49 protein-coding genes and 1 pseudogene (1 of these 50 only partly in view) are annotated in these 56,982 nt (G+C 62.6%); 22 read left to right on the top strand and 28 right to left on the bottom strand.

From position 1 onward, the window contains the following. From R5R73_RS14905 to R5R73_RS14885, 5 genes and pseudogenes are all read right to left on the bottom strand, one after another. Nucleotides 1-1,796 carry the 5' portion of an ATP-binding protein gene (locus tag R5R73_RS14905; protein WP_322529612.1) on the bottom strand. It extends 1,582 nt beyond the left edge of the window, so only the first 1,796 of its 3,378 coding nucleotides appear in the window; the start codon lies at nucleotides 1,794-1,796; its stop codon lies beyond the left edge, outside the window. 2 nt (nucleotides 1,797-1,798) lie between these two features. Beyond that, nucleotides 1,799-2,383: a DUF4194 domain-containing protein gene (locus R5R73_RS14900; protein WP_322527925.1), complete on the bottom strand. Its 585-nt coding sequence runs from the start codon at nucleotides 2,381-2,383 to the stop codon at nucleotides 1,799-1,801. Nucleotides 2,384-2,387: 4 nt separating this feature from the next. Continuing rightward, nucleotides 2,388-3,824, bottom strand: coding sequence for a DUF3375 domain-containing protein (locus tag R5R73_RS14895; RefSeq protein ID WP_322527924.1), 1,437 nt, complete (start codon nucleotides 3,822-3,824; stop codon nucleotides 2,388-2,390). 574 nt (nucleotides 3,825-4,398) lie between these two features. Continuing rightward, a complete protein-coding gene (locus R5R73_RS14890; protein ID WP_322527923.1) occupies nucleotides 4,399-4,614 on the bottom strand; it encodes a hypothetical protein in 216 nt (71 codons plus the stop codon). Between the two features lie 54 nt (nucleotides 4,615-4,668). Continuing rightward, nucleotides 4,669-4,977, bottom strand: a pseudogene (locus tag R5R73_RS14885) (helix-turn-helix domain-containing protein); the annotation flags it as partial. 260 nt (nucleotides 4,978-5,237) lie between these two features. Between R5R73_RS14885 and R5R73_RS14880 the strand changes: the two are divergent. The 4 genes from R5R73_RS14880 (at nucleotide 5,238) to R5R73_RS14865 (ending at nucleotide 9,953) form a co-directional block, all read left to right on the top strand. Further along, nucleotides 5,238-6,221, top strand: coding sequence for a DUF1852 domain-containing protein (locus R5R73_RS14880; RefSeq protein WP_322527922.1), 984 nt, complete (start codon nucleotides 5,238-5,240; stop codon nucleotides 6,219-6,221). A 100-nt stretch (nucleotides 6,222-6,321) separates the two neighbouring features. Then, nucleotides 6,322-7,353, top strand: a complete 1,032-nt coding sequence (locus R5R73_RS14875; RefSeq protein ID WP_322527921.1) for a methionine synthase — start codon at nucleotides 6,322-6,324, stop codon at nucleotides 7,351-7,353. 106 nt (nucleotides 7,354-7,459) lie between these two features. After that, nucleotides 7,460-7,936 (top strand): NYN domain-containing protein, encoded by a 477-nt coding sequence (locus R5R73_RS14870; protein WP_071229878.1) that lies wholly within the window; start codon nucleotides 7,460-7,462, stop codon nucleotides 7,934-7,936. Nucleotides 7,937-8,297: 361 nt separating this feature from the next. After that, complete coding sequence (locus R5R73_RS14865) at nucleotides 8,298-9,953, top strand: sensor domain-containing diguanylate cyclase (protein ID WP_071229877.1); 1,656 nt, start codon at nucleotides 8,298-8,300, stop codon at nucleotides 9,951-9,953. 470 nt (nucleotides 9,954-10,423) lie between these two features. Here R5R73_RS14865 and R5R73_RS14860 read toward each other — a convergent pair whose 3' ends face one another. Further along, nucleotides 10,424-10,606 carry a general stress protein gene (locus tag R5R73_RS14860; RefSeq protein WP_244179753.1) on the bottom strand — a complete coding sequence of 61 codons (183 nt, stop codon included), beginning with the start codon at nucleotides 10,604-10,606 and terminating at the stop codon, nucleotides 10,424-10,426. A 667-nt stretch (nucleotides 10,607-11,273) separates the two neighbouring features. Between R5R73_RS14860 and R5R73_RS14855 the strand changes: the two genes are divergently transcribed. Further along, nucleotides 11,274-11,474, top strand: coding sequence for a zinc-binding dehydrogenase (locus R5R73_RS14855; protein WP_071229875.1), 201 nt, complete (start codon nucleotides 11,274-11,276; stop codon nucleotides 11,472-11,474). A gap of 131 nt (nucleotides 11,475-11,605) precedes the next feature. Here R5R73_RS14855 and R5R73_RS14850 read toward each other — a convergent pair whose 3' ends face one another. Then, the gene (locus R5R73_RS14850; RefSeq protein ID WP_071229874.1) at nucleotides 11,606-12,502 is read right to left on the bottom strand and encodes a LysR family transcriptional regulator; all 897 of its coding nucleotides are present in this window, start codon (nucleotides 12,500-12,502) and stop codon (nucleotides 11,606-11,608) included. A gap of 144 nt (nucleotides 12,503-12,646) precedes the next feature. Here R5R73_RS14850 and R5R73_RS14845 point away from each other — a divergent pair, with 144 nt between their 5' ends. Further along, nucleotides 12,647-13,300, top strand: a complete 654-nt coding sequence (locus R5R73_RS14845; RefSeq protein WP_071229873.1) for a glutathione S-transferase family protein — start codon at nucleotides 12,647-12,649, stop codon at nucleotides 13,298-13,300. A 27-nt stretch (nucleotides 13,301-13,327) separates the two neighbouring features. Further along, nucleotides 13,328-15,100, top strand: a complete 1,773-nt coding sequence (locus tag R5R73_RS14840; protein ID WP_210766219.1) for a pyridoxamine 5'-phosphate oxidase family protein — start codon at nucleotides 13,328-13,330, stop codon at nucleotides 15,098-15,100. Nucleotides 15,101-15,198: 98 nt separating this feature from the next. Here R5R73_RS14840 and R5R73_RS14835 read toward each other — a convergent pair whose 3' ends face one another. Together R5R73_RS14835 and R5R73_RS14830 are read right to left on the bottom strand one after the other, a co-directional pair. Then, entirely contained in the window at nucleotides 15,199-16,695 is a 1,497-nt protein-coding gene (locus R5R73_RS14835) for a PQQ-dependent sugar dehydrogenase (protein ID WP_071229872.1), read from the bottom strand. Continuing rightward, nucleotides 16,692-17,126: a DUF2231 domain-containing protein gene (locus tag R5R73_RS14830; RefSeq protein WP_071229871.1), complete on the bottom strand. Its 435-nt coding sequence runs from the start codon at nucleotides 17,124-17,126 to the stop codon at nucleotides 16,692-16,694. Before R5R73_RS14830 ends, R5R73_RS14835 begins: the two co-directional genes overlap by 4 nt. Nucleotides 17,127-17,586: 460 nt before the next feature. Between R5R73_RS14830 and R5R73_RS14825 the strand changes: the two genes are divergently transcribed. From R5R73_RS14825 to tmpT, 3 genes are all read left to right on the top strand, one after another. Next, nucleotides 17,587-19,290, top strand: coding sequence for a mechanosensitive ion channel family protein (locus tag R5R73_RS14825; protein ID WP_071229870.1), 1,704 nt, complete (start codon nucleotides 17,587-17,589; stop codon nucleotides 19,288-19,290). A gap of 247 nt (nucleotides 19,291-19,537) precedes the next feature. Then, entirely contained in the window at nucleotides 19,538-20,008 is a 471-nt protein-coding gene (locus tag R5R73_RS14820; protein ID WP_071229869.1) for a hypothetical protein, read from the top strand. Nucleotides 20,009-20,219: 211 nt separating this feature from the next. After that, nucleotides 20,220-20,918 carry a thiopurine S-methyltransferase gene (tmpT, locus tag R5R73_RS14815; RefSeq protein WP_071229868.1) on the top strand — a complete coding sequence of 233 codons (699 nt, stop codon included), beginning with the start codon at nucleotides 20,220-20,222 and terminating at the stop codon, nucleotides 20,916-20,918. Here tmpT and R5R73_RS14810 read toward each other — a convergent pair. From R5R73_RS14810 to tnpC, 3 genes are all read right to left on the bottom strand, one after another. After that, on the bottom strand, nucleotides 20,893-22,215 hold the full coding sequence (locus R5R73_RS14810; protein ID WP_322527920.1) for an aspartate aminotransferase family protein: 1,323 nt from the start codon (nucleotides 22,213-22,215) through the stop codon (nucleotides 20,893-20,895). The genes tmpT and R5R73_RS14810 overlap by 26 nt on opposite strands. Before the next feature lie 15 nt (nucleotides 22,216-22,230). Then, entirely contained in the window at nucleotides 22,231-23,730 is a 1,500-nt protein-coding gene (locus R5R73_RS14805; protein ID WP_322527919.1) for a CoA-acylating methylmalonate-semialdehyde dehydrogenase, read from the bottom strand. Between the two features lie 152 nt (nucleotides 23,731-23,882). After that, entirely contained in the window at nucleotides 23,883-25,322 is a 1,440-nt protein-coding gene (gene tnpC / locus R5R73_RS14800; protein ID WP_023004967.1) for an IS66 family transposase, read from the bottom strand. Between the two features lie 214 nt (nucleotides 25,323-25,536). On the opposite strand from tnpC, the gene R5R73_RS14795 reads away from it, so the two are divergent. Continuing rightward, nucleotides 25,537-26,484: a LysR family transcriptional regulator gene (locus tag R5R73_RS14795; protein ID WP_071229865.1), complete on the top strand. Its 948-nt coding sequence runs from the start codon at nucleotides 25,537-25,539 to the stop codon at nucleotides 26,482-26,484. A gap of 3 nt (nucleotides 26,485-26,487) precedes the next feature. Here R5R73_RS14795 and R5R73_RS14790 read toward each other — a convergent pair whose 3' ends face one another. Continuing rightward, entirely contained in the window at nucleotides 26,488-27,408 is a 921-nt protein-coding gene (locus tag R5R73_RS14790; protein ID WP_071229864.1) for a LysR family transcriptional regulator, read from the bottom strand. 167 nt (nucleotides 27,409-27,575) lie between these two features. Between R5R73_RS14790 and R5R73_RS14785 the strand changes: the two genes are divergently transcribed. Continuing rightward, complete coding sequence (locus tag R5R73_RS14785; RefSeq protein WP_071229863.1) at nucleotides 27,576-28,316, top strand: SDR family oxidoreductase; 741 nt, start codon at nucleotides 27,576-27,578, stop codon at nucleotides 28,314-28,316. 85 nt (nucleotides 28,317-28,401) lie between these two features. Here the strand turns inward: R5R73_RS14785 and R5R73_RS14780 are convergent, their stop codons facing one another. Then, nucleotides 28,402-29,616 carry an MFS transporter gene (locus R5R73_RS14780; RefSeq protein ID WP_071229862.1) on the bottom strand — a complete coding sequence of 405 codons (1,215 nt, stop codon included), beginning with the start codon at nucleotides 29,614-29,616 and terminating at the stop codon, nucleotides 28,402-28,404. Nucleotides 29,617-29,725: 109 nt separating this feature from the next. On the opposite strand from R5R73_RS14780, the gene R5R73_RS14775 reads away from it, so the two are divergent. Continuing rightward, entirely contained in the window at nucleotides 29,726-30,679 is a 954-nt protein-coding gene (locus R5R73_RS14775) for a LysR family transcriptional regulator (RefSeq protein WP_071229861.1), read from the top strand. A 7-nt stretch (nucleotides 30,680-30,686) separates the two neighbouring features. Here R5R73_RS14775 and R5R73_RS14770 read toward each other — a convergent pair whose 3' ends face one another. Both R5R73_RS14770 and R5R73_RS14765 read right to left on the bottom strand, forming a co-directional pair. After that, nucleotides 30,687-31,913 carry an MFS transporter gene (locus R5R73_RS14770; protein ID WP_071229897.1) on the bottom strand — a complete coding sequence of 409 codons (1,227 nt, stop codon included), beginning with the start codon at nucleotides 31,911-31,913 and terminating at the stop codon, nucleotides 30,687-30,689. Nucleotides 31,914-32,178: 265 nt separating this feature from the next. Further along, on the bottom strand, nucleotides 32,179-32,769 hold the full coding sequence (locus tag R5R73_RS14765; RefSeq protein ID WP_071229860.1) for an NADPH-dependent FMN reductase: 591 nt from the start codon (nucleotides 32,767-32,769) through the stop codon (nucleotides 32,179-32,181). 254 nt (nucleotides 32,770-33,023) lie between these two features. On the opposite strand from R5R73_RS14765, the gene yghU reads away from it, so the two are divergent. From yghU to R5R73_RS14745, 4 genes are all read left to right on the top strand, one after another. Beyond that, nucleotides 33,024-33,890 carry a glutathione-dependent disulfide-bond oxidoreductase gene (yghU, locus tag R5R73_RS14760; protein WP_071229859.1) on the top strand — a complete coding sequence of 289 codons (867 nt, stop codon included), beginning with the start codon at nucleotides 33,024-33,026 and terminating at the stop codon, nucleotides 33,888-33,890. Nucleotides 33,891-34,052: 162 nt separating this feature from the next. Then, nucleotides 34,053-35,309 carry a dicarboxylate/amino acid:cation symporter gene (locus R5R73_RS14755; RefSeq protein ID WP_071229858.1) on the top strand — a complete coding sequence of 419 codons (1,257 nt, stop codon included), beginning with the start codon at nucleotides 34,053-34,055 and terminating at the stop codon, nucleotides 35,307-35,309. 99 nt (nucleotides 35,310-35,408) lie between these two features. Continuing rightward, the gene (gene solA, locus R5R73_RS14750; protein WP_071229857.1) at nucleotides 35,409-36,590 is read left to right on the top strand and encodes an N-methyl-L-tryptophan oxidase; all 1,182 of its coding nucleotides are present in this window, start codon (nucleotides 35,409-35,411) and stop codon (nucleotides 36,588-36,590) included. Between the two features lie 82 nt (nucleotides 36,591-36,672). Continuing rightward, complete coding sequence (locus R5R73_RS14745; RefSeq protein WP_071229856.1) at nucleotides 36,673-37,650, top strand: putative RNA methyltransferase; 978 nt, start codon at nucleotides 36,673-36,675, stop codon at nucleotides 37,648-37,650. A gap of 20 nt (nucleotides 37,651-37,670) precedes the next feature. Here the strand turns inward: R5R73_RS14745 and R5R73_RS14740 are convergent, their stop codons facing one another. Next, nucleotides 37,671-39,422 (bottom strand): sensor domain-containing phosphodiesterase, encoded by a 1,752-nt coding sequence (locus R5R73_RS14740; protein ID WP_071229855.1) that lies wholly within the window; start codon nucleotides 39,420-39,422, stop codon nucleotides 37,671-37,673. Between the two features lie 242 nt (nucleotides 39,423-39,664). Between R5R73_RS14740 and R5R73_RS14735 the strand changes: the two genes are divergently transcribed. Further along, a complete protein-coding gene (locus tag R5R73_RS14735) occupies nucleotides 39,665-40,069 on the top strand; it encodes a transcriptional regulator (RefSeq protein ID WP_282097183.1) in 405 nt (134 codons plus the stop codon). A gap of 102 nt (nucleotides 40,070-40,171) precedes the next feature. Here the strand turns inward: R5R73_RS14735 and cyoD are convergent, their stop codons facing one another. From cyoD to R5R73_RS14715, 4 genes are read right to left on the bottom strand one after another with little or no spacing between them, the layout of a single operon-like run. Further along, the gene (cyoD, locus tag R5R73_RS14730; RefSeq protein ID WP_071229853.1) at nucleotides 40,172-40,519 is read right to left on the bottom strand and encodes a cytochrome o ubiquinol oxidase subunit IV; all 348 of its coding nucleotides are present in this window, start codon (nucleotides 40,517-40,519) and stop codon (nucleotides 40,172-40,174) included. After that, nucleotides 40,516-41,178 (bottom strand): cytochrome c oxidase subunit 3, encoded by a 663-nt coding sequence (locus R5R73_RS14725; protein WP_071229852.1) that lies wholly within the window; start codon nucleotides 41,176-41,178, stop codon nucleotides 40,516-40,518. The genes cyoD and R5R73_RS14725 overlap by 4 nt, the downstream gene beginning before the upstream one ends. Beyond that, nucleotides 41,175-43,280, bottom strand: a complete 2,106-nt coding sequence (locus R5R73_RS14720; RefSeq protein ID WP_071229851.1) for a cbb3-type cytochrome c oxidase subunit I — start codon at nucleotides 43,278-43,280, stop codon at nucleotides 41,175-41,177. Before R5R73_RS14720 ends, R5R73_RS14725 begins: the two co-directional genes overlap by 4 nt. After that, nucleotides 43,277-44,323, bottom strand: coding sequence for a cytochrome ubiquinol oxidase subunit II (locus R5R73_RS14715; protein ID WP_322527918.1), 1,047 nt, complete (start codon nucleotides 44,321-44,323; stop codon nucleotides 43,277-43,279). Before R5R73_RS14715 ends, R5R73_RS14720 begins: the two co-directional genes overlap by 4 nt. A 566-nt stretch (nucleotides 44,324-44,889) precedes the next feature. On the opposite strand from R5R73_RS14715, the gene R5R73_RS14710 reads away from it, so the two are divergent. Further along, the gene (locus R5R73_RS14710) at nucleotides 44,890-46,353 is read left to right on the top strand and encodes a catalase (protein WP_071229849.1); all 1,464 of its coding nucleotides are present in this window, start codon (nucleotides 44,890-44,892) and stop codon (nucleotides 46,351-46,353) included. 84 nt (nucleotides 46,354-46,437) lie between these two features. Here the strand turns inward: R5R73_RS14710 and R5R73_RS14705 are convergent, their stop codons facing one another. The 6 genes from R5R73_RS14705 to R5R73_RS14680 all read right to left on the bottom strand — a co-directional run bounded on the left by R5R73_RS14705 (nucleotide 46,438) and on the right by R5R73_RS14680 (nucleotide 52,588). Further along, nucleotides 46,438-48,072, bottom strand: coding sequence for a methyl-accepting chemotaxis protein (locus R5R73_RS14705; RefSeq protein WP_071229848.1), 1,635 nt, complete (start codon nucleotides 48,070-48,072; stop codon nucleotides 46,438-46,440). A 350-nt stretch (nucleotides 48,073-48,422) separates the two neighbouring features. Next, nucleotides 48,423-49,457, bottom strand: coding sequence for a nucleoid-associated protein (locus tag R5R73_RS14700; RefSeq protein WP_322527917.1), 1,035 nt, complete (start codon nucleotides 49,455-49,457; stop codon nucleotides 48,423-48,425). A gap of 110 nt (nucleotides 49,458-49,567) precedes the next feature. Beyond that, on the bottom strand, nucleotides 49,568-50,329 hold the full coding sequence (locus R5R73_RS14695; RefSeq protein ID WP_071229846.1) for an ABC transporter permease: 762 nt from the start codon (nucleotides 50,327-50,329) through the stop codon (nucleotides 49,568-49,570). Then, complete coding sequence (locus tag R5R73_RS14690) at nucleotides 50,326-51,327, bottom strand: ABC transporter ATP-binding protein (protein ID WP_322527916.1); 1,002 nt, start codon at nucleotides 51,325-51,327, stop codon at nucleotides 50,326-50,328. The genes R5R73_RS14695 and R5R73_RS14690 overlap by 4 nt, the downstream gene beginning before the upstream one ends. A 280-nt stretch (nucleotides 51,328-51,607) precedes the next feature. Then, on the bottom strand, nucleotides 51,608-52,279 hold the full coding sequence (locus R5R73_RS14685) for a phosphoribosyltransferase (protein WP_322527915.1): 672 nt from the start codon (nucleotides 52,277-52,279) through the stop codon (nucleotides 51,608-51,610). Between the two features lie 120 nt (nucleotides 52,280-52,399). Beyond that, nucleotides 52,400-52,588: a DUF3008 family protein gene (locus R5R73_RS14680; protein WP_071229844.1), complete on the bottom strand. Its 189-nt coding sequence runs from the start codon at nucleotides 52,586-52,588 to the stop codon at nucleotides 52,400-52,402. Nucleotides 52,589-52,864: 276 nt separating this feature from the next. Between R5R73_RS14680 and R5R73_RS14675 the strand changes: the two genes are divergently transcribed. Beyond that, a complete protein-coding gene (locus R5R73_RS14675) occupies nucleotides 52,865-53,452 on the top strand; it encodes a YSC84-related protein (protein ID WP_110630232.1) in 588 nt (195 codons plus the stop codon). Nucleotides 53,453-53,554: 102 nt separating this feature from the next. On the opposite strand, the gene R5R73_RS14670 is transcribed toward R5R73_RS14675, so the two are convergent. Further along, the gene (locus tag R5R73_RS14670; RefSeq protein ID WP_110630230.1) at nucleotides 53,555-54,283 is read right to left on the bottom strand and encodes a YebC/PmpR family DNA-binding transcriptional regulator; all 729 of its coding nucleotides are present in this window, start codon (nucleotides 54,281-54,283) and stop codon (nucleotides 53,555-53,557) included. Nucleotides 54,284-54,512: 229 nt separating this feature from the next. Here R5R73_RS14670 and dbpA point away from each other — a divergent pair, with 229 nt between their 5' ends. Beyond that, nucleotides 54,513-55,961 (top strand): ATP-dependent RNA helicase DbpA, encoded by a 1,449-nt coding sequence (dbpA, locus tag R5R73_RS14665; protein ID WP_322527914.1) that lies wholly within the window; start codon nucleotides 54,513-54,515, stop codon nucleotides 55,959-55,961. Nucleotides 55,962-55,993: 32 nt separating this feature from the next. Beyond that, a complete protein-coding gene (locus R5R73_RS14660; protein ID WP_071229840.1) occupies nucleotides 55,994-56,854 on the top strand; it encodes a PA4780 family RIO1-like protein kinase in 861 nt (286 codons plus the stop codon). Nucleotides 56,855-56,982: the final 128 nt, after the last annotated feature.

The raw sequence follows: 56,982 nt of genomic DNA, 5'->3' as shown, positions 1-56,982 counted from the left end.
GCCTTGACCTGACCGGCGCGGGTCACGGCGCGCTGTTCGCGGCGGAAGCGGGTCATATCCTCGCAACAGACGTAATCGAAGCGGCGCACCAGCTCCCGTTCCAGCCAGGCATAGAAGGCGCTTTCCGGCTGGATGCGCAGCTTGTGTACCAGCGAATCCGGCGCGGCCATCGGCACCTCGCCGCGCGCTTCATGGACCCGGAAGTACACCAGCCGGCCACGTAGTCGGGTGCGCTCGACCCAGTCGGAAACCCGCTCGTAGAGAGCCTCCGGCACCAGCAACGAGAGGCCGAAATTGTGCAGCAGGCGCTCGATGGCGCCTTCCCAGTCGCGTTCCTCGGCAGGCACCTGCAACAGCTCGCCGACGAACGGCACCTCGTCTTCGTTCAACCCCAGGGCCTCGCACAGTGCCTCGCGGATCGCCAGTACCCGGCCGGGAATGTTGGAGCGGCGGCGGCGCAGGGAGTCCAGCTCCGTTTCCAGCTCGCCGTGCTGGCGGTTCAGCGCGTGCAGTTCCGCGCCGGCCTCGTTGATATGGTTCTGCAGTTGCGCTCGCTGCTCCTGCAATTCACCTTGCCGTTGCTCACGCTGGCGGCGGTTGTCGACGAAAATATCCAGGTTGTCGGCGTCGGGCAGCGACAAGGCCCGCGCCAGTTCGCGGTACTGCTCGGCCTTGTTGTGGCGCTGCCGCTTTTGTCGCTGGCACTCCTGCATTTCCGTCTTCAGTCGTTGCAGCCGGTCGCCGCCGTTGTCGGCGATGGATTGGCGCAGATCGTCGCGGCGCGCCTGCTGGTCGCGGCGCTGTGTTTCCAGCGATGCCCGCCGCTGCGCCAGGCGTTCCGCCTCGGTGGCCAGATTGTCCAGGCGCTTGTCCAGCAGGTCCATCTTCAGGCTGGCGAACCAGGGCCGCAGCGCCTCGCGGCTTTGCCGCAGTTTCGCCACTTGCCGCTCGCGCTCGTCGTGGCGGTCCAGGTCGGCCACCAGCGGTTCGAGCATGTCGATGCGCCGGCGCGCCTTGAGCACCGCCTCGTGGGCGTGGTTGAGATCGTCGAAATGGCGAATCAGCGCCTCGATGCGCCCGCCCACAGGAAAGGGTTCCAGCATGTGGTCGCGCACGAAGCGGGTGATGTTGTCCACCGACTTCATGGAGACGGTCTGATTGAACAGCTCCATGGCCTGTTCGTTGTCGATGCCGAAGCGACGGCGAAAGGCGGCGCCGTAACCGGGGAAGGCGTCGAACACCTCGATGCCGGCCTGTTTCTTCATCCGTTTTTTCAGGTCGGCGATGTCGTTGCCGAAATCGGCGAAGTCTCCGGCCAGGGTCAGCGTGTGGTCGGCCACAACGTAGAAGCGCTCCGGCTGGCCGGCGCTGTCCTTGATCCAGAACACCTGGGCCAGCGTCACGTCCTGGTCGTAGCCCGCGTTATAAAAGTGGCCGAGGATCACCGAGTAACTGTTGTGATCGCGCAAAGCCACCGCCTTGGCGGAAAGCCCGGCCTCGCCGCGTTCGGATTTGTAATAGCCCAGCACGTAGGAGCGCAGGGAACGCTCCTTGCTTTCCGCGCCGGCGGCCTTGTTGTAGGTGATGCGCTGTGCCGGCACCAGCAGTGTGGTGACCGCATCCACCAGGGTGGACTTGCCCGAGCCGATGTCGCCGGTCAGCAGGCTGTTGTCGCCTTGCGGGTTTAGTGCCCAGACCTGGCGGTCGAAGGTGCCCCAGTTCAGCACTTCCAGCCGTTGCAGCCGAAAGCCGGCCTGTTCGTTGGAAGCGGCAAAGTCGAGTCCGAGGCTTTCCATGTTCACTGGCTCTGCTCCCGATATTCCTTGAGGCGTTGCTCGAACTCGCCCAACCACTGGGCGTCCACGAACGATTGCAGGATGCGACGCACTTCGTAACGGTCGCTTTGGCCGCGCAACCGGCGCAGAAAACCCAGCTCGATCACCTTGTTGATGTCGCTCTGCACGCGATCGGTCAGTTTCGCCTCGTTGGCGGTATCCGGCAGAAACAGCCGCGTCAGTTCCACCATTTGTTCCTGGCTCAGGATCAAGCGCGGGTCGCCGCCGCTGGCATCGTGCTCGGCGAGTTTCTTGCGCAACAGCGCCAGCAACAGGCTGACCGGGTAAGACAACTGCCGGCGCGGCACCAGTCGCGGCGGGCCTTGATCGTCCTCGCCGCGCTCCACCTGGCGCAGGTAGGCGTAGCCTTCCGCCTCGTCCAGCACCAGCTCCAGTCCCAGCACCGCGACGTAATCGCGCACCCGGCCTTGCAGGGTCAGCAGGGATTGCCACAGTGCCTCCTGGCGGTCGCGATAGAGCACGCCCTTGAGCAGATGAATCAACAGGGGCGACAGGTCGGAAGAGGTATCGATATCGGTTTCACTCATGCAATCACCGGCTGAATAGAACTTCGGGAACGGTGGCGCGGCGCAGCGTGCCGTGCTCGTCGCGCCAGCTCACCACACACTCGCCGGTCTCGTCGATCAACGCCTTCGGATCCTCGGCGGCCAGCGCCAGCCAGGTCACCAGCTCCGCCAGACCGCGCTCCAGCGGGCTATGTTCCAACAGCGCCGCCAGGGTGATCTGATCACGGGTTTGCAGCGCGCGTTGCAGCCGCGAGCGCAGCGCCGCCCGGTCCACGTAAAACTGATCAAACAGGATGCCGGCATCCAGATCGGCGTCGCCGGTGGTCAATTCGTTTTGTTCGATACGTGGTTTCAGCGGTGGCCGGTACAGCGGCCGCTCCATCGGCAGGATCACTTCCGGTGCCAGTTCGTCCAGCGTCATGCCCGGTGCTTGTGAGGGTGCCTCGCGCACCGCCAGGGCGTGCTGCTCCACATCGTGAAGCAGCTGCATGATACGGCGGTTTTCCAGCCATGCCTGATCGTCCAGATAGCGGCGCAACTGCTCGGAGAGCCGCGCCACGGTGCGCAACGTCGTCTCGCCCGCCTCCAGCCAATCGTAGTGTACCCGTTGCAGGCGCGGGTCCGGCTCCAGCTCACGCACCGGCTCCAGCGCCAGTACCTTTTCCAGCAGCGCGGACAGCTCCTCCTGCCGGCTCGGCGACATCAGAAAGTCCCAGAACGCCCGGAAGGTACGGCCCTGGTCGGTGTCGGTGATGGCATCGTGCTCGCCGAACACCTCCGCCAGCATGTCGCCTTTGCCGCCGTCCCAGGACGCCACCTTCTCCCGTACCTGGCGATCCAGATCGCGGAAGTTCTGCTCCACCTGGCGGAAATCCGCCAGCAGCGCCCGGGCGGTGTCCGACATTTGCAGAAAGCGCTCGCGCAGGCGGGTGTTGTCCATCATCCGCAACCGCCCCGCGCCGATCTCCTCGATCTCCCGCTCGATGGCCTGCTTGCGCCGGGTCAGCTCCTCGATGCGCGCTTGCGGGTCGGTCTCGCTGCCCTCGGTGATCTCGCGCAATAGTTCGAACACCGTCAGCAGCCGCGATTCGGCACCGATGAATCGCTGTCCCTGCAACGAGGCCAGCCACTGCAACGCTTTTTCCGTGGCCGGGGCCAGATCGTAATGCGGTTCGTCGCTGTCGTGGGGGTAATACTTGCGCAACCAGCCCCGTTCGTTCGTCGCCCAGTCGTTCAGATACTGTCGCGCGGGCTTGGGGAAAACTGCCTCGCCCAGCCGCTCGCGCAGGTGGAACAGGAAATCCTCCAGCCGGGACGCCAGCTCCGCCTCCGCGAAGGTGCGCTGGTTAGGCTCGATGAAGTAGCGGTGCAGAAACGCGGCCACCAGCGGCCCATGGTCGGCGGCCAGCAGCCGCCAGCCCGGATGCTGACGGCGCAGCGTGACGAGGGAATCGTAGTCCATGAAAATCCGCGCGGATAGAAGGCTTGCCGACAAGTGTCTCGAACTTGTCCTGAAGTTAGCAACGGCTTCAACCGCCACGCGTCTATCTTCAGTGCTGCGATGGGGTTGGTTTTCGTTTTCGAACCGTCCCTCATCCAGGCCCAGGAGCTCAAGGCATGGCAAAGATCGTACTCATCGGCACTTCCGGCAATGTGGGGTCATGCCTTCTCAAGGAACTCACCGACCGAGGTCACACCGTCACTGGGTGGTCTCAATAACCAAGTGCAACACCCGACCCATCAGGTACCGTGTTGCCATGACTCGTTACTATCGCCACCTCACCGCTGAAGACCGAGCTGCCATCATGATGATGCTCACGAAATAGAGCAAATGCGCGGCTTTCGACTCGATGCTAGGGTAGGCCGGCTCGCCGAAGACGGACTGGTCGAGGTTGCCAAGCAGTGATGCCAACCCATCACCCCGATCTCGCGCAAACAGCTCAGTTGCCTCTCCCCGCCCCATCAGTTCCGCTTTCAACTCGTCCAGCGCCGATCTCGCCGTTTCCAACGAAGGAAGCTGACCGCCCGCCTGCACGTCAGGGTGTCTGGCGCGAGAGCTCGGCACGGGCATCGGCTTCGACGCTCAGCAACGTCTCGAGAAAATCGGCAAAGCTCGCCTCGCCTCGCCTCGCCTCGCCTCGCCTCGCCTCGCCGCTGACCGCTCGCTGCGCGAGGTGCGACCAATCGCTGCTGATGCGTCCGAGCTTAAGGCTCTTGCACAGCTCGCTGATGCGGTCGTGTTGCAGATTCATGGGCGGGCCTCCAGCAACTGGTCATACCACCGGTTCCTCCGGCCGACACTTGATAGGCGCCAGATAGCGCTTCAACTGGCTGATGCCGCCGACGTAGCCTTGCGTCTGAATCTCACGCATCAACACGGTCGCCGGAATTCAGTGTGGGCGGGCCACCGCGATACGCCCCTGGAGATAGGGCTTGAAGGCGTCGAGCTTGCCGGGTCGCGTCGCCCGCGTCTTATAGCGTGGCAAGTCCTTCTCGCCGCGCAGGTACTTGCGGACGGTGTTGCGCGAGACTCCCAGCTCCCGCGCGATCGCCTTGATGCCATGGCCCTGACGGGCCAACGACTTCTCGCCCACCTGACGATGCTCGGCGCCAATCCCAAAAAACCGTCGCTCGTCCGCTCTAGTGTCGCATCATGAATCCTCTTCATGATGAGCTGAAATCATATCGCTTTTCATGCATCTACAGGCTCTGGCATAAAGAGCGCATCCGCTTCGACGACAGGCGCTGTGGCGCCTGTCGGTCGATACGCCAGACAGGGTATTGGCAAACACGTGCTGGCAAACATTGCATTGACGGGCGCTGGGCCTTCTGACGGTGCCAGCGCCTCTCTCGATTAACAGGGTGCTTGTTCGCGATGAGTCACGATTTCACATTCGATATCAAGAGCGTTCGGTTCGACGAAAACTATCGCCCGGCCGAGAACACGCGCACCACCACCAACTTTGCCAACCTGGCAAGAGGGGAGCGTCGCGAGGATAACCTGCGCAATGCCCTGACAATGATCGACAACCGTTTCAACACCCTGGCGCATTGGGACAACCCCAAGGCGGATCGCTATGCCGTCGAGCTCGACATCATCACCGGCGAGCTGAGCGTGGGGGCCGAGGACGAGGACGACACCTTCCCGGCGATCGAAATGCTCAAGACGACGATCATCGACAAGCACGCTGGCAAGCGCATCCCGGGCATGGTGGGGAACAACTTCTCTTCCTACGTGCGCGACTACGACTTCAGCGTGTGGCTGTCGGAGCACAACCGGGATCGAGCCGAATTCGGCATCCCGGAAGGGTTCGGCGATCTGCACGGCAAGCTGTTCAAGCGCTTCGTCGACTCCGATGCGTACCGGGCTTCCTTCCGCAAGGCGCCGGTCATCTGTCTCAGCGTCTCCAGCAGCAAGGTCTATTGCCAGACCGACAATCGCCACCCGGTGCTGGGCGTGGAGTACGCAAACGACGACTCCTCGCTGACGGACTTCTACTTCGGCAAGATGGGCCTGCAGGTGCGCTACTTCATGCCGCCGCATGCCGTCGCGCCGCTGGCGTTCTATTTCTCCGGCGATCTGCTCTCCGACTACACCGATCTCGAACTGATCAGCGCCATCAGCACCATGGAGACGTTCCAGAAGATCTATCGCCCCGAGATCTACAATGCCAATTCGGTGGCCGGCAAGCTCTACCAGCCCAGCCTGAAGCACCAGGACTACTCGCTGACGCGCATCGTCTACGACCGCGAAGAGCGCAGCCAACTGGCCGTCGAGCAGGGCAAGTTCACCGAGCGCCACTTCATCAAGCCCTACCGCCAGGTGCTCGAGCAGTGGTCGGCCAATTACTCTCTTTGATCAGCCCGTTCCAACGACTCTTTTTGGTCAACCTGTTTCAACTTGATCGACTCGCTCCAACGACATTCTTTGATCAACCCGTTATGAAGGTCATTTTTGCATGAAGACTTTGTTGCCCACGTCGACGGCCGGTAGCCTGCCCAAGCCCGCCTGGCTGGCCCAGCCCGAGACGCTCTGGTCGCCGTGGAAACTGCAGGACGAGGAACTGGCCGAGGGCAAGCAGGATGCATTGCGGGTGTCTCTGCACGATCAGCAGCACGCGGGCATCGATATCGTCAGCGACGGCGAACAGACCCGCCAGCACTTCGTCACCACCTTCATCGAGCATTTGAGCGGCGTCGATTTCGAAAAGCGCGAGATCGTCAAGATCCGCGACCGCTACGACGCCAGCGTGCCCTCGGTGGTCGGCCCTGTGGCGCGCGAGAAGCCCGTCTTCGTGGAGGATGCCAAATTCCTGCGCCAGCAGACCGACCAGCCCATCAAGTGGGCGCTGCCGGGCCCCATGACCATGGTCGATACGCTCTATGACGGCCACTACAAGAGTCGTGAAAAGCTGGCCTGGGAGTTCGCCAGGATCCTCAACCAGGAAGCCCGCGATCTGGCCGCCGCCGGTGTGGACATCATTCAATTCGATGAACCCGCCTTCAACGTCTTCTTCGACGAGGTGAACGACTGGGGCATCGCCGCGCTGGAAAAAGCCATCGAAGGGGTCGAGTGCGAGACCGCCGTGCATATCTGCTACGGCTACGGCATCAAGGCCAACACCGACTGGAAGAAGACCCTGGGGACGGAGTGGCGCCAGTACGAGGAGATCTTCCCCAAGCTGCAGGCGTCGAACATCGATATCGTCTCGCTGGAGTGCCAGAACTCCCATGTGCCGATGGAGCTGATCGAACTGATCCGCGGCAAGAAGGTGATGGTCGGAGCGATCGATGTGGCCACCAACACCATCGAAACACCGGAAGAGGTCGCCGATACCCTGCGCAAGGCGCTTCAGTTCGTCGATGCCGACAAGCTTTATCCCTGCACCAACTGCGGCATGACGCCCTTGTCCCGCCAGGTCGCGCAAGGCAAGCTGAAGGCTTTGAGCGCTGGCGCGGAGATCGTACGGAGAGAGCTCGCAGCTCGATAGCGGCTTTCTATCCTGCGAATGACGCGACGGTGGTCATGAATACTCTGGTCGGTGCGTTGGCAACGCGTTGCCGGCACCGGCCTTCAGCGTTCCCGAGAAACCTGCCATGACCAGCGTCGCGATCTTCGTCGACACCCAGAACGTCTATTACACCGTGCGCGAAGCCTACGGCAAACAGTTCGATTACCGCCGCTTCTGGGCGAGGGTGACGGCGAATCGGAAGGTGGTGACCGCGCGCTGCTATGCCACCGACAAGAATGATCCCAAGCAGCGCGGCTTTCAGAACACGCTGCGAACGATCGGCTTCGAGGTGAAGCTGAAGCCGTTCATTCAGCGCTCGGATGGTTCCGCCAAGGGCGATTGGGACGTGGGCATCACGCTGGATGCCATCGAGTACGCGGCACTTGCGGATGTGATCGTGCTGGTCTCCGGCGATGGCGACTTCGATCTGCTGGCAAAGAAAATCCGTGAGGTGCATGGCAAGCGGGTCGAGGTCTACGGCGTGCCCAAGCTCACCGCGAACTCCCTTATCCAGGCCGCAAGCCAGTTCATTCCGATCGAGGGCGATCTGCTGCTCGGTTGAGGCGTGGGTGTGGCGTCGAGGCAATTCCTGTGCGTGACTTCCTGTGCCTGACTTTCTGTGCATGCCATCGTGGCGCGACTGGAAGCCTGAGCCCCCCACCGGGGCCGATGTTGTGCGCTTGCCGACGCGTCCAGTTCAGGTGCTCGAACGCGCCCGGGCGTGATCCTCGCGGAAGCGTGCGTGATCGCGGTGCCTGCATCGTCCTCGGCGGCCAGCAACATGCGAAGGGCGGCCGCTTCTTTGAGCGAGCCGATCCTGGCGGGGAGGCGCCGCCGGGTTGGGCATGAATCCAGCCTCTGTTTATGGAGGTCACGATTCATTGTCGTTAACATGAGCCAAATTCAGTCGCCAACCCTTGCTCATGCTCAAAGCCAGTCTTCGTCGATATCTGACTCTGTGGTTCGCTGGACTGTCCCTGCTCACACTGCTGATCGTCGGTGTCTATGTGGGCCATATCGCAACCGAACAGGTGAAGCGCGCAAGTGGCAGCGCGCTGTCAAACGTTGCCGGGTCGACTGCTGCGCTGTTGGGCATGCAGTTGCGGGAACACCAGAAGGAAATCTCTCTGCTCGGCCACGACCCTCTTCTGGTGCGGGGCGATCTGGACGATCCCGACATATTGCGGTCGATGGAGCTGCGCAGTCAGTCCCGCGCCGAATATGCCTGGATGGGCGTTGCCGACACCGATGGCCGTGTGCGCCAGGCAGTGAACGATTTGCTGCTTGGTCAGTCGGTCGAAGCCCGCCCCTGGTTTCAGGCCGGATTGCGCGGCCCTTACACGGGCGACCCTCACGAAGCCTTGCTGCTGGCCAAAATGCTGCCGTCCAATGCCAACGGCGAGCCCCTGCGCTTCATTGATTTCGCCGCGCCGATCATCGATGACAAGGGCCGGGTCATCGGTGTCCTGGGCGCCCATGCCCACTGGAGCTGGGTGACTTCGATCATTGAATCTGCCGTGCTACGGGCCGGCACGACCCCTGACACGCAAGTGCTGATCGTCAACCAGGACGGTCTGGTCCTGTATCCCAAAAAGCTTGCGGGGCAGCAGCAGATTTTGCCCAAGAATGCCGCCGAGGAGCCGGCCTGGTCAGCGGACGAGGAGTACGTGAGCAGCATCGCGCCGGTGCCGATGTCGCTCGGTTCCGATCTCTCCTGGTCGGTCATGGTCCGACAGCCGCTGGACACCGCGTTGCAACCGGCGCATCACCTGCTCTACAAGCTGCTGGGATTGGGGGTGCTGGCGGCGTTTCTCTTTACCGCGGTGGCCTATTACCTAGCGCGGAACCTGAGCAAGCCGATCGAGCAGTTGGCGCGTGCCGCCAGGCAGGTACAGGACCAACGAACCGGCGTCTCTTTCCCGTTGCACCACCCCGTGCGGGAAATCTCGCAGTTGGGGCGCTCCCTGCAACGCATGACGGACTCCCTGCTGGGCAAGGAACGGGAGCTGCAGAAAGCCAACGCGTCGCTGGAAGCCACCGTCGCGCAACGGACCGAGGCCCTAACGCAGGCCAACGCCGAGCTGCTGCAACTGGCGACCCACGATTCGCTCACTGGTGTGCATAACCGCAGGTGTCTGGATGGAAAGCTGGAAGAGTGCAGCCAGCTTTTCAGACGAACGAACCGCAGCTTCGCCTTGCTGCTGATCGACGTCGATCACTTCAAGAGCATCAACGACAACTATGGTCACGCCACGGGAGACGATGTCCTGACCCGGCTTGCCCAACTGTTGAAGCGCAACACCCGCGCGACGGATTTCGTGGCCCGCTACGGCGGCGAAGAGTTTGCCGTGGTGCTGCCCTGCGGCGAAGACGACCGAGGCCCACAGGAGGCCGCCAGGAACATCCGTGCAGGCATCGCCGCCGCTACGTTCGACGTGGTCGGCAAGGTCACGGTCAGCATTGGCGGGGCGATAGCATATGCCTCCGATCCCGACGCCGTAGCGCTGATCGAACGCGCCGACCGGCAGCTCTATCAGGCGAAGCAGGCGGGCAGGAATCGGGTGGCCTTCGCGGAATGAGGCCGGCGGAGTCGTCACGATCAGTGGAGTCTGCGCTACGCGCGCCGCCAAGGTCGAGCGGACGTCCGTGGGCTACGCATGTCCTGTGCGATCGCTGACTCGTGGCCGTCTTGCGCTGAGTCTCGTCAACGACGCTTCCCTTGTCTGACGCACCGATGCATTCGACATGGGCGTTCGAATACGGCCCGCCCATGATTGCAGACGACGATAGAAGTTGACATTAATAACGCATCATCAAGAGCGGTATTCGCCGAGTTTACCCATGGGAATGGTGTGTAAATTCAGAAAGATAGGAGCCATAAAAAAAAGCACCTTGTCAAAGGTGCCTTCTATTGAAGACAAGGCGTTTCCAAGCACACATGCCAAGGGACGACGGGGACGTTTCCCTTGGCATGTCGCGGTGAATATTCACCTTACTTGCTTGAAGCTCTCTTGGTCAAAATCGAAGCTCTCTTGACCTTTCATTGAGCTCAGGAATTTCGGCCGCCACTGTTACTGTTATGGCCACCTTTCTTGCCGGCTTCAGAAGCTTTTTCGCGGTCATTGGCGAAGTTTCCACCACTATGCTCTCCGCCTTTCTGGCCAGCTTCGGAAGCTTTCTGGCGGTCATTGGCGAAGTTGCCGCCGCTGTTTTGTCCGCCTTTATGACCAATTTCCTCGAAGTGCTCGCGATCGTGGCTTTCGGCGTTCGCTTTACCGCCTTTCTGGCCGATATTCTCGAAATGCTCACGATCATGGGTTTCGGCGTTGGCTTGCCCACCTTTATGGCCGATGTTCTCGAAATGCTCACGGTCATGGCTTTCGGCGTTGGATTGCCCGCCTTTCTGACCCGCTTCGTTGACGGACATACCTTTGTCTTCGTTACGCTTGCTAGTCATAAAAGCCTCCAGATCATCCAATGATCTTAGAAAATTTATCTGCGTTACATGGATATAGCGTGTGATAAACATGTAACCGTCTTGACCACGCTATGTGATCTAGACAGTGCTCAGAATAGACGGGCCATAGTTGTCAGCAAGCTCTCAATGAGGTTGGCGTTTTCCTAGGTTAAAGGGGCGGCGGCGATACAGAGACTCCGTCTTTTACTGCGGGCCACACTGCCTCATGGCGTTGCTGATCGATCTATGCGACTTCATTGATGGTTTGGCACGTTGATGTGACCAACCATCGTCTTTCGTCTGCTCCGTCGCTCGCTGACCGATACCTCCCGGCCAGATGCTCGAATGCCCCGGCTCACTGCAGGTCGGCCCGAGCCTTCCCCTCGGCCCGGGCACGGGCGAGCAGGGCTGCGCCCGCGGCTCGCAGCGTGACGCATGAAGTATGCAGCGCGGAACTCGTGTCTTCGATGGCGCCGAGGAAGCCATGACGCTGGGCATCACGGTCTCGGCAACCCAGGTCCGCTCGAGCGGAGCCCAGTTGAAGGAAGTAGGACGCTTGCTCGACGACGGGTCGATCCGCGTCGTCGTGGACAGCACCTACCCGCTTGCCGACGCTCGCAAGGCCCACGAACGCGCCGCCTAGGGCCATGTCCAGGGCAAGATCATCTTGGCCGTCGAGTAGAGAAAACGAGGGGCAGGCTGCGTCAGTTTCGGCATGCCAGTTTCGGCATGAAAGAGGGCCGCTGGACTTCGATTGTCATCGACTCGCCGGGGTCACCGGAGTATTTCGATCCGCCTCAATCGCGGCGCGGCGAAATCGATGAAGGCGCGGACCTTCGCGGCCGCGCGACGACCTTCCACATGCACGAGATGCACCGGCAGCGGGGCGGGCTCGTGACCTTCCAGCACGGTCTGGAGCGTGCCGGCCTCGAGATCGGGCCCGACCTGATACGACAGCACGCGACACAGGCCCCAGCCTCGCCTGGCGATATCGATGGCCGCGGCCAGGCTGCTGACCGTGAGTCGAGGATTCACCCTGACGCCATGCGCCCCATCCCGCCCGAGCCGCCACTCGTTGAGGGGAGGCGTGGAGCCGCTCGAGACGATGCGATGAGAGACGAGATCGCTCGGCGTCTGCGGGCGTCCCCGCGTGGCGAAATAGTCCGGCGAGCCGCAGATGACGCGGCGAACCTGGCCGATCCGGACGGCGGAGAGCTCGGATGCGGGCAGGTGGCCGATGCGCACGGCAATATCGAAGCCTTCCTCGACCAGGTTGACGATGCGGTCGACCATCAGCACGTCGGCGCGAACCCGGGGATAAGCATCCAGAAACTCGGTCAGCAGCGGCGCGACATGGATTCGCCCGAATTCCTGCGGGCAGGTGATTCGCAGTTGCCCGACGGGCGTATTGGCCGCGCCCGAGGCCATGTAGTCGGCGGCCTGCAGATGCGCGAGGATTTCCCGCACTTCCCCGAGATACGTCCGGCCGACCTCGGTCAATCTGACACGTCGCGTCGAACGGGTGAAAAGCCGGGCGCCGAGGGCAGTCTCGAGCATGTTGATGGCACGCGTTGCGGAAGGTGCGCTGAGCCCGGTGGCGCGGGCGCCCTTGGCGAAGCTTTCGGCGTCGGCGACCGCGACGAAGACATTCAGGGCCTGAAGGCGATCCATGGTGTCTCGCTGGGTTCGAGCTAAACGATAGTTTTAGAATACAAAACAGTTCCTTTCAGAATAACCCTATTCTTTCGCCTTTGGTGAGGTTCTAGAGTAAACGGCTTCGATAACCCACTCATCATCACGATGAAGGAGCCTGTCATGTCGAACGCCGAGCTTGAAACCAACGCTCTCGACGACCAGTCCGTGACGCTGTATCGCCACCCCAAATCGGGCCACTGCCACCGTGTCGAACTGATGCTGGCCCTGCTCGAGGTGCCCTACGACACCGTCGATCTCGATATGGCCAATGGCGCCCACCGCGAGCCCGACTATCTGAAGATCAGCCCGCTGGGGCAGGTGCCGGCGATCGAGGACAACGGCATCACGCTTTCGGATTCCAACGCCATCATCACCTACCTGGTCGAGCGCTACGGTGATCCTGCCCTCTGGATCGGTACCGAGCCGCTCGAAAAGGCTCAGGTGCAGCGCTGGCTCTCGATTGCGGCGGGCGAGATCGCCGCCGGCCCCTGTGCTGCGCGTCTCGTCACTGTGTTCGATGCGCCGCTCGATCATGAGGCGGCGAAGGCCAAGGCGCATGCCTTGCTGGTGATGATGGACGCCCACCTCGAGGGTCGCGACTGGCTGGCGGCTGATCGGCCGACGCTGGCCGACATCGCCGGCTACAGCTATATCGCCCACGCGCCGGAAGGCGGCGTCGGTCTCGCCGACTATCCGCACGTTCGGGCCTGGCTGGCGCGCATCGAAGCACTGCCACGCTTTATCGGCATGGCCCGCTCGCCGGCGCTGGCCTGAATCGCGGACGTTCGAACGGAGCCGGTCATGACACTCGAAACGATGCCCTTTCAAGAAACGCCCTTTCAAGAGACGCCCTTTCAAGAGACGCCATTCCACGCAGGCGAGCTCGAGGCGCAACGGTGCGCCGGGGTGGAGAGTATCGCCAGTTCGGCCGGCAGCTTCATTCGCGACGCCATGCCCGAGCAGCATCGGGCGTTTTTCGCCCAGTTGCCGTTTGTCGTCATGGCCGCCGGCGACGCGCAGGGGCGCCCCTGGGTCACGCTGCTGGAGGGCGACGAGGGTTTCATCGACTCGCCCGATGCGCGCACGCTGAGAATCGCGACAACGCTCGGTTCCCAGGATCCGCTGGCCTCGGCGATCGTTGCCGGGGTCGACGTCGGTCTGCTCGGTATCGAGCTGGCGACGCGTCGACGCAATCGACTCAACGGGGTCATTCGTGCGGCCGGTAACGGGCTGAGCATCGAAGTGCGACAGAGCTTCGGCAACTGCCCGCAATATATTCGCGAGCGCGAGTGGCGGCGCGTCGAAGCCGCGGCCACGTCGGAGGCCACCATCTCGGATCGGCTCGACAGCGGGCAACGCGCGCGAATCGCTACGGCGGATACCTTCTTCATCGGCTCCGGCTTCAGGCCCGCCCCGAGCAACGATTCGAGCGACGATTCGGGCAGCGGACCAAGCCCGAGTCGGGGTTATGATGCCTCTCATCGGGGCGGCGAGCCCGGCTTCGTGCAGGTGAACGGGAACGGGAACGGGACGCTGCGAATCCCGGACTATGCCGGCAACAACTTCTTCAACACCATCGGCAACCTGATTCAGGACCCCCGCGTGGGACTGCTGTTCGTCGATTTCGAAACCGGCGGCATGCTGCAGATCACCGGTCGCGCCCGCATCGACTGGGCGCCGCAGGAGAGTCAAGCTGAGAGCCAGGAGCCGAACGCCAAGCGATGGATCGACGTGACCATCGAGCAAGTGGTCGACCGGCCGGCTGCGCTGGCCCTGCGGTGGCGCCGGGAAGACAAAGCCCTGCTGCGGCTGACGGTCGTCGACAAGGTGATCGAAAGCGACCAGATCACCTCCTTCTATCTGGCCGATGCCAATACCGATGCCGATGCCGATGCCGATGCCGGCGCGCTGCCGCCATTCCAGGCCGGTCAGCATCTGGCGCTCGAGCTGGAGATACCGCATCAGTCTATTTCGAACCGCCCGGGACGAGTCGGTCGCAGCTACTCGCTCTCGGGATCGCCATCCGCCGGAACGTACCGAATCAGCGTCAAGCGCGAGGAGAAGGGCACGGCGTCGCGTTTTCTGCACGACAGGATCGATATCGGCGACCGAATCGCGGCACGCCCGCCGTCGGGTGAGTTCGTCCTGCCTCATGGGCATGGGCCGCTGGTGCTGGTCAGCGCCGGCGTGGGCATTACACCAATGCTTGCGATGCTGCACGCGGTCGTGGCGGAAGCGGAGAACGAGCGCCGCCCGGTCTGGTTCGTTCACGCCACGCGCCACGGCGGGACGCACGCCTTCCGGGCCGAAGTCGAGGCATTGATGGCCCGATCCGACAGCGTGACGCGGCGCGTCTTCTACAGCGAGCCGCGCCCGAGTGATACGGCAGGTGTCGATTACGATATCGAAGGGCGAGTCACCGCCGGCCAGTTGCTCGCACTCGGTGCGGGGCCAGAGGCGAACTACCTGCTCTGCGGCCCGGCCCGGTTTATCGCCGAGATCAGCGCCGGCCTGGAGGATGCCGGCGTCGCTGCGGAGCGGATCGGTTTCGAGACGTTCGGGCCTACGGGATGAGCAGCATCGTACGGATCAAAAAATACCCCAAGGGACAAACGCCCTTGGGGTATTGCGCTACCTCATCACTGTGTCAGGCCATCATGAAACGAGGACATTCAGGGAGAGGTGTTGGTTGCGGCCGGTTCGTCGCCGGAGGTGGTGGCGTCGTCCGAGGTGGCAGCGCCGTCCTCGGCTGTGGCGGATTCATCGCCGGTCGTCGAGGAATCGTCTTCGGACGGGGTCGCGCCATCCTCAGGCCCGGTTGCGCCATTCTCTGCGGTAGCGGATTGCTCCATGCCCGTGGCCTGCTGCGAGTCGGCGCCGTCCCGTGTCACCCGCCATACCGCGTTGGTCATGTCGTCGGCGACGATCACCGAGCCATCCGGGGCGACGGTGACGCCGACGGGGCGGCCGCGGGTCTTGCCGTCGCCGGTCAGGAAGCCGGACACGAAGTCGACCGGATCGCCGGCGGGCTGGCCGTTCTCGAACGGAACGAAGACGACCTTGTAGCCGGCGAGGTCCGAACGATTCCAGCTGCCGTGCTCGCCGATGAAGACGCCGTTGGTGAACTCGCCGCCCACGGCGTCGTTGGAGAAGTCGACGCCGAGCGGCGCGCGGTGCGAGCCGAGGCTGTAGTCGGGGGAGATCGCCGCTTCCACTCGCTCGGGGTTCTCCGGCTTCACCCGCGGGTCGACGTGCTGGCCCCAGTAGCTGTAGGGCCAGCCGTAGAAGCCGCCCTCCTGAATCGAGGTGAGGTAGTCGGGCACCAGGTTCGGCCCCAGTTCGTCGCGTTCGTTCACCACGGCCCAGAGCTGGTCCGTCTCCGGCTGGATGGTCAGCGCGGTGGGATTGCGCACGCCGGTGGCGTAGGCGCGATGCGCGCCGGTCTCGGCATCGATCTCCCAGATCTCGGCGCGATCCACTTCCGCTGCCATGCCGCGCTCGGTGATGTTGCTGTTGGAGCCGATCCCGACGTAGAGATATTCGCCATCCGCGCTGGCGGTCAGTGACTTGGTCCAGTGGTGATTGATCTCTGCAGGCAGCGGCGTGACCAGTTCCGGCGGGCCGCTGGCTTCGGTCTGGCCTTCCTGATAGTCGAAGCGGACGAGCGAATCCTGGTTGGCGACGTAGAGATCGTCATCCACCAGGGCAAGGCCGTAGGGCGCGTTGAGGTTCTCGGCGAACACCGTCTGCTCCTCGAACGTGCCGTCACCGTCGCCATCGCGCAGCAGGGTCAGCCGATTGCCGCCCTTGACCGAGGTGGTGCCTTTCGACTTGATGATGCCGGCGATGAAATCCTTCGGCCGCGACTTCGGGGCGTTGCCGCCACCTTTGCCTTCCGCTACCAGGATATCGCCGTTGGGCAGCACCAGCGTCTGGCGCGGCACTTTCAGGTCGGTGGCGATGGCGGTGATCGTGTAGCCATCGGGCACCGTGGGTTTCGCATCGCCCCACGGCGCCTGCTCGGGCACGGCCATGTTGGGCAAAAGGCCGCGCTGCGGCTCTGGCAACTCCGGGTTGGCACCATACTGGTCCGGCTCGGCGGCGGTGGCGCCACCGGCGAGCAGGAGCAACGAAAGTGGCGCGGCGTAGCGCATACGAGTCAATGTCATGACTGGCCTCCGGTCTTGCGGCTGGTGAATCCGATCCAGATCGCGGCGAAGGCGAGTACGGCAACGACGATCGAAAGCGTAAAACCCGTGGGCATCGCGGCCCAGGCATCCCTGGCGTGGATCAGGGCATTGACGAAGCCCAGTATCCAGGTCACGAGCAGCAGCACGAAGTAGAAGATGGACAACCCCCGGCTACCGGCAGGGCGGAATATGCCGATGAGCGCGCAGATCAGGGCGAAGCCACTGAACACGAGGCCGCCGGCAATCAGCCAGGAGGAGAAATGGGTCCACTGGATGTTGAAGGTCGTGGAGTAGGCGTAATCGCTCAACGCGGCACCCAGGAAGAGCGGAAAGGCGCCGGCAAGCAACATTCCATGAAGCGGGTTCGGCCCGCTCCGGATCGGTCGTTCGGCAATGTCAGTGGCAGTCACGGCAAGCTCCTTTTGCGGTTGAGTCGTGGGGTTCGCACCAGCATCGTCCTCGACCGGAAGGATCTCCCGGTAACGAGAAAGTCATTCCGGTGCGGACATGCTGTCCCCGTGGCTGGAGTCTAGACGACGTGAAGTGTCTTCACCCAAACGATGACACGGCTGGCTTTCAGCGGCCGTCGTTGCCCCGCCGGGCTATGATGAATGGCGAAATCGTTTGGCGATGAGATAGCGCAGCCGTCCCGCAGCCAGAAGGGGCAAACGGCACTTGCCGATCACGACGGCGAGAGCAGGGGGAACCTCGGCCGAATAGCCGACTCCGATATCCGTCTGCTGTCTTGATTCGCATGAGCTGTCTCGATTCGAATGCGCTGTCTTGACTCGAATGAAAGACGCGCCCCGGCGAAGGCGGCATGATCCGCCGGGCGGTATACAAGGACGACCACGGACCGGTGAAACACGGATGAAAAGCATGAACTCATGGCGGCGATGGTTGCTAGCCGCAACGATAGGACTGGTTTCCAGCCTGTGTCTGGCGCAGGCGCAGGAAGAGGGGGGCGAGAAGGATTGGTATCCCCTCGACTCGTTGAATACCGGGCTTGGCCAGGCGCCGGAATCCGTCAGCCTGAGAACCCCTCGGGAATCGATGCGTAGCTTTCGGGATATGACCGACAGGAGCGACTTCGAGGCGGCGGCACATATCCTCAATCTCGCCGATCTGACCCCGGCGGAGCAGCGCGAGCGGGGCGCCGAGCTGGCCCGCCAGCTTTCGGAGATCTTCCAGCGCGGCGAATCGATCCAGATTTCCCGTCTCTCCGGGCGGCAGGACGCGGCCATCGAGGATCCGACAGGGGAGAACCCTAATGCCGGCGAGCCCCGCCGAGATATCGAGCTGGCCTCCCTGGAGGCCAATGGAGATGCCTACGATATCCGCCTCGGGCGATATCGGGTCGGGGAAGAGGAGCCGATCTGGCTGATCATGCCGGAGAGCGTGGCCGCGATTCCGGCGCTTTACCGGGAGTACGGCCCGACGGCTTTCGAGCGCCATATTCCCGATAGCCTCAAGAAGCCTTTCGGCCTGTTGCGGGTCTGGGAGTGGATCGCCATTCCGCTGGTGCTGCTGGTGGTGGGGTTGCTCGGCAAGGGCGTCTATCGGCTGATCGAGGTCATGACCCGCTGGTTACCTACCGGCTCGCCGAGCATCTTCGCCACCCAGATTCGCGGCCCCGTGGCGTTCATCGTCATGTCGCTGTTGACCCAGGCGCTGCTCGATTACGTCGTCTCCTTCTCGGCAGTCGCGACCACGACGCTGCGAGTGGTGCTGATCGCCATCCTGGCCTGGGGGACCGGCGCCGTCGCGCTGCGTCTGGTCGATACCATCATGCTGAAGATGACGCGGCGTCTCGCCGGGCAGATCGACGACTCCAAGCCCAAGGACGACCGCAAGCTGTTGACCACGCTCTACGCGGTGCGTCGGATCATCATCCTGATCATGGTGACGGCGGTCACGATCTACGTGCTGGGACAGATCCAGCTGTTCGAGACGCTGGGGCTGTCGATTCTGGCATCGGCGAGCGTGCTGGCGGTGCTGGTGGGCGTGGCGGGTCAGGCCGTGCTGGGCAACATCCTGTCGTCGTTCCAGCTGTCGCTGGCGAAGCCGATACGGGTCGGCGATCTGGTGATGTTCGAAGGGCAGTGGTGTTACGTCGAAGGCATTTTCTACACCCATATCCGGCTGCGAATCTGGAACGAGCGACGCCTGATCGTCCCGGTTACCTATTTCGCCTCGAAAGCCTTCGAGAACCTCTCCGCCAAGAGCACCAAGGAGTATCGGAGCGTGGTGCTCACGCTACACCTGAGCGCCGATATCTCGCTGCTGCGGGAGAAGTTTATCGAGTTCGCCAAGGCGGAGGATAACGTCATCGAGCATCACAAGCTGCTCTGTGCCGTGACCGACCAGACCGGCCCGGCGCAGACCGTGACCTGCTACCTGATGACCGTCGACCCGCTCTCGGGGTGGGCCGCCGAAGTGAGTGTCAGAGAGAAGCTGCTGACGTTCATTCGCGACAACCACCCGGAATGGTGGCCGAGGGAGGTGGTGGTGATCAGTCACCGGGATGTCGCCCGAGGCCACGCGACAGGAGACGACGGCGAAACGTCCCAGTGAGCGGCGGGGTTCGTGCGCTGTCGGTTCAACCCGTTGAGGGTTTCGTTCGTTGACGGTTTCGTTCGATCACGACGTCTTTCGTCGACAGGGATTGGCCTCGTTTCGACGCCTCGAGATGGGAGGCCTAAGATGGGAGGCTTAAGATAAGAGGCCGGTCATCGGTTTCCCCGGTGACCCGGCTCCCTCACACAGCGTCTCTTACCTGCAGTTTCTCTCACATAAAGCCTCTCTCACATGAGTATCGGCCATGAGCAACTCTGGAAAGCGCGGCGGCGATAAGGAGATATCGGGGCTGCAGCTCTATCTGCATGGGCTGGGCATTTCGGTGCGCGACAATGCGCAGGCCTTTGGCTTCTCGATCCTGATCACCGTGAGCTACGGCATCGTCTCGGGGGCGGCCGGCAAGCCGTCTTCGCTCGAGCTGGTCGGCTTCGCCCTGTCGGCGGTTGCCGGCATATCGCTGTTGAATGTGCTGGTTACCCTGCTCAAGGCGGAGGGGCCGGACGACTCCGAGCGCTCCTACGTGGTGCTGGTCGGGACGGCCACCGATTTCCTCTCGGTGGGCGCCGGTCTCGGCGTCGTGTTCGCGGCCAGCATGCTGGGAGGATGGCTGCCCTGGGTTATGGCGCCCTTTCTGGCAGGGGTGACCTACTGCCTGGTGCAGGGGATGCAGATCGCGCTGGCGAAGTTCGGTTCCGACGAAGAAGAGAAGAAGTAAGCCTTCGAGCGGATGCGGCGCTGGTGACGTTGAATCTGCGGCGCCGCCAGGGCAACGAAGCACGAGGACGAACGGCACGAGGACGCAAGCGGCACAAGAGAGCAAGAGCAGACGGTGCAAGAACACCGGGGCAAACGAAACGAGCCCAGGCGATGAATTCGAGTGAAGATAGATTCGAGCGGCGATAGTTTAGAGCGATGAGGATGACGGCATGAAACACGAATTCTGGCAGGCCCGATGGGAGAACGACCAGCTCGGCTTTCATCTCGCCTTCGTACACCCCATTCTCAAGCGCAATCTGGCGAGCTTCGGGCTGGCGGCCGACGCGCGAATCTTTCTGCCGCTGTGCGGCAAGACGCTGGATATCGGCTGGCTGCTCGAACAGGGGCATCGCGTCGTCGGTGCAGAGTTGAGCGAGATCGCGGTGTCGCAGCTGTTCGAGGCGCTCGGCGTCGAACCGTCGGTCGATGAATGGCGCGGTGGCCGGCGGTGGCAGCATGCGGGGCTGACCGTCTTCCAAGGCGATATCTTCGAATTGACCGCCGCCGAGATGGGCCCGGTCGACATGATCTATGACCGCGCCGCGCTGGTGGCGTTGCCGCCCGCCATGCGGCCCGGCTACGCCGAGCAGATTCTGGCGTTGGCCGGTGGTGCGCCGCAGCTGCTGATCACCTTCGAATATGATCCGGCCGAGAAGGATGGCCCGCCGTTTCCGGTGCTGCCCGAAGAAATCGAACGGCACTACGCCAATCGCTACACGCTCGAGATGCTATCGAGAAAGGACGTGCTCCAGTCGTCGCTCAACTTCCGCGATGCCGGCGTGACCCGATTCGTCGAGGTCGCGTGGAAACTGCTGCCGGCACGGACTGGCCAGGCCGCGGGTTTCATCCCGCCAGCGCCTCGTCGATGATCTCGAGCCCTTGCCGGGCTTCGGCCGGGGTGACGATACATGGCGGCACCACATGAATGCGATTGGCGACCACGAACGGCAACAGCCCGCGGTCGATCATCCCCTGCTTGAGCCGGGCCACTTCGGCGGCCGGCAGCGGGGCGCGGCTCTGCTTGCTCTCGACGAGTTCGATGGCGTGAAAGACGCCCAGGCCGCGCACGTCGCCGATGATGTCGTGCTTGTCCCGAAGCTGCTCCAACCCCGGCGTCAGCACCGATTCACCGATGCTGGCCGCGTTGCCCACCACGTCTTCCTGTTCCATCACCTCGAGCGTGGCGCAGATCGCGGCCATCGCCAGCGGATGCCCGGAGTAGGTCAGCCCGCCGTAGAACATCTCCTCGTCGAAGTGGCTGGCGATGCGCTCGCTGATGATCACGCCGCCGGCCGGGACGTATCCCGAGTTGACGCCCTTGGCGAAGGTGATCAGGTCCGGTACCACGCCGAAATGCTCCAGCGCCAGCCATTTGCCGGTGCGGCCGAATCCTGCCATCACCTCGTCCAGGATCAGCACGATGCCGAACTCGTCGGCCAGCGCCCGGACGCCCTCGAGATATCCTCGCGGCGGCACCAGAACGCCCGCAGTGCCGGGGATGGTTTCCAGCAGCAGGCCGGCGATGCTCGCCGCCCCCTCGCATTCGATGACGCGCCGGAGATGGTGCAGCGCGCGCTGGCATTCCTCCTCTTCGTTACCGGCCCAGAATTCGCTGCGGTAGAGAAACGGGTTGAAGAACCGGACGTGGCCGCGGGAGAACTCGTTGGGAACGCGCCGGAAGTCGCCGGTCGCGGCGATCGCCGACCCCGTGCCGCCGTGGTAGGAGCGGTAGGCGGAGAGGATCTTCTCTCGGCCGGTCACGGCGCGTGCCATGCGGATGGCGTTCTCGTTGGCATCGGCGCCGGCGTTGGTAAAGAACACTTTGCTGAAACCGGTCGGCGCCAGGTCGAGGATCTTCCGGGCGGCGCGGCCCCGGGCCAGGTTGGCGTGAGCGGGGGCGATCGTGGCGAGCTCGTCGGCCTGGGCCTTGATCGCCTCGATCACGCGGGGGTGCTGATGGCCGATGTTGGTATTGACCAGCTGGCTCGAGAAGTCGAGATAATCGCGACCGTCGTAGTCCCACAGGCGGCACCCCTCGCCACCCTTGAACACCATCGGCTGGAGCGCGCCCTGGGCAGACCAGGAGTGGAAGACGCCGGCGCGGTCCAGCGCTCTGACGTGATCGTTGTTCACGCTCCCGGTTTGCGAGCTTTCGCGGATTGTCATGATCGGATCGCCGTGTCAGAGAGTGGGCATGGTGTACTGGTTGGTGGCCTCGCGTAGCCCGGATGGCCAGCGGGCGGTGACGGTCTTCATGCGGGTATAGAAGCGCACGCCGTCCGCGCCGTGGACATGCAGCGCGCCGAACAGCGAGCGCTTCCAGCCGCCGAAGCTGTGGAACGCCATGGGCACCGGGATCGGCACGTTGACGCCGACCATGCCGACCTGAATCCGCTCGCAGTACTGGCGGGCGCTGTCGCCGTCCCGGGTGAAGATGGCCGTGCCGTTGCCGAACTCGTGATCGTTGACCATCTTCACCGCGGCATCGAAGCTCTCGGCGCGGGCGATGACCAGTACCGGGCCGAAGATCTCCTCGTCGTAGATGCGCATGCCGGGCCTGACGTGGTCGAACAGGGTGCCGCCGATGAAGAAGCCGTCCGTGCCGTGGTCGAGACGACGGCCATCCCGCACCAGCTCGGCGCCTTCCTTGACGCCCTGTTCGATATAGCCGCTGACCTTTTCCAGATGCTGGCGGGAGACCAGCGGCCCCATGTCGTGATCCGGGCCGTCGGTGATGCTTTCGCCCACCCGCAGCTCGTCCAGTCGGGAAAGGATCTTCTCGCGCAGCGCCTCCGCTGTCTTTTCGCCCACCGGCATGGCGACCGAGATCGCCATGCAGCGTTCGCCGGCACTGCCGTAGGCCGCGCCCATTAGCGCGTCCGCGGCCTGATCGAGATCGGCATCCGGCATGATCACCATGTGGTTCTTGGCCCCGCCGAGCGCCTGTACCCGCTTGCCGTGGGCCGAGGCGGTAGCGTAGACGTACTCGGCGATGGGGGTGGAGCCGACGAAGCTGACGGCCTGGACCCGCGGATCGGTCAGCAGCGTATCGACGGCTTCCTTGTCGCCGTTGACGACGTTGAGCACGCCGTCGGGCAGGCCGGCTTCGCTGAACAGCTCCGCGATGCGCAGGGTGGACGACGGGTCCTTCTCCGAGGGCTTGAGCACGAAGGTGTTACCCGCCGCGATGGCGATCGGGAACATCCATAGCGGCACCATGGCGGGGAAGTTGAACGGCGTGATGCCGGCACACACGCCCAGCGGCTGCATCATCGAGTACGAATCGATGCCGGGGCCGACGTTGAGCGAATGCTCGCCTTTCTGCAGGTGCGGCATGCCGCACGCGAACTCGACCACCTCGAGCCCGCGGGTCAGCTCGCCCCTGGCGTCGGAAAGCACCTTGCCGTGCTCCTTCGCAATCAGCCGGGCCAGTTCGTCGGCATGGGTTTCCAGCAGCGCCTTGTACTTGAACAGCACCCGGGCGCGCTTGAGCGGGGAAAAAGCCGACCACTGCTCGAACGCGGCCTGCGACGAGGCGATGACCCGCTCGGTGTCCGCTTTCGATGCCAGCAGAACCTCGCCGGACTGTCGGCCGGTGGACGGATTGAAAATCGGGCTGGTGCGCGTCGAATCCAGCGCGGCACGCTTGCCGTCGACGAAGTGAGTCAGCTGCTCGGACATGTGACATCGATCCTCTTGTTCGTCAATCGACGATGGAAAACCCGGATGCGGCGCGACGCCGAGCGATTGCCCGGCCGGCCTTCGGCCAAGAGTGAGCCAGGGAGATAGCGTCAAACAATCCCGGTATGCTTAATTTCACGTAACTATTCAGGTCACGCTGCCTGATCCAGGCCGTCCCGACGCATGAATTCGGGCACTTCACCGGCAAACAACTGTTCCAGTGCGGTGTGCGCTGCCAGGCCCTGCTTGACCGCCGTCGAGAGGAAGCTGCGCATCCGGCAGAAGATCTCGGCACCTTCCCAGGAGCGGAAACAGCCTGAAATCTTCTGCTGGACCTTGGTCATCCGCAGGTCACGCTCCCCTTGGTTATTGGTGAAGGGCGCGGCGGGGTCGTCGAGGAAACGCAGCACGTCGTCCTCGTACGCCTGGAGACGTTCGAGCAGGTTACGTGCCTTGGTACGTTTGGCACGACCGCGCTTTCCCGGTGGTGGTGGGATCGGTGGCGGACACTCGGTCTCACCCTCTGTCAGGCACTGCCGATAGCGGACTCGCCAGCGTTGCGCCTCTTCGGGCGAGAGCGTGCCACCGGCAGCGTCAACGGCCTGATGCATCTCCAGCAGCAGATCATGCAGCGCCTTGGCCCACTTTTGGTGGTCATTTTCCCAGGCCGCAGTCAATTCACGCAGGTGATGGGCGTTGCAAAGTGCGTGGCGGCAATCCGCGTAGCGGTAGTAAGGCTTCCAGTGATCATGCACCAGCACCCCCTGGACATAGGGCAGGATGCCGATGGCATCCATGGCCTCCTGACCTCGCTTGGCGTGAGGCGCCAAGTAGGTCAGGGCGTCATTCGAGGCGCTGTGCAGCCAGTAGCGCTTGCCGCCGACCTGCATCCCGGTCTCGTCGGCATGCACGGTCGCGGCTTGCCTCAGCGCCGGGATCGCCCACTCGGCAAACGCCTCGGCGCGCTGATAGGCCTCTTGATTGAAGGCGAACAGCGTGCCGGTGCTCAGCGATAGATCGCACTGTGAGGCCAGCAGCGCCTGGATGCGGGCATAGGGCAGCAACTGATACTGCGAGAGATAGACGACATGCGCCTTGAGACGTGGGCCATACTGGATCGGGCGGGTCACGCCGTCGGGAAACGGCGCCACATGGCGCCGCCCGAGATCGTCCTCCAGCACCTCGGCGCGATACTCGGTGACGACGGCCTGGATCACGATGTCTTGCACCTGGCGCGTTTCGATGCCGACCGAGCGATAGGTGCGCCCTTTGGGCAAGGTGCGGCGATCGACGCGCAACGACACGATCTCGTCGGGATCGGTGACCGGCGCCAGCGTCTTGCCTTCGTGACCCGGTTGCCCGCCAGGGCGACGCTCGCCCTTGGCCCGGGAACGGCGTTGGCGGTTGGGGTCTTGTGACGGCGGCTTGCTGCTGTTGCGGCTGCTGGTGGCCAGTCGGTCGGCCATCAGCTTGACCAGCAGCATCAGCACGTCGATGGCAGCACGCAAGGAAGGCGAGACCGTGTGGTCTTCCTTGAGCTGCTGCCGGACCCGTTCCAGGGCCTCGTCGACGTTGATATCGCTGATGGTCATGTCACCGCATAGACGTGCCGAAGGATCAGGCACACTATGCCAAAAAAATCAGGTGGTTGGCGACATGCCATCCGCAGCCACCTGAATAGTTACAATTTCACTAAAGCGAACGCTTAACTTTATCGACCGTTCCCGGCGGCGTGGGCTGTGTGCTGAGCGGCGGGCGGTGACGAGCAGGTGGTGACGAGCGGGTGGTAACGAGGGCCAGGGTCTGATGAGTCAACGCAAGATAACGCTGATGGGGCAGCTGGGAGACGTCGATCTGCGGCTGCTGCGTATTTTTCGCAAGGTGGTCGAATGCGGCGGCTTCTCCTCGGCGGAGGTCGATCTCAACATCAGCCGGGCCGCCATCAGCATGGCGATGAGCGACCTGGAGGCGCGGCTCTCCATGCGGCTCTGCCAGCGAGGCCGCAGCGGCTTCCAGCTGACCAGCGAGGGGCAGGCGGTCTTCGACGCCACCATGCAGCTGCTGGCGGCGGTGGAGGACTTCCGCACCCGCGTCAACGGGCTGCATTCCCAATTGACCGGCGAGCTCAATATCGGCATTACCGACAACCTCGTCACCATGCCCAACATGCATATCACTGAGGCGTTGAGAGCCCTCAAGGCCAGGGGCGACAGGGTGCACATCAACATCCGCATGGCGCCTCCCGGCGATATCGAGATGGCGGTTCTCGAAGGCAGCCTGCACACCGGCGCCGTGCCCAGGCTCAAGGCGATCCCCGGCCTCGATTACGTGCCGCTCTACGAGGAGCGGTCGGCACTCTACTGCAGCAGCCGGCATCCTTTGTTTGAGGATCGAGCCACCGGGCCCGATCGGATCGCCGAATACGACGCCGTCGTGCCGTCCTACGCCCAGACGCCGGAGATCCGGAAAGCGTACGAAAGCCTCAAGCCGATGGCGTCGGCCACCGACCGGGAAGGCGTCGCCTTTCTGGTGCTGACGGGGAGCTACATCGGCTTCCTGCCGACCCATTTCGCCCAACGCTGGGTAGAACAGGGCGAGATGAAGCAGCTCTGCCCCGACGATTTCGGCTACGAGACGAGCTACTGCCTGATCACCCGCAAGGGTCGCCCGCCCAACCTGGTTCTGGAAAGCTTCTTCGAGGAGCTGGATGACCTGATGGACGAATGGCGCCGCGCCGGACCGGCGTCTGGCTGAGGTTCACGGGCTCGGATTTTCGGGCGTGCCGAAGGCTTCCCAATAGATACCGGCGATCCAGTCCAGAAAGACGCGCACCCTTGGCGAAAGCTGGCGTCGCTGCGGGTAGACCGCATGGAGAGGGAGCGCCGGTTTCTTCCACCCGGGCAGGATTTCCACCAGCTCGCCGCTGGCCAGATGGGGCGCCAGGCTGAAGCGGGGGAGTTGAATCAGCCCGAAGCCCGCCCGAGCTGCTGCCACGTAGCTTTCGGCATCGTTGACGGTCAGCCAGCCACCGGTAGTAAAGGCCCGCTTTTCGCCATCGACGATCAGATCGAGAGTCCTGTCCGGAGCCTTGAACCCGGAGACAAAGTGAACGCCGTGATGGTCGCGGAGCGAGTCGGGTGTGCGCGGTATACCCATGCGTTCCAGGTAGGCCGGGCTCGCACAGATGACCTGCTCGAGTGTCGCCAGCCGCCGTGCGACCAGGCTGGAATCCTCGGGTTCGCCGCTGCGCAACGCGCAATCGATACCTTCGCCGACCAGGTCGACCCGTCGATCTCCCGTCGTGATGATCAGCTCCAGCGCGGGATAGCGCGCATGGAAGGCATCGAGCCGGGGCAGAACGATTCGACTGGCGTGCGTGCCATGCAGTTCGACACGCAATACGCCTCGTGGGTTGTCCGCAACCGGCTGCAGGATGGATTCGGCATCCTCGAGTTCCGCCAGCAGGTGGACACAGCGTTCGTGAAAGGCTTCGCCCTCCGGTGTCGGCCGAACCTGACGTGTGGTTCGCTCCAGCAGCCTCACACCGAGGCGAGTTTCCAGTTGCTGAATCGCCAGCGTCGCCGTGGCGCGGGGAATATCCAGCGCATTGGCCGCGCGCGTGAAACTGCCGCTTTCCACGATCCGCACGAAGAGCGTCATCGAATCGAACCGGTCCATTATTGTTCGCCTGGGCTGAATAGTGTTGGCAGATTAGTCGATTTATTCAGCTCATGGAAACGCCAATACTGCCTCTCGCTGGGCTGGTGGAGGCGACGACAAGGCATTGTTCGCCGGGCACTCGCTTCGCACCTGCCGATCCATCGAATGAGACAAGGAGTCGACTCATGACGAGTACTGAACAGAAAGTCGCGCTGGTTACCGGCGCCTCTCGCGGCATCGGCCGTGCCATCGCCCTGCAACTGGCCGCCGATGGTTTCGCCGTGGTGGTCAACTACGCTGGCAACACGGCGCTGGCCGAGGAGGTCGTGGCGGACGTCGAAGCCAAGGGTGGTCGCGCCCTGGCGGTCCAGGCCGATATCGCCGATGCTGACGCCGTGGCGCGCCTGTTCGAGCAGACGCTGGCGACCTTCGGCCGGCTCGATGTCGTGGTCAACAACGCTGGCATGATGCAGATGGCGAAGATGACCAGCGACAACGTCGCGATTCTCGACCGGACGCTCGAGATCAACCTGCGCGGCAGCTGGCTGGTAATGGCGAAAGCCGCCGAGAGCCTGGGCGAAGGCGGTCGCATCATCGCGTTGTCCTCTTCGGTGCTGGGCAAGTCCTTCCCGGGGTATGGCGCCTACATTGCCAGCAAGGCCGGAGTCGAAGGGCTGGTCAAGGTGCTCGCCAACGAGCTTCGGGGCCGCAATATCGCCGTCAATGGCGTGGCGCCCGGCCCGGTGGGGACGGAGCTGTTCTTCGAGGGCAAGAGCGAGGAGCAGATCCAGTCGATCGCCAACCTGGCGCCGTTCGAACGCCTGGGCCAGCCGGAGGAGATCGCCGATGTCATTTCGTTCCTGGCCGGACCGCAGGGCCGCTGGGTCAATGGCCAGATCCTGCGCGCCAATGGCGGCATGGTGTGACGCCTGGCCCCCGGGAAAGGAGATGCCGAGACGCCGCCGGTACGAAACCGGCGGCGCCCGGTGGCCTGCTGCCGTGTAGTGAGCGTCAGCGCTGCGCGGCCAGCGTCGGCGTCCGGTCGAGCAGGCGGATCAGGAACGCGCCCAGCGCCGACAGGGTCGCCAGCGCGATCACGCCCGGCCAGCCCCACGTGCCGAGCAGCAAGCTTCCCAGTGCCGAGCCCGCCGCCATGCCGATGAAGATCAGCGTGAACATCACTGCGTTGAGACGGCTGCGGGCGGCGGGGTCGAGTCCGTAGATCAGGGTCTGGTGGGAGACGAGCGTGGCCTGGATGCCGAAATCGAAGCCCAGCGCGCCAATCACGATCAGCCCCAAGGCCAGCGGCGCGGGCAGCCAGGATTCGGCCGCCATCGCCAGGAAGAAGAGCACCACGATCGCACTGCCGATGCGGGTGACCTGATGCGGGCCGCTGCGATCGGCCATGCGACCGGCGAGCGGAGCGGCAAGTGCACCGGCGGCGCCGGCCAGCCCGAACGCGCCGGAGACCGCGCTTCCGAGCTGGTAACTCTCGAGCAGGTGGATCGAAAGGGTCGACCAGAAGGCGCTGAAGGCGACCGAGAGCAGCGCCTGCGCCGTGGCGGCGCGGCGCAGTTCCGGCTGATCGCGCCACAGGTGGTACAGCGTCGCCAGCAGGGCGCGATAGCTGAGTCGCGAGGTCGGTTCGAACCGGGGCAGGCCGCGCCACAGCGCCACGCTGATGAGCATGATCAGCCCCATGGCGATGAGGAACATGGCGCGCCAGCCGAACGCTTCGGCGACCAGGCCGCTGACGACACGCGACAGCAAAATGCCCAGCAGCAGGCCGGTCATGACGGTGCCGACGACCTTGCCGCGCTCGCGATCGGCGGCCAGCACGGCGGCGGCGGGCACGATGTCCTGCGCGATGGTCGCGGTCAGGCCGACGGCGAGGCTCGCGACCAGCAGGGTAGCGATCGACGGCGCCAGCGCGGTCGCCAGCAGTGCCAGGGCCAGCAGAATGGCCTTGATCACGATCAGACGGCGGCGATCCACCCGGTCGCCCAGCGGGATCAGCAGCAGAATGCCCAGGGCGTAGCCGAGCTGGGTCAGCGTCGGGATCAGGCCGGCCGTGCGGGCATCGATGTCGATATCCGCCGCCAGAATGCCGAGCAGCGGTTGCACGTAGTAGAGCGAGGCGACGCTGAGCCCGGCGCTGGTCGCCAGCAGTAGTATCAGCCGGCGGGGGAGCGCGGGCGGCGCCGTCGCGTTCGAAGCGCAGTTCATGACGAGTTCCTGATGCGGTTTTGGGATGTCGTGCATTCTGATGGTGTATGACCATCGCGTGTAGTAGCGTGATTCGCACAACGCCTATGCACAGGATGAATGACACGCCATGGATGACGCCCGCTTTGGCTCCGCCGATCGCCTCGAACTGTTGCAGACCTTCATGCGTATCGTCGAAACCGGCAGTCTGTCCGCCGCCGCCCAGCGCCTGGACGTGAGCCAGCCCACCGTCAGCCGGCGACTCAAGGCGCTGGAGAGCATGCTGGGGCTGCGGCTGGTGCAACGCTCGACCCATCGTCTCAGCCTCACCGATGACGGCGAGCGCTGCTTTCGCCATGCCCAGGGCGTGTGCGAGCGCTGGGATTCGATGGCCCAGGACCTGCAGGGATTGACCGAGACGCCGCGCGGCAGGCTGCGGGTGCTGGTGCCGCATGCCTTCGGCCAGGAGCAGCTGCTGGAACTGCTGGAATCCTATCTTCGAGACTGCCCGGAGGTCAGTGTCGAGTGGCTGCTGCACGATCGCTATCCGGACTTCATCGCCGAAGGTATCGACTGCGTGATTCGTGTCGGCAAGGTAGAGGACCCGGCGGTCGTCGCCGTGCCCGTAGCGGAGGTGCCGCGTATCGTGGTGGCCGCGCCGGAGGTCGTCGCCGGGATCGAGATCGACGATATCGATGCCGTGGCTTCGCTACCCTGGCTGGCGCTGCGCACCTTCTACCGCGATCGCGTCTCGCTGACGCACGCCGTCGACGGTCGCGAACAGCACTTCGCCATAACCCCGCGGGTAAGTACCGACAATCTGGCAGCCATCCGTCGGCTCGCGGTTTCGGGCTTCGGCGCCGCCATCGTCTCGGCCTGGCGGGTTGCCGACGATCTGGAAGAGAAGCGTCTGGTCCAGCTGGTGCCGAGCTGGTATCCGTCGCCGCTGCCGGTCTATCTGGTCTATCCCTACGCCGAGGACTACCCGCCGCGCCTGCGTCGCTTCATCGAGCTGATGCGCGAGCAGGCCCCCGGCATGTCGGGCATGACGATGCGCCGGGAGAGCCCGCCCGCCGCCCGGTGAAGTACCGCTAGCCGGTGGATGCCTGACGCCGCCTTTCGTGCAGGATCAGCCTTGTGGCCACGGTCGCCGCGATCAGGCCGGAGGCGGCGGCCACCATCATCGCCCAGCGCGGCCCGGCATGGTCGGCCAGCCAGCCGACGATCGGGGCGCCGAGCGGTGTGCCTCCCATGATCACCGCCATGCGCAGCGCCATCACGCGGCCGCGCATGGCGGGATCGGTGGTCAACTGCATCAGCGCGTTGGACGCCGTATTGAAGGTCAGCGCCGAGAACCCGGTCATCGTCAGCATCGCGGCGAACACGATGACGTTGGGCGCGACGCCGGCCAGCGTGCAGAAGACGCCGAAGGCGAGCGTCGATACCGCCAGCAGCGGCAGGTTGGGTCGTTCGCGACGGGCGGCCATGAGCGCGCCGCCCACCGAGCCGACCGCCAGTGCCGAGGTCAGAAGGCCATACTGGTCGGCGCCGCCGTGAAACACGGTGACCGACATGGTGGAGATATAGATCGGGAAGTTGAAACCGAAGGTGCCGATCAGAAACAGCATGACCATCATCGCTTTCAGGTCGGGGCGTCTCCACACGTAGCGAAAGCCTTCCAGCAGGCCGCCGGCGCGCCGGCCCGACCTGAGCGACGTATAGAGCTGATCGGTCCTCAGCAGGAACAGCGAACCGAGCACTGCCGCGAAGGAGACCGCGTTGACGAGAAATACCCAGCCGGTGCCGATGGCGGCGATCAGCACGCCGGCTACCGCCGGGCCGATCATCCGCGCGCTGTTGAATGAGGTCGAGTTGAGGGCGACGGCATTGGCGAGATAGCGCTCGCCGACCAGATCGTTGACGAACACCTGGCGGGCGGGGCCGTCGAAGGCAGTCACGCAGCCGAGTCCGAGCGCGAACGCATAGACCTGCCACAGCGTCACCACGCCGGTCACCGTGACCAGGCCGAGCCCCAGCGCCAGCAGGCCCAGCAGCGCCTGGGTCAGCATGATCAGCCTGCGGCGGTCGAAGCGATCCGCCGCGTAGCCGGTGAACGGCAACAGCACCAACTGCGGGCCGAACTGCAGCGCCATGGTGATGCCCACGGCGCTGGCATTGTGGTCGGTGAGAATGGTCAACACCAGCCAGTCCTGGGCGACGCGCTGCATCCAGGTGCCGATATTGGAGACCAGCGCGCCGATGGCCCAGACCCGATAGTTGTAGAGTCGCAGCGAGCGGAAGAGGCGGGTATCGCTCATGATGCGCGGCATGGCCCGCGGCGGGGCACGACTATCGTGGGCAAGGTCGTTATCGAGACCGTCGTTGCGAAGACAGGCGTTATCGAGATCGTCGTTGCGAAGACAGGCGTTGTGGGAAAAATCGTCGTCATGCGAAGTTCGAAGGTTCCTTGTCCATGAAGCCGAAGCCGGCCGGGGTTCCTGGCCGGGGTCGCCCGCCGTCACGGGCGAGTGCTGTTCTCTAGTGTAGCGCGTCGACCTGCGAGGAGGGCGAGAAGGACGGGCTCTAGAAGGGCGGTGCGCGATGCCCACGCTGGCGTTTGCCCGCCTCGGTCCACCAGGCCAGGTCGTCGGCAAACCGGCCGAAAGCACGCTCGAAGGAGGCACCGGCATCGCCGAGAGGCGTGCCACTTTCATCCAGCGTCTTGCCGATCTGCCCGACGGCGACCGTGCTGGAGATCACCACCATGCCCATTTCGGCCAGCGTGCCGCGCCAGGCCATGTTGGCGTGGGCGCCACCGAGGCGGCCGGCCGAGTAGCTGACGATCCCGGCCGGCCGCCAGAACCACTCTTCCAGGAAGTGGTCGGTCAGGTTCTTGAGCCCCGGTTGCATGCCCCAGTTGTATTCGCCGGTGACGAAGACGAAGCCGTCCGCCTCGCGGATCTTGCCGGCCAGGGCTTCCATCGCCTCCGGCGCCTCGCCCTCGGGATACTCCTTGTACATGCGATCCAGCATGGGAAGATCGATTGCCCTGGCATCGATCAGTTCGGCGTCGATGCCGCGCGCAGCGAGCGTACGCACCGCATAGTCGGCCAGGCGGATACCGGCGCGGTCGGATCGGTAGGAACCGTAGAACACCAGGATGCGATCGGTCATGAGTAGCTCCTTGAAGCAGACAACGGCATTGACGGATTCCGTCAGATTAGGCTCTGAATGAAAAGTCGGCGAGCGATGGTGGCTGCATCCGGACATCGCCTTCGGCGGAATCGGATGACAGCGGCCGAGAGGTTGGTTTTTGCTCGAGGGGTCGCAAGATAATCCTTAACACGCTACCTTCCCTGGTAACCCTTACGACTCGCCATGCGTTTTTTCGTCATACGGTGCCGAGTCTTCATCGAGAGGAAAACTTCATGAGCCAGCAAAACGAGTACGTTCCGCCGAAAGTCTGGACGCCCAATAAGGAGAGCGGCGGAAAGTTCGCCAGCATCAACCGTCCTGTCGCCGGGCCGACCCACGACAAGGCGCTGCCGGTCGGCAAGCATCCGTTCCAGCTCTACTCGCTGGCCACGCCCAACGGGGTCAAGGCCGGGGTCATGTTCGAGGAGCTGCTGGCGCTGGGCAAGGACGCCGAGTACGACGCCTGGCTGATCAATATCGGCGACGGCGATCAGTTCGGCAGCGGCTTCGTCGAGGTCAACCCGAATTCCAAGATTCCGGCGCTGATGGATTACAGCGGCGACAAGCCGGTTCGCGTGTTCGAGTCCGGCTCGATCCTGCTGCACCTGGCCGAGAAGTTCGGGGCCTTCCTGCCGACCGATCCGGCCAAGCGGGTCGAGACCATGAACTGGCTGTTCTGGCAGATGGGCAGCGCACCGTATCTGGGGGGCGGCTTCGGCCACTTCTATGCGTATGCGCCGGAGAAGATCGAATACGCCATCGATCGCTTCACCATGGAAGCCAAGCGGCAGCTCGATGTGCTCGACCGGCGGCTGGCCGAATCACGCTACCTGGCGGGCGACGAGTACACCATCGCCGACATCGCCACCTGGTCCTGGTATGGGCAACTGGTGCTGGGACGGCTGTACGAGGCCGCGGAGTTCCTGGACGTGGAGAGCTACGAGAACGTCCAGCGCTGGGCCAGGGAGATCGACGCCCGCCCGGCCGTGCAGCGCGGCCGCATGGTCAACCGTACCTTCGGCGAGCCGGAAACCCAGCTTCACGAACGCCACGACGCCAGCGACTTCGAAACACGAACGCAGGACAAGATCGGCGGTTGATATCGCGCATTTGCCGCCCGGAGCCCGGCTACGTGCCGGGCTTTTTGCGTTAGGCTTTAGCTTTGGTCATGAGCTTTATCTTTGGTCATGAGCTTTAGCTTTGGTCATGAAGAGAAGATCCGGCAGAGCCATGACGCCTACTGCTTGCGATAGGGCATATCCATGAAAACGCTATTTCGAGGCTACCTCGACGCTTCGCTAATCCTGCGCGTGACCATCGCGCTGGTTCTCGGCGTGGTGGTCGGATTGATCGGTGGTGAGACGGTCGCGGGCTGGCTGGCGCCGTTCGGCGATCTGCTGCTGCGATTGCTGCAGTTTCTGATCGTGCCGATCGTGCTGTTCACCTTGATCGTGGGCATCAATCAGGCCGATCTCGGCCGCATGGGACGCATCGGTGGCAAGGTGTTTGGTTATTACGTGGCGTCCTCAGCCATGGCGATCGTGGTCGGGCTGGCGGTGGCGTCGCTGTTCTCGCCGGGCAGCGGCATGACGCTGGACGACGGCGCCAGTGTCGACGTGCCGGAAAACCCGGGCCTCGTCAGCGTGCTGTTGAGCATCGTACCGGACAATATCGTCGGCGCGCTCGCCGAACCCAACCTGCTGGGGATCATCTTTACCGCTTTCGTGTTCGGCATCGCGCTGCTGAAGATGCGCCACAGCGAGGGCCAGGGCGAGCTGGGCGAGAAGCTCTACGGCGTCATCGAAGGCTTGAACGCGGTGACCATGAAGGTGATGGCGGGCGTGCTGCAGTACGTGCCCATCGGGGTGTTCGCCATCGTCGCGGGAACCGTGGCCAGACAGGGCATGGATACCATTCTGTCGTTGGGCACCATGGTGATCGTGCTCTATCTCGCGCTGGCCATGCATCTGGTTCTCTATTGCGTATTGATGAAGGCGTTCGGGGTGCGCTTGAAAGCGTTCTTCCGTGAGGCGCGCACGCCGATGGCAACGGCCTTCGCGACCCAGAGCAGTACCGGCACGTTGCCGCTGACGCTGAACGCGGCACAGCGGTTGGGTATTTCTCGGAGTCTTTACGGCTTCAGCCTGCCGCTCGGCGCGACGATCAACATGGACGGCGCGGCAATCCGGATCGCGATCTCGGCGGTATTCGCGGCCAACGTGGTCGGCATGCCGCTGGATTTCATGACCATGGTCGAAATCGTGCTGATCGGCACATTGACCTCCATCGGCACGGCGGGCGTGCCCGGTGCCGGTATCGTGATGATCGCGACGGTCTTCGCTCAGGTCGGGCTGCCCATCGAAACCGTGGCGCTGCTGACCTCGATCGACGCGCTGGTCGGCATGGGCTGTACCGCGCTCAACGTCACCGGCGACCTGACGGGAACCGCCGTGATTGCCCGGAGCGAGGGCGAAGCCGAGCGGACAGCGTCGCAACCGGGCGAAGGCTCGTCGGCCTGATATCGGTTGCAGAGACGGGTCGCAGGGCTCGATTGCAGGAACCGGTTACAGGTCCGATTGTAGAGACCGATTTCAAGGGCCGATTGCAGAGATTATGGAATGTATTCCGAGACACATACGAACTATCTGATCATCGGTGGCGGCAGCATGGGGCTGGCGGCGGCGGATTACCTGGCCGCCCATTCCGGCGCCGGTGGCCACGTGGTGAGGGTGCTCGATGCTCATCGCCCGCCCCACGATCAGGGGGCGCATCACGGTGAAACCCGGTTGATTCGCCTGGCCTACGGCGAGGGCAGCGGCTATGTCTCGCTGGCTCTGCGTGCGCTGGAGCGCTGGCGCGAGCTCGAACGGGAAACGGGCGAATCGTTGTTTCTGCCCACCGGCGTGCTCAATCTCGGCCCGGCTTCGGCGCCGTTCATCCAGCAGGTCGAAGCCAGTGCGCGGCAGTACGGTCTGCCGCTGGAGGGCATGGATGGCTCGGCGGCATCCGAGCGCTGGCCGGGATGGCAACTCGATGCCTCGATGCGTGGCGGTTTCGAGTCGCGCGCCGGTGTGCTGCGGGTCGAGCGGATCATCGAGTGCTGGCGGCAGCGAGTCGAACGAAGTGCCAACGTGACGCTGACATCGGATGCTCGTGTCGTGCGCCTGGAACCTCTGGAGCAGGGCGGTTATGCGGCGACCTGTGCTGACGGGCGGCGATTCAGCGCCGACAGATTGCTGGTCTCCGCAGGGCAGCACGTAGCGCCGCTTTTGGCCGAGCTCGGGATCGAACTGCCACTGACGCGGGTGCGCAAGACGTTCGCCTGGTTCGAGGCCGACGACCGCTATGCCCCGGAGCGCTTCCCCGGCTTCAGCCTGACCGACGACGAGCTCGGCATCTACTATGGCTTCCCTGACATCAAGGGCGCCGGGTTCAAGATCGGCCGCCACGACAGCGGCCAGGTTCTGGCGCCGGGCGAGCCGATGGCGCCGTTTGGCGAACATCCCGAGGATATCGCCGAGCTCCAGCAGGTGATCGACCGCTATCTGCCGGGCGTCGGTACGTTGCGTCATGGCGCTGTCTGCCAATATATCCGCACCCCGGACGAGCACTTTCTGATCGATGAGCTGCTCCCCGGCCTGATCGTGGCCGGCGGCTTCTCCGGCCACGGCTTCAAGTTCGCCAGCGCCATGGGGGAGTCGCTGGGTCGCTGGCTGACGAGCGGTCGCGCTGCGCCGGAGCTGGCAGGGTTCGGGATGAGCAGGCTATCGGGGCGCGACAGCCAGGGCCCGCTGTCGTAGTCGTTCGTTCTGAAGCGCCGAGGCCTCGAGCGATGATGGATTTCGCGTAAACTGGCGGGCTTCACGAGCAAGTGGTGGCACCATGTCCTTCATTCCTTTTTCCGCGCTGGCCTGTCCGCTGGACGGAGACCCGCTGCATCGCCAGGGCCAGACGTGGCGCTGCGCGGCCGGTCACAGTTTCGATATCGCGCGGCAGGGCTATACCCACCTGCTGCCCGTCCAGCACAAGCGTTCCCGCGATCCGGGGGACAGCAAGGCGATGGTGGCGGCACGCCAGCGCTTTCTGAATGCGGGCCATTACCAGCCCATCGCCGAGGCGGTATCGCGTCTTGCCCTGGCGGAACGACCCGCCGGCGACGCGTTTCGCTGCCTGGATGCCGGCTGCGGCGAGGGGTATTACCTGCGTCGGCTGGCGGCGAGCGCCCCCGATGCCGTCTTGTCACTGTTGGGCCTGGATATCTCCAAGTGGGCGGTGCTGTCTGCTGCCAAGCAAGAGCGAGCGATATCGTCTGCTGCCAGGCAGGACAAAGACGCCGAGACGCCGGAAAGCGCAGCCGGTCGACAAGTTTCGACACATGGGCGAGAAGAGCGTGCCAGTTGGATGGTGGGCAGCAACGCCAATCTTCCGATACAGGATGGTTCGCTGGACTGCGTGCTGTGTCTGTTCGGCTTCCCGGTCTATCCGGAATTCGTTCGCGTGCTCGAGCCGGGTGGGGTGCTGATCCAGGCCGATGCCGGGCCGGACCATCTTCGCGAGTTGCGCGAGATCATCTACCCCAGCCTGAAACCGGAGCGCGAGCGATCGGCAGCGGTGCCCGAGGGGCTGGTGCGGCAAGACGTGGAGACGATCCGTTATTCGTTGGCGCTGGAGGAGCCGCAGGCCATTGCCGATTTGTTGGCGATGACGCCGCACCTCTACCGCGCCAGTGCCGAAGGCCGGGCCAGGGCGGAGGCGCTGGAAGCGCTTACCGTGACCGTCGATGTGCGCTTGACGCGGTTCGCGCGAGGGGCTGGTAACCGGGAGACCACACCGTCGGGAGTCGATTCTGCGCACACCTGATCCGGCCATTCAGGAGTGGTTCAGTGTCGCCGTTGGTAATTCTCCGCCCATTGAAGAGCCTCGTCGAAAGGTAGGGCGGGGCTGTAGTAGAAGCCCTGCCCTATGTCGCAGCCGAGATCCTTGAGATGCGCCTCGATCGAGCCATTCTCTACCCCCTCCGCAATGGACTGCCGATTGAAGCTCTTCGACAGACCGATGATCGCCGCGACAATGGCTTCGTCCTCGGGGTTGTCGAGCATTCCCATCACGAAGGAGCGGTCGATCTTGACCTTCTGGGTGGGGAAGGTGCGTAGGTAACTCAGCGACGATTGACCGGTGCCGAAATCATCCAGCGATAGCTGCAGGCCGAGCCGGAGGCAAGTCTGGATATTGGCGGCAATGGCTTCCATGTCTTCCTGCGGCGAGGTGCTTTCCAGGATTTCCAGCGTGAGCCGCTCCACGAAATTCCTATCGTGGTGCGAGAGGGTGCGGTGCAAATGGTCGACAAAGCCGCTATCCAGAAAACTGGATGGGTTGACGTTGACACTGACCGAATAGGGCAGGCCACGCCGCATGATCTCTTCGATAGCCGTCACTGCCTTGTCGATGACGTATTTGCCTATCTCGATGTCGAGCCAGGTGTGCTCTATCTGCGGGAGAAAGCAGCCCGGCGGCAGAATCTTGCCCGAGGGCAGGCGCCAGCGCAGCAACCCTTCGAATGCCGTCACCGTGTCGAAATGGTAGTCGATCTTCGGTTGATAGAAGAGTTCCAGCTGTTGCTGCGACAGCGCCAGACGGACCTTGCGGGCGGTGGCCAGGCGCTCGCGACGAAAGTGATGAAGTTTGAGATCGAAATAGCAGTACCCGTTCTTGCCCGACTCCTTGGCCGAGTACATGGCCTGGTAGGCATGGTGTAGCAACGCATCCGCATCCGCTTCGTCATCGGGGTAGCAGGTAATGCCCATGCTGGCGGTAAGGCTATGGACGTGCTCCTCTGTCTGGACGGGCATACGGATCTGATCGAGAATGCGTTGACTGATCGCTGGCTTCAGCACGTCGCGCAGAATGATGGCGAATTCGTCCCCTCCCAGATACGTCACCACGTCCTTGCGACGCACGGCATCGCGCAGGCGTTCGGCGATGACCTGCAGCACGGCGTTACCGGCGGCGTTGCCGTGCGATTCGTTGATGCTCTTGAACCCGTCCAGATTGATCAGACAGACCGAAAGGTTGCCCTGGGATTGCCTGGCAAGTGCCAGCTCTTCTTTCATCAGCTTCTGGAGCAGACCCCGATCGGGCAGGCCGGTCAGGGTGTCGATCTGATCGGGCGTCAGCCCTGGCGGACGTTGGGTCAGCAGGTAACGGCCGATCTCGTCCTCGATCTGGTGGGCAAGGACATGAAGCATCTCGAAATCCAGCGTCCGAGCCGGAATCGGCGACGTATGCAGGAGACAGAGCGTACCTATGCAGGATCCCTCGATGTCGCGCACGGGCACGCCGGCATAGAAGCGCCAATGGGGCGATCCGACGACCTGGGGATGGCTGGCGAACTCGGGATGAAGCGAGGCATCCTCGATGACGAAAAGTTCGTTGTGGCGCAGGGTGTGATGGTTGGGCGACAGGGCATTCGGGATATCGGTCGATACCGACCCGTCGCTGTTCCTGCACCATTGCTGATCGCTACCCACCAGGGTGAAACAGGCATCCGTTACCTTGTAATGCTGCCTGGCGATCCAGCGTACCCGGTCGAGCCATTCTTCGGTCAGTGCGTCGATTTGTCTTGTTTGGTCCATGACGTCTTGGCGCCATGTTTCGTAGCAATCCAGGTTCACGGCGTGGCACCTCATCAAAGCCTTTTACCTCGCCCCATCCCTGTGGCATTCAACGAGCATTTTCTAGTGAGACTGCGACCCAACGGCTACTATCGACTCCAAAATTCGATAGGGGGTTGAATTAATAATTCAATACAAATTTGAACTATGGTTCAACGGAAATTGAACAAATAGTTCAAATTCAATCCATGGATGAAAAAAGCATGTTCGCGTTGCGCCTAAAGGCGGCGCTTACCGCCGCTGGGTATGAACCGCGGCCTTCAGTGCTGGAGCGTGAGTTCAACTTGCGCTACTGGGGATCGCCGATCACTTTCCAGGCGGTCCGTCGGTGGTTGCGAGGCGACTCGATACCCTCGCAGGACAAGCTGCAGGTACTGGCGAGATGGTTGAGCATCGAGCCGCAGGTCTTGCGTTACGGTGAACAGACTTCGCAGGCTCACGCCCCCATGCAGGCGACCTGGATCGTACCCGTCAATGGCGAGGAAGACGAGGTGCTGCGGATCTACCGTAATCTGCCAGAGGAGCAGCGTCAGGTCTTGCGGCAAGTGATTCTGGCGTTCGCCAGGGCAAACGATCTGCAGCCAGGCGGTTCACAGGAGTCGAGCTGATACCCATCAATGGCTGGCGCCTTTCGTGCCCGAGGCGCTACGGGAAGCCGGTCCGGGATCGATCGTCGCCACGGACGGCCTGGCCACGATCGATCCATCGGATCAGGGCAACATGTCGGGCATCATCCGATAATAGAGGTTGAATAGAATCCACAGCGTACCGCCAACCATGATGGCCAGGATCAGGACGGTAAACAGGATCAACTGCAGATCCTCACGCTTGTTCCTGGCCAGCGTAATGTGCAGGAAGAAGCGGAAGTGCACCACGATCTGGATCACGGCGCAGCCGGCAATGACGAGATAGAGCGTTCCTGCTGCCATCTGCGTATAGGCCGCCAGGCCGAACGGAATCAGCGTCAGGATCAGTGCCAGCCCGAACCCCCAGAGATAGCTGCGCAACTCGCTGGATTTCTCACGCGCTTCCTGCTCGGAAAGTTGGCGATGGCTCATACGATGCCTCCCAGATACACCAGCGAAAAGATGCCGATCCAGACCACGTCCAGAAAGTGCCAGAGAATGGCCAGCCGCATCAGGCCGGTCTTGGTGGGTGGGTCGAGCCCATGCACGGCAATCTGGCCGAGCAGGGCAATCAACCAGATACAGGCCCCGATGACGTGAAGGCCATGCAAGGGCACCAGCGAGAAGAACGCCGAGAGAAAGCCGCTTCGGCTGGGCACGCCGCCTTCGGTAAACATCTTGTGGAAGTCGTAGAGTTCATGGGCGAGAAAGCCGAGGCCCAGCAGCAGCGTCACCAGTAGCCAGATGACGAGGACCTTCCGGTCGCTGCGATATTTCAGCGCCAGCGATGCCATGCCGAACGTGAAGCTGCTGGTCAGCAGCAACATCGTTTCGATGAAGGCGCTCTTGAGTTCGAACAAGTCACTGGGGCCGGGGCCTCCGGCAGTACCGCCTAGCATGGTGACGTAGGTCGCGAAGAGCAGGCCGAAGATAATCAGGTCGCTCATCATGAACACCCAGAATCCGAACACCATCTCTTCGCGAGTATCCTCGCTCTCTTGATGGGCTGGCCCGAGATTGAGGCCGGGATGATGCACGCGGTGCGGCGTCCGATTGGCGTGGCCGTCGTTTGGCTTCGTGATCGTCGTCATTGAACGGCTCCTTCCACGGGCGGCACGGGGAGCCCCCGGTTTTCCCTCGTCTGCTCTTTCGAACGGTCGACCGGCGTCGTTCGGCGCACGCATTCGATCCAGGCCAGGTGCGTGCGGCGAACTTCGTCGCCGGGTATGGTGCGCGTGGTCTTGCGCACGTAGCCGCGTGCAATGATGGCGACCAGCGTGACCATCGCCGCGAGAATCACCAGCCACCACATGTACCAGGTCAGACCAAACGCCATCGCCGTACCGGTCACCGCGATGATCACGCCCATGGCGCTGTTGGCGGGCATTTCGATATCGGGGAACTCGTCCGGTATCTGATACGCCTTGCCTTGCTCTTTCTCGGCCATGAAGGCGTCGCGGCTGAACACTTCGGGGATGACCGGGAAGTTGTATTCCGGCGGTGGTGAACTGGTCGCCCATTCGAGGCTCCGTCCATCCCACGGATCGCCGACAAAGACGTTGTTATGATGGCGGTCTCGGACGCTCACCCAGAGCTGGATCAGCAAGAACAGCATGGCAAAGAGAATGACGATCGCGCCGCAACCGGCGGCAATGGTCCAGGGCAGGTACGCGGGCTCGAAGAAGGTCAGCGAGCGGCGCGGCATGCCCAGTACGCCGAGCGCATAAAGCGGGAAGAACGCCAGCATGAAACCGATGACCCAACAGTAGGCGGCACGTCGTCCCCAGCGTTTTTCCAGACGGAAGCCGAAGGCCTTGGGGAACCAGAAATTGGTAGCCGCCAGCATGCCGAAGAGCGTTCCGGGAATCAGCATGTTGTGAAAATGAGCGATCAGGAACAGCGAGTTGTGCACTTGATAATCGACGCTCGGGGTGGCGAGAATGATGCCGGTCAAACCGCCGATCACGAACAGCATGATGAATCCGACGGCGTAGATCATGGGAGCCGATAGTCTGACTCGTCCGCGATACATGGTCAGCATCCAGTCGTACACTTTTACACCGGTCGGGATGCCGATCAGCATCGTCGCGATGCCGAAGACGGCATTGATGGCGGCGCTCTGCCCCATGGTGAAGAAATGGTGGAGCCAGACGGTAAACGAGAGGAAGGCGATACATATGGTCGCGATCACGAGCAGGGTATAGCCGTAGAGTCGTTTTCCTGAAAAAGTCGAAAATACCTCGGAATAGATACCGAATGGCGTCAGAATCAGAATGTAGACTTCGGGATGACCGAAGGCCCAGAAAAGGTTGATGTAGTTCATCATGTTGCCACCCAGATCACTGGTGAACATGTGAAAATCGAGATAGCGATCCAGTGCCAGCAGGGCAGTGGCGACCGTCAGCGGCGGCATGCCGAAGATCATCAGGATGGCGGTGCTCAGCGCGGTCCAGGTAAACAGCGGCATACGAAATAGCTTCATGCCGGGCGCGCGCTTTTTATAGATCGTCACCGCGAAATTGATGCCGGTCAGCGTCGAGGAGAGCGTGGATAGCGTCACCGCCCAAATCCAGTAGTCGACCCCGGCATCTGGGCTGTAGGACAGTTCCGTATAAGGGGGATAGCCACTCCAGCCGCCGGTGGAGAATGGCGCCAGCACCAGTGAAATCATCACGATCGCCGCGCCCGCTGCGGTAAGGCCAAGGCTGATCTGATTCATGACCGGAAACGACAGATCACGGGCGCCGATCTGCAGCGGCATGACGTAATTGATGATGCCGGTCAGGAACGGCATCGCCATGAAGAAGATCATGATCGTGCCGTGAGTCGTGAAGAACTCGCCGAAGTGTTCGGGCGACAGAAAGCCCCCGTCCAGCCCGACTGCCTGCTGCGCGCGCATGAATGCCGCTTCGATTATCGCGCGAGAGAGCATGACCATGGCGATGACGATGAACATGATCCCGATTTTCTTGTGGTCCGGACTGGTCAGCCATTCCGACCACAGATATTTCCACTTGCCCAGCCAGGTCACCAGGATCACGGCGCCGAGCACGCCCAGCACGACCATTCCAGCGGCTCCGCCGGCAATGATGCCGTTGATGATATTGAAGGTCGTCGGGTCGCGAACAGCCTCCCAGAAGGGCAGGGCATCCCAGCCCAGGCGACCGAAGACAAAGTTCCAGATATCGCTCACGTTGCCTTCTCCCCGCCGTTGTCGTCAGCTTCATCGTGAGTGTTTTCCTCGGCATCAGGGGGCGCGGGGGTAGCGTTCGAGGGTGGCATCCGTTCGTCCATGATTTTGCGATTTTGGGGTGGCGATATCGTCAGTGACGTCCAGTCGATCGGTGCGTGGTGGGCGATGGCGTCGAAGAGTCGCGACGGAATGGGCGAAAATGCCATGAGATCGCCATGCTGATAGTTCTCGATTCCCAGCATGCCAGCGAAATCGGTGGCATCGCTTTTTTCGTTCAATTGGTTGAAGCGTTGCCGGTCGAGCCGATAGCCGTCACGTCGAGCATGAGCGACGAAATCATCGAATTGCGCATCGTCGACGACTTGGGTCATGAAGCGCTGACGATGAAAGCCACTGCCGTTGTACTGCATGTTCTTGCCCTGGAAGCGTCCCGTATTGTCGGCTTGAAGATGAAGCTTCGTGACCATGCGGTTCATGACGTCGATCTGGCTGCCGAGCGCCGGGATGAAAAATGACTGCAGCACGGTGGCCGACGTCAGTTGAAACGCGATAGGGCGATCTACCGGCAATACCAGTTGACCCATGCTGGCAATGCCTTGTTCGGGATAGATGAAAAGCCACTTCCAGTCGAAACCCACCACTTGAACCTGCAATGGCTGCTTGTCGGAATCGAGCGGGCGGTAGGGATCGAGCTGATGGGTTTCTCGCCAGAGCACGACGGCCAGCACGATGACGACCACGAACGGCACGCCCCACATGGCGATATCCAGCCAGCGCGACATGGCCCAATGCGGTCGATAGACCGCATTGCCGCGGTAACGGTAGCGCCAGAGGATGATCGGGGTCTGGATGATCACCGGTAATACCACGATCAATGTGACGAACACCACGAACCAGAAATGGTGCTTCTGTGCCTCGGCGATCGGCCCCTGAGGGTTCATGAATCCCGGCAGAGAATGGCTACAACCCGAGAGCAATGCCATGACGAAGAGTATTGTCCCACCTCGACCGAGAGGGACGAACGAGTCGATGATTCCTTTCACGCCATGCTCCGTGAATGCGCCGTAATGCTTGGTGAATGGTGTGACGAACCTTAACTATAGAAACGATTTACGGTCCCGGCATTGATGTAATTTAGCCATGCGGTGGATTAGATCGATTTATAGGGTGGAGAAAGCGATTTAATGGCTTCAGGAGCGGTATCAAGAACGTCGTATGCTTCTTGATGATGGAATTTTTCCATCGTTTTGATTTTCTCTGCCTATCGGTGGATAGAGCCGATTAGCTATTGACTATCGTCAATGTCAACAGAGCCGGGCCTTTGCGACGGGAAGGCGAGGCTTCCGGATAAATTCACGCGAGGTCTTGACGCGACGATGGGGCGATCGGGCCGATTGGCTTGGTGGACAGAACAGCAATCACTATTTATACCTGACATTAACCTGTGTTGTGATGCTTCGACGATAGAGGTTCCGCGCAGGGGAGTCGAAGGTAGAGGCGATGCGCCAAACCCAGGGCCAAGCGACCGATAGAATCGGCAGTGCGAATCGCCAGATACACGATTAGCGTGGCAATGAATGCCGCGTGATGAAGATAACGGAGATAGCCTGTGACTAGCGACAATCGCAAACCGACGACGACAGAGGCCGGTATTCCGGTAGCGAGCGAAGAGAATGCGCTTTCCGTCGGCCCTGATGGCCCGATCGTGCTTCACGATCATTATCTGATGGAACAGATGGCGGCATTCAACCGTGAAATGATTCCGGATCGTCAGCCGCACGCCAAGGGCGGCGGTGCTTTCGGCCATTTCGAAGTGACGCATGACGTCAGCCGGTATACCAAGGCCAAATTCCTGCAGCCGGGCAAGAAGACCGAGATGGTCGCGCGCTTCTCGACCGTTGCCGGTGAATCCGGCAGCCCGGATACCTGGCGCGACCCGCGCGGCTTCGCGCTCAAGTTCTATACCGAGGAAGGCAACTTCGACATGGTGGGTAACAATACCCCCGTCTTCTTCGTTCGCGATCCGATGAAGTTCCAGCACTTCATCCATTCCCAGAAGCGTCGTGCCGACAATGGCCTGCGCGATCACGACATGCAGTGGGACTTCTGGACTCTGGCGCCGGAAACGGCCCACCAGGTGACCTGGCTGATGGGCGATCGTGGTGTGCCTGCCACCTGGCGTCACATGAATGGCTACTCCAGCCATACCTACATGTGGGTCAACGCCGAGGGCGAGCGCTTCTGGGTCAAGTATCATTTCAAGACCGACCAGGGCATCAAGTGTATGACCCAGGAGCAGGCGGACCAGATGGCCGGTAGCGATGCCGACTACCACCGCCGCGACCTGTTCAACGCGATCAAGCGGGGCGACTATCCGACCTGGACGCTACACGTGCAGATCATGCCGTTCGAGGATGCCAAGACTTATCGTCTCAACCCGTTCGACCTGACCAAGGTCTGGCCGCACAGCGACTATCCGCTGATGGAAGTCGGCAAGATGACGCTGGATCGCAACCCGGAAGATTTCCATGCCCAGATCGAGCAGGCCGCCTTCGAACCCAACAACATGGTTCCCGGTACGGGACTCTCTCCGGACAAGATGCTGCTGGCACGCTCCATCTCCTATGCCGATGCGCACCGCGCACGTCTCGGGGTGAACTACAAGCACATCCCGGTCAATACGCCCAAGTCGCCGGTCAACAGCTATGGCAAGGGCGGCGCGATGCGCATGCGAAATGCCAGCGATCCGGTCTATGCGCCCAACAGCAAGGGCGGGCCCAAGGCCGATTCCGCCCGTTATCCGGAAGACGCGGTCTGGTCGGCGGATGGCGAATTCGTCCGCACGGCCTACACGCTGCGTCCGGCGGACGACGATTTCAGCCAGGCCAACGACCTGATCAACAAGGTGATGGACGACGCGGCCCGAGACCGCCTGGTCAGCAACGTCGTCGGCCACGTTTCCAACGGTGTCGAAGAGCCGGTACTCTCGCGCGTGTTCGAGTACTGGCGCAACATCGACGAGACCATCGGCCGTCGTATCGAGGAAGGCGTCAAGGCCAACCGCGGGAAGTGATGATGGCCTGACGATATGGGTCCAGGTATGTAAAGAGGCCCCGTTCACCCTTGGTGAACGGGGCCTCGTCATGTCATGGACCCGTCAGAAACTGGTCCACTCTTCTATCTCTTCCTTTGGCTCCGTCGACGTCCTTTTGACAGGACGAGCGGAACGAGCCAGTGTCGGAGAAGCGGCGGATGCGAGAGGCGGACGATGATTCGCCGTGGCGGCAATCTCCGGGTAGCCGTGGAAGAAAGCGATCTCGCGGGCCAACTGCTCGGCCTGGGTCTGCAAGCCTTCGGTCACGTTGGTGGATTCCTCGACCAGCGACGCGTTCTGCTGGGTGACGCTATCCATCTCGCCGACCGCCAGGTTGATCTGCTGAATACCCGTCGACTGCTCACGGCTGGCCACGGCGATTTCCGAGACCAGATCCGTCACCTTTGCCACGTTATTGACGATATTGGCCAGCGTCTCGCCGGAGCGATTGACCAGTTCCGATCCGCGTGCGACGCGCTGTGCGCTCTCCGATACCAACTGCTTGATCTCGCCGGCGGCATCGGCGCTGCGACTCGCCAACTGGCGCACTTCCTGGGCCACGACCGCAAACCCTCGCCCTTGCTCGCCAGCGCGGGCCGCCTCGACGGAAGCGTTGAGCGCCAGAAGATTGGTCTGGAAGGCGATCTCGTCGATCATGCCGATGATGTTGGCGATCTTCTGGCTGGAGCTATCGATCTCCTGCATGGCGCTGATCGCTTCACTGACCACTTCGCCCCCTTTCTTGGCTTGGGTGCTCACATCGCTGGCGAGGTTGTCGGCCTGCGCCGCGTTGTCGGCATTCTGGGTGACGGTATGGGTAATCTGCTCCAGGGCGGCAGCGGTTTCCTGCAGACTGGCGGCCTGCTCCTGGGTGCGCTGACTGAGATTTTCATTGCCGGCCGCCAACTCCGCGGAGATCGATTCCACGCTTCGCGCGTTCCGGGCGACTTCGCTGATGACGCTGGAAAGTCTATTTCGCATCTCGGCCATGGCATCCAGCAAGCGGCCGAATTCATCGTGATATTTGACGCTGAGACGCACGCCGAGATCGCCCTTGGCCAACGATTCGGAAAAATCCGTGGCCTCTTTTAGAGGGCGGAGAATACCGCGGCTCAGCCACCAGCCAATGAGGATGGCCACCAGCAGACCGATGGCGATGACGGCGATGACGATATTCAGATTGGTTTCGTAATTGGTGACGCTCCGATCATAGTTATCCAGCGTTACCTGGCGCGCCATTCGATACAGAGACGTCACGGCATCGTAGACTTCTTCATAGCGCTGATTGATTGCGGCTTTCGTGGCCTGTTCACTATCCAGTAGTTCGCGCAGAGACTGTGCGGCACGGAGGTAGCTCTTGGCTGCTTCCCGTTCCGCGTCGCTGGTGACCAGTGCTGGATAGTAGTTCTGCCAGGCCTCGTCGATGCGTTGGCGGTTCGCCTTCACGTTCTGCCGCTGTTCGGCGGTCAACGTCTTGGTACCGACCTCTGCATAGATCGCGCGATTGTCGCCAAAGGTGGATCTCACTGTCGCGAGATAGATCATCGCCTGCAGATTCTTCTCGACGATGGTCTGTATGGACTGCTGCGTATGCTGATTATTGAGTACACCTTGGCCCCCGATGCCGATCAGCAACGCAATCATGAGTCCTAGGGCTATCACCAGCCTGGCTTTGACGCTTTTCCCAAGTTTTGACATTCAGTTCACCTCGCCCGAATTTTTTTAATTACTTTTTTCTGTTGGACGCGTGTCTTCTCTTACGGATAGATTGGCGTGCCAATATAGTTATCGGCGCGGCGCGAGATAGGTTTAGGTGATTGATATTCAGGCCTTTTTTTGCCGGCTGCAAAAAAAATTGTCATTGCATGAGGGTCGGAAGGGGAGGTTGCGATGGCTCGCTTCTGAATCCTGACGAGAGCGGAGGGATTGGCGCCCCGCCAAAACCCGCCCGGGAGGAGGGTTGATACCCTCCTCTGCGATATCGACGATGGCGGCGTCGGCCGAGCGGAGATCGGCAACGCGGCAGGAACGAGAGGTATGCCCTGGCGTCAGCCCTTGCGCTGCTTGATCTGATCCTTCAACTGCCCGGGGACCTGCTTGATGATCAGGCGGTCGCGCTCGTCATCGTATTCGATGCTGTTGCCGAGCAGGTGCGAATCGAAGCTGATCGAGACGCCGCTGGCGCGGCCGGCAAAGCGCTTGAACTGCTGCAGGGTACGCTTGTCCGGCGGAATCTCGGCGGCGAGGCCGTAGTCCTGATTGCGGATATAGTCATAGAACGCCTTGGGTTGCTGCTCGTCGACCAGTTCCGACAGTTCGTCCAGCGTGATCGGCTCGCCGCGCTTGGCCTGGCCGTTGGCGTAGTCGATCAGCGCTTCGGTCTTCTCCCGGCTGGCCTCTTCGGGCAGGTCCTCGCTTTCGACATAATCGCTGAACGCCTTGAGCAGGGTGCGGGTCTCGGCACCGGCATTGACGCCTTCCTGGCAGCCCAGCCACTCCCGGAACGCTTCGACCAGCTTCTTGTTGCCCCGATCCTGCACGTAGGTGATGTACTGGCGCGACTGCCCGCGCTGCCACTGGGTCAGGTCGATCCGTGCGGCCAGCATCAACTGGCCAAGATTGAGCTGCTGGACGGCAACGAGGTTGAGATCGTCATCGAACCCGTAGCCGTCACGCTGATGGAGCATGGCCAGCGTCAGAGTTTCCGCCTCGCCCTGACGGGAGTGCACGAACCACCAGTGGCCGCCGATCGAAAGATGCGCATCGAGCAACGGCATCAGGCTTTCGGTGGTCTGGCGGGTAAAGTCGGTAAAGTCGATTTCCCCGCTGCGATAGCGCTCAAGCTCGAAGGCGAAGCGTGACGATGACGCAGGCGCCGCTTCGCTGTCTTCGCTGTCTCCCTCCACGCCGGCTTCGCTGAAGTGCCCCCATGCCTTGGGCTTGCCGTGAAAGCTCGAATTGAAGTTCGCGAACAGCGAGTCCGCGATTGCCGTGTCGGTCATCGCCTCGCCGCAGGTCAGCGTGGCGGGTTGTTCGGCGCTCTGTTTATCGATGCGATGGGCGCAGGCTTGCAGTATCGGCATGACGTGACTCGTGAAGCGGTGGGGGCGGGCCGCTGGGCAGCCCGCCAGGGTAAACGATGGCTTATTGCTGTGTGTTTCGGGCTATCGGCTACGGGTTGCGAGACCATGAACTAGGGGCGGAGGCGGTAGCCGGTGCGGAATATCCAACTGATCACGGCCAGGCTGACCGCCAGGAACACGCCGATCATGACCAGGCTGGCGACCACGCTGACATCGCTGATGCCGTAGAAGCTCCAGCGAAAGCCGCTGACCAGGTAGACCACCGGGTTGGCCAGGGTCACCGCCTGCCAGAACGGCGGCAGCATGTCGATGGCATAGAAACTGCCGCCGAGGAACGTCAACGGCGTGATGATCAGCAGCGGCACCAGCTGCAGCTTCTCGAAGCTGTCCGCCCAGATGCCGATGATGAAGCCGAGCAGGCTGAAGGTGATCGCGGTCAGCAGGAGAAACAGCAGCATCATGAAGGGGTGCTGTATATGCAGATCGACGAAGAAGTTCGCCGTGCCGAGAATCACCAGCCCCAGAATCGCGGACTTCGACGCGGCGGCGCCGACATAGCCGAGCACGATCTCGAAGTACGAGATCGGCGCCGACAGCACTTCATAAATGGTGCCGGTGAACTTGGGAAAGAAGATCCCGAACGACGCGTTCGACACGCTCTGCGTGAGCAGCATCAGCATGATCAGGCCGGGCACGATGAAGGCGCCGTAGCTGACCCCTTCGACCTCCTGAATGCGCGAACCGATGGCGGCGCCGAAAACGACGAAGTAGAGCGATGTCGAAATGACCGGCGAGATCAGGCTCTGCAGCAGCGTGCGCCCGGCGCGGGCCATTTCGAAGAAATAGATGGAGCGGACGGCTTGCAGGTTCATTGGCGCTCTCTGACCAGGTTGACGAAGATATCTTCCAGCGAACTTTGCTTGGTATGCAGATCCTTGAAGCGAATCCCGGCGGCCTCGATCTCGTTGATCAGCGCACTGATGCTGACATGGTCGCTGTCACCGGCCTCACTGGCGTCGTAGGTGTAGACCAGTACGTTGCCGTTCTCCGCCAAGGTCAGCGGGTAGTGGGCCAGCGCCGGCGGCACGCTGGCCAGCGGCGTCTGCAGGTGCAGCGTCAACTGCTTGCTGCCGAGTTGCCGCATCAGGGTCGCCTTTTCCCGTACCAGCACGATCTCGCCGCCATTGATGACGCCGATGCGGTCGGCCATCTCCTCGGCTTCCTCGATGTAGTGCGTGGTCAGGATGATGGTCACGCCGCTATTGCGAAGCTCCCTGACCACCTCCCACATGTCACGCCGGAGCTCGACATCGACACCGGCGGTGGGCTCGTCGAGGAACAGGATTTCCGGCTCGTGGGCCAACGCCTTGGCAATCAGCACGCGGCGCTTCATGCCGCCGGAGAGCGTGATCAGCTTGTTCTTGCGCTTGTCCCATAGCGACAGCGCCTTGAGCACGCGCTCGATATGAGTGTCGTTGGGGGCCTTGCCGAACAGCCCGCGACTGAAGCGCACCGTGTTCCATACGGTCTCGAAGGCATCGCTGGTCAGCTCCTGCGGCACCAGGCCGATCTTGGCCCGCGCGGCACGATAGTCGGTGACACTGTCGTGACCGTCGACCGTCACGCTACCGCCGGTAGCGTTGACCAGCCCGCAGATGATGCTGATCAGGGTCGTCTTGCCGGCGCCATTGGGGCCGAGCAGGGCGAAGATCTCGCCGCGCTGGATCTCCAGGTCGATCTGCTTCAGCGCCGAGAAGCCGGAATCGTAACGCTTGGAAAGGCCGCTGATGGCGATCACCGGGGAAGGGCGCGCGGCAGGCGTCTCGGTGCGCGACGTGGGTTCCGGGGCTATGGGCGTCTCGTGACTCATGCAAACCCTGCTTCGTGACGGCGTTAGGGGCCGTTATTGTAGGCGAAAAGCGGGCTCGTCTGGAGTCATCATCGGCCACGGAGAGAAAACGCGCCGGATCGAACGGCGGCATGGGTGCGTCGCATGTGATGAGTGGGCTGAACGAACTGGAAGGACTGGAGGAACTGGAGGAACTGGAGGAAAGAAACGGGTGAACAGGTCACGGCGGGACGAGATCGGGAAACGTCGTGGTTCATGCTGTGTCCGGTCGAGCTTCAGGCGCCTGTAGCCTGTCCGGAGGTCACGACTCGGGAGCCTTGGTCTGTGCCAGCAGCTCGATCACCTCTTCGTCGGTGGTCTGGTCGAATTCCTCGTAATGACTGCCGACGGCGCTGAAATCGATCGGTGCCGAGAGGCAGACGATCTCATCGGCCCAGTCGCGAAGCTGGTCCAGTGCCTCTCTCGAGGCAACCGGCACTGCCAGTGTGACATGCCTGGCGCCCTGCTTCTGCATCGCCTCCAGCGCGGCCCGGGCGGTGCCTCCCGTGGCGATGCCATCGTCGACGACGATCACCGCGCGTCCGGCGACATCGACGGCGGGGCGGTCGCCCAGGTAGCGGGTCCGGCGGCTTTCGATCGTCTTCAGCTGACGCGCTTTCTCGTCCGCGAGATAGGCATCCGATGCACCGGCCATCTCGACCAGTTCGGCATTGAGATACAGCTGGGGAGGATCGCCATCCACGACCGCACCGATACCGAATTCCGGACGGCCCGGTGCCCCGATCTTGCGTACCATGATCAGGCTCAATGGCAGATCCAGCGTTCGGGCGATTTCGAAGGCAACGGGGACACCGCCGCGCGGTAGCGCCAGGACGAGATCCGCTCTTGGCGCATCGATCAACTGCTCGGCCAATTGACGCCCGGCATCGCGGCGATCGGCGAAGCGTGGGATGACGGTGAAAGAATGACGCATCGGCCGTCTCCTGAATCCATGAGGGCCTTGGCTTGGTGCGACCATAGCTAGGTGCGACCACGGGCCGCGCAGCGCCTCGGTAAGCGAACCGCGAAGCTCGCTATCCGCAATGTTCGAGATTCAGGATTTGTGATTGTGCTTGGGTTTGTCCTTGCGAGAGGCCGATGCCATCTTCTCGAGTTCCTTTTCATCCATCGAATCGTACATCGACTTCGATGCACCCTTGAGTTCGCTGGCCTTCTTCTCGCCACGTTTGGCAGCGAGCGCGGCACCAGCGGCCATTTGCTGGGATTCGGACTTGGCTGGCATGAGCTGTCTCCTTCGTGTCGGCACCTTTGGCTATTCGTTGGCGTTGAACCGCCTATTCGCTAGCGTAGAGCGTCGGATAACCCTTGCCCAAGTCTGTGGGCCACGAATGGTGGCGTTCCTTAATCGCCATTAATCGGCGTCTGGCCCGCTCGAGCGCAACGCCAGGAAGCCGCAGAAATCGCCAGGCTGGGCTATACCTAATAGAGCAAACGATATTCACAAGACACACGACGAAACGGCAACGTCAACGAAATGACTCATTCAGGAGAACCACGCATGTCGCATATCCTCTGGCGTCGAATTGCCTTGAGCATCATGGCTGGTGTGTTGCTGGCCGGCGGGCTTGGCGCCTGCACCACGACGACTTCCTCCGATCGCGAAAGCCGAATGTCGCAGCGGGAGCAGCTGGATCAGGACGTACAGCAGACGCTTGATCGGCTCTATCGATCGGTGCCGGCTTCCCGGGCGTTGGCCGACCGTGCGGAAGGCGTGCTGGTCTTTCCGGGCGTACTGGGCGCCAGTTTCATCGTTGGCGCCAGCCACGGTGATGGATCGCTGCTGGTCGATGGTGCCAAGGCGGGCTACTACACCACGACCAGCGGTTCCATCGGCTTTCAGGCCGGCGCGCAGTCGCAGGCGGTCATCTACATGCTGATGACGGAAAAAGCGCTCAATCGGGTACGTAGCGACAACGGCTGGTCCATCGGCGCCAGTGCCGGCGTCGCGGTCGCGGACATCGGCGCCAACGGCCAGATCACCAACGACACCGCCAATCAGGAAGCCGTCGCGTTCGTGATGAACAACCAGGGTATTCAGGGCGGGGTGTCGTTGAACGGCGCCAAGATTTCCAAGGCCAGCCCTTGAAGCGGTTCGCCCCTTGACGCCGAATTCACCGGCCCGAACGCAAGAAACCCACCGCGAGGTGGGTTTCTCGTTGATGACCGAGCAGATCTCGAAGCGAGCGCGTCAGGCGTTCTGGGGCAGCTCGGCGTTGTGATAGACGTTCTGCACGTCGTCGAGATCATTCAGCAGGTCGATGAACTTCTCGAACATCGCCACATCGTCGCCTTCCAGCGGCGTGTGGGTCTGCGGCAGGAACTGGATCTCGTCGGCTTCGAACTCGATCTCGCCGAAGGTATCGATCAACGCCTGCTTCGCCTTGGCGTACTCGGTGTGCGGAGCGAAGACCGTGATGCGGCCCTCCTCGTTCTCGATGTCGGTAACGTCGACATCGGCTTCCATCAGCGCTTCGAGCACCGCTTCCTCGTCCTCGCCGGCGAAAGCGAAGATCGCGCAGTGGTCGAACATGTGGCTGACCGTGCCTTGCGTGCCGATCTTGCTCTTGGTCTTGGTGAAGCAACCGCGAACGTCGCCGAAGGTCCGGTTCGGGTTGTCGGTCAGGCACTCGACGATGACCATGCAGTTGCCGGGACCGAAGCCTTCGTAGCGCGCCGGCGAGAAATCTTCGCCCCCGCTGCCCTTGGCCTTGTCGAGGGCCTTTTCAATCACGTGCGAGGGCACCTGATCCTTCTTCGCCTTTTCGATCAGCCCGCGAAGCGTCAGGTTGCCGGAAGGGTCGGTACCACCGGACTTGGCGCAGACATAGATTTCGCGGCCATACTTGCTGTAGACCTTGGTCTTGGCATCGGCCGTTTTGGCCATGGATTCCTTGCGGTTCTGGAAGGCCCTACCCATTGTCACTACCTATCAGGTTGTCAACGACGGGCGAGATTTTACGCAACATTGCGCTGATGTTGCAGGTTTATTTGGCCTTTCTTGCCCGGATCGGCTGCCCCGGGCGACGGGACGGCGTCAATCGCCGCGCGCTCTGGTATTCTGCCGCGCCCGAACATGACATGGTGAGACCCGAGACGTCCGCCGGTTGATTGTATCGATCCCTTCTTCTCGACCAGGAGCGCTTGCCATGTCCGAGATCAACCATGCCAAGACCAACCATGCCAAGACCAACCACGCCGAGGCTGGTCACTCCGAGGCGTTCTCTTCGCTGCCGCTGGTGCCGGCGCTTCTGGATAATCTGGAATCGCTGGGCTATCTGGCGATGACGCCGATCCAGGCCGCCAGTCTGCCGCCGATCCTGCGCGGCCGGGACGTGATCGGCCAGGGCAAGACCGGCTCCGGCAAGACCGCCGCCTTCGGCCTGGGTCTGCTGTCGGCCCTCGATGTGTCGCGCTTCCAGGTTCAGGCTCTGGTGCTTTGTCCCACCCGCGAGCTGGCGGACCAGGTCGCCGAAGAGCTGCGCCGGCTGGCGCGCATGCTGGCCAACGTCAAGATTCTCGCGCTGTGCGGTGGCGCGCCGCTGGGTCCGCAGTTGAACTCGCTGTCGCACGGGGCGCATGTCGTCGTCGGCACGCCGGGGCGCATCGAGGAGCATCTGCGCAAGGGCTCGCTGGATCTCTCGTCGCTCGCGGTGCTGGTACTGGACGAGGCGGACCGCATGCTCGACATGGGATTCCAGGCTGCGCTGGAGACCATCGTCGCGGCCACGCCGACGGCACGCCAAACGCTATTGTTCAGCGCTACCTACGGGGACAGCGTCCGCCCGATCGCCGAGCGCATGCTGCGCGAACCGGTGACGGTGGAAGTGGCCTCGACCCATGACGAGCAGAGCATTCACCAGCACTTCCACCAGGTCGCCGACGAGCCGGCCCGTCTCGCGGCGCTGCGCCAGCTACTGCTGCACTACCGGCCGGAATCCAGCGTGGTGTTCTGCAATACGAAGCGCGAGACACAGGCGGTGGCGGACGAGCTGGTCGCCATGGGATTCAGCGCGGAAGCCTTGCACGGCGACCTCGAGCAGCGTGACCGCGACCAGATCCTGATCCGCTTCGCCAACAAGAGCCTGTCGGTTCTCGTCGCCACCGACGTGGCCGCGCGCGGACTGGACATCGATGCGCTGGATGCGGTCTTCAACTACCAGATCGCCCGCGAACTCGAAGTTCACGTGCACCGTATCGGGCGGACCGGCCGCGCCGGCGCACGCGGCGTTGCCTGCACGCTGCTGACCGAGAAGGAAGCCTATCGGCTCGAACGCCTCGAAGAATTTCTGGGCGAGAGCCTGCCCGTGGAGCCGCTGCCCGGTCGTGCCGGCGCCGCGCAGCCGCCCTTTCAGCCACGCATGGCGACACTGCAGATCGACGCCGGCAAGAAGCAGAAGATCCGCCCGGGGGACGTGCTGGGGGCCTTGACCAACGGCGACGATGCCATCGATGGCGATCAGGTCGGCAAGATCAAGGTGCTCGATCGCAGCGCCTATGTCGCGGTCGAGCGCGAAATCGTCAAGCAGGCGCTGGCGACGTTGAGTGCGGGTAAATTGAAAGGGCGCAGCTGCCGGGTGCGCCGAATTGGACGCTGAGGCCAGCAGGAACCTGTGAGGATAGCGAAAGCATGAAAGTACCCAAGCGATTGCAGCCGTTGGTCGAGGATGGCCTGGTGGACGAGGTCGTCAGTCAACTGATGAGTGGCAAGGAGGCCCAGGTTTTCGTCGTTCGCTGCGGGGAGGAGCTGCGCTGCGCCAAGGTGTTCAAGGAGGCCAGACAGCGCAGCTTCAAGCAGGCGGTGGCCTACCAGGAAGGGCGCAAGGTACGTAACAGCCGCCGGGCGCGGGCGATGTCGAAGAAGACGCGCTATGGCCAGCGCGAGCAGGAGTCGGCGTGGCTGAACGCGGAAGTCGACGCGCTCTATCGCCTCGCCGAGGCGGGTGTACGGGTGCCGACCCCGCATGGCTTCGTCGACGGTGTGCTGCTGATGGAGATGATCGTCGATGCCGAGGGCGACGTGGCGCCGCGCCTCGACGACGTCGAATTGACGCCGGAGCTGGCGCTCGACTATCACCAGCGTCTCATCGGCGAAGTCGTCCGGATGCTCAGCGCCGGCCTGATTCACGGCGACCTGTCGGAGTTCAATATCCTGGTCGGCGCCGACGGGCCGGTAATCATCGATCTGCCCCAGGCGGTGGATGCGGCCGGCAACAACAACGCGCCGTGGATGCTGGTACGCGATGTCGACAACCTGCGCGGCTATTTCGGCCGCTTCGCCCCGGCACTGTTGAAGACCGACTACGGCAAGGAGATCTGGGCGCTCTACGAGGCCGGCGAGCTCCATCCCGAAGTCCGCCTGACGGGACGCTTCACGGCGGATACCACGCTCGTCGACGTCAGCGACGTCATGCAGGTGATCGACGATGCGCGCGAGGAAGCGGCGGAGCGACAGGCGCGGGAACGGGACGACGACGAAGAGAACTGGTGACGCGACCCGCGCTCCGCAATCTGCAATGGCGTGCCGGCAACGGGCAGCGGCATCGCCGACAGAGCTTGATTGCCGACAGAGCTTGATCGCCGCAGGAGGAGAGCGTCTACACTCTCGTTACCATCAAA

Source organism: Salinicola sp. LHM (assembly GCF_034479735.1).
GTDB classification, from domain to species: domain Bacteria; phylum Pseudomonadota; class Gammaproteobacteria; order Pseudomonadales; family Halomonadaceae; genus Salinicola; species Salinicola salarius.
The sequence above is the reverse complement of the archived record's forward strand: the minus strand, read 5'-3'. Positions and strand labels throughout refer to the sequence as shown.

Excerpts from the sequence above, each read along its gene's own strand:
- R5R73_RS14900 (WP_322527925.1), bottom strand. The coding sequence starts at position 2,383 with ATGAGTGAAACCGATATCGATACCTCTTCCGACCTGTCGCCCCTGTTG.
- R5R73_RS14895 (WP_322527924.1), bottom strand. The coding sequence starts at position 3,824 with ATGGACTACGATTCCCTCGTCACGCTGCGCCGTCAGCATCCGGGCTGG.
- R5R73_RS14890 (WP_322527923.1), bottom strand. The coding sequence starts at position 4,614 with ATGAATCTGCAACACGACCGCATCAGCGAGCTGTGCAAGAGCCTTAAG.
- R5R73_RS14880 (WP_322527922.1), top strand. The coding sequence starts at position 5,238 with ATGAGTCACGATTTCACATTCGATATCAAGAGCGTTCGGTTCGACGAA.
- R5R73_RS14875 (WP_322527921.1), top strand. The coding sequence starts at position 6,322 with ATGAAGACTTTGTTGCCCACGTCGACGGCCGGTAGCCTGCCCAAGCCC.
- R5R73_RS14870 (WP_071229878.1), top strand. The coding sequence starts at position 7,460 with ATGACCAGCGTCGCGATCTTCGTCGACACCCAGAACGTCTATTACACC.
- R5R73_RS14865 (WP_071229877.1), top strand. The coding sequence starts at position 8,298 with ATGCTCAAAGCCAGTCTTCGTCGATATCTGACTCTGTGGTTCGCTGGA.
- R5R73_RS14855 (WP_071229875.1), top strand. The coding sequence starts at position 11,274 with ATGCAGCGCGGAACTCGTGTCTTCGATGGCGCCGAGGAAGCCATGACG.
- R5R73_RS14850 (WP_071229874.1), bottom strand. The coding sequence starts at position 12,502 with ATGGATCGCCTTCAGGCCCTGAATGTCTTCGTCGCGGTCGCCGACGCC.
- R5R73_RS14845 (WP_071229873.1), top strand. The coding sequence starts at position 12,647 with ATGTCGAACGCCGAGCTTGAAACCAACGCTCTCGACGACCAGTCCGTG.
- R5R73_RS14840 (WP_210766219.1), top strand. The coding sequence starts at position 13,328 with ATGACACTCGAAACGATGCCCTTTCAAGAAACGCCCTTTCAAGAGACG.
- R5R73_RS14835 (WP_071229872.1), bottom strand. The coding sequence starts at position 16,695 with ATGACATTGACTCGTATGCGCTACGCCGCGCCACTTTCGTTGCTCCTG.
- R5R73_RS14825 (WP_071229870.1), top strand. The coding sequence starts at position 17,587 with ATGAAAAGCATGAACTCATGGCGGCGATGGTTGCTAGCCGCAACGATA.
- R5R73_RS14820 (WP_071229869.1), top strand. The coding sequence starts at position 19,538 with ATGAGCAACTCTGGAAAGCGCGGCGGCGATAAGGAGATATCGGGGCTG.
- tmpT (WP_071229868.1), top strand. The coding sequence starts at position 20,220 with ATGAAACACGAATTCTGGCAGGCCCGATGGGAGAACGACCAGCTCGGC.
- R5R73_RS14810 (WP_322527920.1), bottom strand. The coding sequence starts at position 22,215 with ATGACAATCCGCGAAAGCTCGCAAACCGGGAGCGTGAACAACGATCAC.
- R5R73_RS14805 (WP_322527919.1), bottom strand. The coding sequence starts at position 23,730 with ATGTCCGAGCAGCTGACTCACTTCGTCGACGGCAAGCGTGCCGCGCTG.
- tnpC (WP_023004967.1), bottom strand. The coding sequence starts at position 25,322 with ATGACCATCAGCGATATCAACGTCGACGAGGCCCTGGAACGGGTCCGG.
- R5R73_RS14795 (WP_071229865.1), top strand. The coding sequence starts at position 25,537 with ATGAGTCAACGCAAGATAACGCTGATGGGGCAGCTGGGAGACGTCGAT.
- R5R73_RS14790 (WP_071229864.1), bottom strand. The coding sequence starts at position 27,408 with ATGGACCGGTTCGATTCGATGACGCTCTTCGTGCGGATCGTGGAAAGC.
- R5R73_RS14785 (WP_071229863.1), top strand. The coding sequence starts at position 27,576 with ATGACGAGTACTGAACAGAAAGTCGCGCTGGTTACCGGCGCCTCTCGC.
- R5R73_RS14780 (WP_071229862.1), bottom strand. The coding sequence starts at position 29,616 with ATGAACTGCGCTTCGAACGCGACGGCGCCGCCCGCGCTCCCCCGCCGG.
- R5R73_RS14775 (WP_071229861.1), top strand. The coding sequence starts at position 29,726 with ATGGATGACGCCCGCTTTGGCTCCGCCGATCGCCTCGAACTGTTGCAG.
- R5R73_RS14770 (WP_071229897.1), bottom strand. The coding sequence starts at position 31,913 with ATGAGCGATACCCGCCTCTTCCGCTCGCTGCGACTCTACAACTATCGG.
- R5R73_RS14765 (WP_071229860.1), bottom strand. The coding sequence starts at position 32,769 with ATGACCGATCGCATCCTGGTGTTCTACGGTTCCTACCGATCCGACCGC.
- yghU (WP_071229859.1), top strand. The coding sequence starts at position 33,024 with ATGAGCCAGCAAAACGAGTACGTTCCGCCGAAAGTCTGGACGCCCAAT.
- R5R73_RS14755 (WP_071229858.1), top strand. The coding sequence starts at position 34,053 with ATGAAAACGCTATTTCGAGGCTACCTCGACGCTTCGCTAATCCTGCGC.
- solA (WP_071229857.1), top strand. The coding sequence starts at position 35,409 with ATGTATTCCGAGACACATACGAACTATCTGATCATCGGTGGCGGCAGC.
- R5R73_RS14745 (WP_071229856.1), top strand. The coding sequence starts at position 36,673 with ATGTCCTTCATTCCTTTTTCCGCGCTGGCCTGTCCGCTGGACGGAGAC.
- R5R73_RS14740 (WP_071229855.1), bottom strand. The coding sequence starts at position 39,422 with ATGGACCAAACAAGACAAATCGACGCACTGACCGAAGAATGGCTCGAC.
- R5R73_RS14735 (WP_282097183.1), top strand. The coding sequence starts at position 39,665 with ATGTTCGCGTTGCGCCTAAAGGCGGCGCTTACCGCCGCTGGGTATGAA.
- cyoD (WP_071229853.1), bottom strand. The coding sequence starts at position 40,519 with ATGAGCCATCGCCAACTTTCCGAGCAGGAAGCGCGTGAGAAATCCAGC.
- R5R73_RS14725 (WP_071229852.1), bottom strand. The coding sequence starts at position 41,178 with ATGACGACGATCACGAAGCCAAACGACGGCCACGCCAATCGGACGCCG.
- R5R73_RS14705 (WP_071229848.1), bottom strand. The coding sequence starts at position 48,072 with ATGTCAAAACTTGGGAAAAGCGTCAAAGCCAGGCTGGTGATAGCCCTA.
- R5R73_RS14700 (WP_322527917.1), bottom strand. The coding sequence starts at position 49,457 with ATGCCGATACTGCAAGCCTGCGCCCATCGCATCGATAAACAGAGCGCC.
- R5R73_RS14695 (WP_071229846.1), bottom strand. The coding sequence starts at position 50,329 with ATGAACCTGCAAGCCGTCCGCTCCATCTATTTCTTCGAAATGGCCCGC.
- R5R73_RS14690 (WP_322527916.1), bottom strand. The coding sequence starts at position 51,327 with ATGAGTCACGAGACGCCCATAGCCCCGGAACCCACGTCGCGCACCGAG.
- R5R73_RS14685 (WP_322527915.1), bottom strand. The coding sequence starts at position 52,279 with ATGCGTCATTCTTTCACCGTCATCCCACGCTTCGCCGATCGCCGCGAT.
- R5R73_RS14680 (WP_071229844.1), bottom strand. The coding sequence starts at position 52,588 with ATGCCAGCCAAGTCCGAATCCCAGCAAATGGCCGCTGGTGCCGCGCTC.
- R5R73_RS14675 (WP_110630232.1), top strand. The coding sequence starts at position 52,865 with ATGTCGCATATCCTCTGGCGTCGAATTGCCTTGAGCATCATGGCTGGT.
- R5R73_RS14670 (WP_110630230.1), bottom strand. The coding sequence starts at position 54,283 with ATGGGTAGGGCCTTCCAGAACCGCAAGGAATCCATGGCCAAAACGGCC.
- dbpA (WP_322527914.1), top strand. The coding sequence starts at position 54,513 with ATGTCCGAGATCAACCATGCCAAGACCAACCATGCCAAGACCAACCAC.
- R5R73_RS14660 (WP_071229840.1), top strand. The coding sequence starts at position 55,994 with ATGAAAGTACCCAAGCGATTGCAGCCGTTGGTCGAGGATGGCCTGGTG.